Origin of the sequence: Bacillus sp. jun7, assembly GCF_051034795.1 — a bacterium.
GTDB classification, from domain to species: domain Bacteria; phylum Bacillota; class Bacilli; order Bacillales; family Bacillaceae; genus Bacillus; species Bacillus velezensis.
This window is the reverse complement of record NZ_CP093219.1, coordinates 1,815,001-1,870,387: the sequence shown is the minus strand read 5'-3', so window position 1 is coordinate 1,870,387 and position 55,387 is coordinate 1,815,001. Positions and strand designations below refer to the sequence as shown.

The 55,387-nt window shown below is 45.7% G+C and carries 57 protein-coding genes, 2 tRNA genes, 2 rRNA genes, 2 pseudogenes and 1 riboswitch (2 of these 64 running past the window's edge); of the genes and pseudogenes, 35 read left to right on the top strand and 28 right to left on the bottom strand.

The features are described 5' to 3' along the window. From MJQ52_RS08835 to MJQ52_RS08810, 6 genes are all read left to right on the top strand, one after another. Window positions 1-380, top strand: partial view of a nucleoside 2-deoxyribosyltransferase gene (locus tag MJQ52_RS08835; protein WP_032866832.1) — the 3' portion only. The gene continues 85 nt to the left of window position 1, outside the view; 380 of the gene's 465 nt are visible here — the last part of the coding sequence; the start codon falls outside the window, past its left edge; it ends in the stop codon at window positions 378-380. Next, window positions 377-1,387, top strand: a complete 1,011-nt coding sequence (locus MJQ52_RS08830; RefSeq protein ID WP_020955392.1) for a thymidylate synthase — start codon at window positions 377-379, stop codon at window positions 1,385-1,387. Before MJQ52_RS08835 ends, MJQ52_RS08830 begins: the two co-directional genes overlap by 4 nt. Next, the gene (locus MJQ52_RS08825; protein WP_039062681.1) at window positions 1,384-2,142 is read left to right on the top strand and encodes a class I SAM-dependent methyltransferase; all 759 of its coding nucleotides are present in this window, start codon (window positions 1,384-1,386) and stop codon (window positions 2,140-2,142) included. Before MJQ52_RS08830 ends, MJQ52_RS08825 begins: the two co-directional genes overlap by 4 nt. A gap of 14 nt (window positions 2,143-2,156) precedes the next feature. Next, entirely contained in the window at window positions 2,157-2,975 is an 819-nt protein-coding gene (thiD, locus tag MJQ52_RS08820) for a bifunctional hydroxymethylpyrimidine kinase/phosphomethylpyrimidine kinase (RefSeq protein WP_039062682.1), read from the top strand. Window positions 2,976-2,983: 8 nt separating this feature from the next. After that, complete coding sequence (locus tag MJQ52_RS08815; RefSeq protein ID WP_039062683.1) at window positions 2,984-4,222, top strand: HAD-IIA family hydrolase; 1,239 nt, start codon at window positions 2,984-2,986, stop codon at window positions 4,220-4,222. A 187-nt stretch (window positions 4,223-4,409) separates the two neighbouring features. Next, entirely contained in the window at window positions 4,410-5,372 is a 963-nt protein-coding gene (locus tag MJQ52_RS08810; RefSeq protein WP_039062684.1) for an arsenic resistance protein, read from the top strand. Between the two features lie 58 nt (window positions 5,373-5,430). Here the strand turns inward: MJQ52_RS08810 and MJQ52_RS08805 are convergent, their stop codons facing one another. Next, the gene (locus MJQ52_RS08805) at window positions 5,431-6,480 is read right to left on the bottom strand and encodes an NAD(P)-dependent alcohol dehydrogenase (protein ID WP_007609682.1); all 1,050 of its coding nucleotides are present in this window, start codon (window positions 6,478-6,480) and stop codon (window positions 5,431-5,433) included. Window positions 6,481-6,639: 159 nt separating this feature from the next. Here MJQ52_RS08805 and MJQ52_RS08800 point away from each other — a divergent pair, with 159 nt between their 5' ends. Further along, a complete protein-coding gene (locus MJQ52_RS08800) occupies window positions 6,640-7,044 on the top strand; it encodes a MerR family transcriptional regulator (RefSeq protein WP_007409338.1) in 405 nt (134 codons plus the stop codon). Window positions 7,045-7,267: 223 nt separating this feature from the next. Further along, on the top strand, window positions 7,268-8,557 hold the full coding sequence (locus MJQ52_RS08795; RefSeq protein ID WP_007409336.1) for a Na+/H+ antiporter NhaC family protein: 1,290 nt from the start codon (window positions 7,268-7,270) through the stop codon (window positions 8,555-8,557). Window positions 8,558-8,587: 30 nt separating this feature from the next. Here the strand turns inward: MJQ52_RS08795 and MJQ52_RS08790 are convergent, their stop codons facing one another. Further along, entirely contained in the window at window positions 8,588-9,970 is a 1,383-nt protein-coding gene (locus MJQ52_RS08790) for a PLP-dependent aminotransferase family protein (protein ID WP_094247204.1), read from the bottom strand. A gap of 117 nt (window positions 9,971-10,087) precedes the next feature. Between MJQ52_RS08790 and MJQ52_RS08785 the strand changes: the two genes are divergently transcribed. Continuing rightward, complete coding sequence (locus MJQ52_RS08785; protein ID WP_038457067.1) at window positions 10,088-10,708, top strand: FMN-binding negative transcriptional regulator; 621 nt, start codon at window positions 10,088-10,090, stop codon at window positions 10,706-10,708. A gap of 47 nt (window positions 10,709-10,755) precedes the next feature. On the opposite strand, the gene MJQ52_RS08780 is transcribed toward MJQ52_RS08785, so the two are convergent. After that, on the bottom strand, window positions 10,756-11,118 hold the full coding sequence (locus tag MJQ52_RS08780; protein ID WP_039062688.1) for a hypothetical protein: 363 nt from the start codon (window positions 11,116-11,118) through the stop codon (window positions 10,756-10,758). A gap of 205 nt (window positions 11,119-11,323) precedes the next feature. Between MJQ52_RS08780 and MJQ52_RS08775 the strand changes: the two genes are divergently transcribed. From MJQ52_RS08775 to MJQ52_RS08760, 4 genes are all read left to right on the top strand, one after another. After that, complete coding sequence (locus MJQ52_RS08775) at window positions 11,324-11,932, top strand: class I SAM-dependent methyltransferase (protein WP_039062689.1); 609 nt, start codon at window positions 11,324-11,326, stop codon at window positions 11,930-11,932. Continuing rightward, window positions 11,904-12,590, top strand: coding sequence for a response regulator transcription factor (locus MJQ52_RS08770; RefSeq protein ID WP_039062690.1), 687 nt, complete (start codon window positions 11,904-11,906; stop codon window positions 12,588-12,590). Before MJQ52_RS08775 ends, MJQ52_RS08770 begins: the two co-directional genes overlap by 29 nt. Continuing rightward, entirely contained in the window at window positions 12,587-13,660 is a 1,074-nt protein-coding gene (locus MJQ52_RS08765) for a sensor histidine kinase (protein ID WP_039062691.1), read from the top strand. Before MJQ52_RS08770 ends, MJQ52_RS08765 begins: the two co-directional genes overlap by 4 nt. Window positions 13,661-13,775: 115 nt before the next feature. Then, the gene (locus MJQ52_RS08760; RefSeq protein ID WP_223883525.1) at window positions 13,776-14,414 is read left to right on the top strand and encodes a TVP38/TMEM64 family protein; all 639 of its coding nucleotides are present in this window, start codon (window positions 13,776-13,778) and stop codon (window positions 14,412-14,414) included. 91 nt (window positions 14,415-14,505) lie between these two features. Here MJQ52_RS08760 and MJQ52_RS08755 read toward each other — a convergent pair whose 3' ends face one another. Next, complete coding sequence (locus tag MJQ52_RS08755) at window positions 14,506-15,696, bottom strand: MFS transporter (RefSeq protein WP_094247203.1); 1,191 nt, start codon at window positions 15,694-15,696, stop codon at window positions 14,506-14,508. A gap of 245 nt (window positions 15,697-15,941) precedes the next feature. Between MJQ52_RS08755 and MJQ52_RS08750 the strand changes: the two genes are divergently transcribed. Beyond that, the gene (locus MJQ52_RS08750; protein ID WP_094247202.1) at window positions 15,942-16,520 is read left to right on the top strand and encodes a TetR/AcrR family transcriptional regulator; all 579 of its coding nucleotides are present in this window, start codon (window positions 15,942-15,944) and stop codon (window positions 16,518-16,520) included. 93 nt (window positions 16,521-16,613) lie between these two features. On the opposite strand, the pseudogene MJQ52_RS08745 reads toward MJQ52_RS08750, so the two are convergent. From MJQ52_RS08745 to MJQ52_RS08720, 6 genes and pseudogenes are all read right to left on the bottom strand, one after another. After that, window positions 16,614-16,700: pseudogene (locus tag MJQ52_RS08745) on the bottom strand (EamA/RhaT family transporter); the annotation flags it as partial. Between the two features lie 90 nt (window positions 16,701-16,790). Further along, entirely contained in the window at window positions 16,791-17,090 is a 300-nt protein-coding gene (locus MJQ52_RS08740; RefSeq protein WP_094247201.1) for a spore coat protein, read from the bottom strand. Between the two features lie 14 nt (window positions 17,091-17,104). Continuing rightward, on the bottom strand, window positions 17,105-17,302 hold the full coding sequence (locus tag MJQ52_RS08735) for a hypothetical protein (RefSeq protein ID WP_003156073.1): 198 nt from the start codon (window positions 17,300-17,302) through the stop codon (window positions 17,105-17,107). A gap of 18 nt (window positions 17,303-17,320) precedes the next feature. Next, entirely contained in the window at window positions 17,321-18,457 is a 1,137-nt protein-coding gene (locus tag MJQ52_RS08730; RefSeq protein WP_039062696.1) for a zinc-dependent alcohol dehydrogenase, read from the bottom strand. Between the two features lie 18 nt (window positions 18,458-18,475). Further along, the gene (locus tag MJQ52_RS08725; RefSeq protein WP_039062697.1) at window positions 18,476-18,844 is read right to left on the bottom strand and encodes a spore coat protein; all 369 of its coding nucleotides are present in this window, start codon (window positions 18,842-18,844) and stop codon (window positions 18,476-18,478) included. Window positions 18,845-18,861: 17 nt separating this feature from the next. Then, window positions 18,862-19,107 carry a hypothetical protein gene (locus MJQ52_RS08720; RefSeq protein WP_032866792.1) on the bottom strand — a complete coding sequence of 82 codons (246 nt, stop codon included), beginning with the start codon at window positions 19,105-19,107 and terminating at the stop codon, window positions 18,862-18,864. 172 nt (window positions 19,108-19,279) lie between these two features. On the opposite strand from MJQ52_RS08720, the gene MJQ52_RS08715 reads away from it, so the two are divergent. Beyond that, on the top strand, window positions 19,280-19,474 hold the full coding sequence (locus tag MJQ52_RS08715) for a hypothetical protein (RefSeq protein WP_155641731.1): 195 nt from the start codon (window positions 19,280-19,282) through the stop codon (window positions 19,472-19,474). A gap of 33 nt (window positions 19,475-19,507) precedes the next feature. On the opposite strand, the gene MJQ52_RS08710 is transcribed toward MJQ52_RS08715, so the two are convergent. The 4 genes from MJQ52_RS08710 to MJQ52_RS08695 form a co-directional block, all read right to left on the bottom strand. Further along, complete coding sequence (locus tag MJQ52_RS08710) at window positions 19,508-20,230, bottom strand: gamma-glutamyl-gamma-aminobutyrate hydrolase family protein (protein ID WP_022552672.1); 723 nt, start codon at window positions 20,228-20,230, stop codon at window positions 19,508-19,510. Between the two features lie 137 nt (window positions 20,231-20,367). Beyond that, the gene (abc-f, locus tag MJQ52_RS08705) at window positions 20,368-21,996 is read right to left on the bottom strand and encodes a ribosomal protection-like ABC-F family protein (RefSeq protein ID WP_094247200.1); all 1,629 of its coding nucleotides are present in this window, start codon (window positions 21,994-21,996) and stop codon (window positions 20,368-20,370) included. A 276-nt stretch (window positions 21,997-22,272) separates the two neighbouring features. Continuing rightward, on the bottom strand, window positions 22,273-22,800 hold the full coding sequence (locus MJQ52_RS08700) for a GNAT family N-acetyltransferase (RefSeq protein WP_094247199.1): 528 nt from the start codon (window positions 22,798-22,800) through the stop codon (window positions 22,273-22,275). Between the two features lie 117 nt (window positions 22,801-22,917). Then, complete coding sequence (locus tag MJQ52_RS08695; protein WP_003156057.1) at window positions 22,918-23,775, bottom strand: YitT family protein; 858 nt, start codon at window positions 23,773-23,775, stop codon at window positions 22,918-22,920. 282 nt (window positions 23,776-24,057) lie between these two features. On the opposite strand from MJQ52_RS08695, the gene MJQ52_RS08690 reads away from it, so the two are divergent. Both MJQ52_RS08690 and MJQ52_RS08685 read left to right on the top strand, forming a co-directional pair. Next, window positions 24,058-25,191, top strand: a complete 1,134-nt coding sequence (locus tag MJQ52_RS08690) for a glycerol dehydrogenase (RefSeq protein ID WP_014304447.1) — start codon at window positions 24,058-24,060, stop codon at window positions 25,189-25,191. A gap of 146 nt (window positions 25,192-25,337) precedes the next feature. Further along, window positions 25,338-26,549: a Bcr/CflA family efflux MFS transporter gene (locus MJQ52_RS08685; RefSeq protein WP_017419177.1), complete on the top strand. Its 1,212-nt coding sequence runs from the start codon at window positions 25,338-25,340 to the stop codon at window positions 26,547-26,549. A gap of 28 nt (window positions 26,550-26,577) precedes the next feature. Here MJQ52_RS08685 and fabF read toward each other — a convergent pair whose 3' ends face one another. Beyond that, complete coding sequence (gene fabF, locus MJQ52_RS08680) at window positions 26,578-27,813, bottom strand: beta-ketoacyl-ACP synthase II (RefSeq protein ID WP_003156054.1); 1,236 nt, start codon at window positions 27,811-27,813, stop codon at window positions 26,578-26,580. A gap of 108 nt (window positions 27,814-27,921) precedes the next feature. Between fabF and MJQ52_RS08675 the strand changes: the two genes are divergently transcribed. Beyond that, window positions 27,922-28,761 (top strand): helix-turn-helix transcriptional regulator, encoded by an 840-nt coding sequence (locus tag MJQ52_RS08675; protein WP_014417044.1) that lies wholly within the window; start codon window positions 27,922-27,924, stop codon window positions 28,759-28,761. Between the two features lie 41 nt (window positions 28,762-28,802). On the opposite strand, the gene MJQ52_RS08670 is transcribed toward MJQ52_RS08675, so the two are convergent. Together MJQ52_RS08670 and MJQ52_RS08665 are read right to left on the bottom strand one after the other, a co-directional pair. Further along, window positions 28,803-29,546: a sulfite exporter TauE/SafE family protein gene (locus tag MJQ52_RS08670; RefSeq protein ID WP_044803008.1), complete on the bottom strand. Its 744-nt coding sequence runs from the start codon at window positions 29,544-29,546 to the stop codon at window positions 28,803-28,805. A 158-nt stretch (window positions 29,547-29,704) separates the two neighbouring features. After that, the gene (locus MJQ52_RS08665; RefSeq protein WP_003156050.1) at window positions 29,705-30,163 is read right to left on the bottom strand and encodes a GNAT family N-acetyltransferase; all 459 of its coding nucleotides are present in this window, start codon (window positions 30,161-30,163) and stop codon (window positions 29,705-29,707) included. A gap of 131 nt (window positions 30,164-30,294) precedes the next feature. Between MJQ52_RS08665 and MJQ52_RS08660 the strand changes: the two genes are divergently transcribed. The 3 genes from MJQ52_RS08660 to MJQ52_RS08650 all read left to right on the top strand — a co-directional run bounded on the left by MJQ52_RS08660 (window position 30,295) and on the right by MJQ52_RS08650 (window position 32,975). Then, on the top strand, window positions 30,295-31,116 hold the full coding sequence (locus MJQ52_RS08660; RefSeq protein WP_003156048.1) for a MerR family transcriptional regulator: 822 nt from the start codon (window positions 30,295-30,297) through the stop codon (window positions 31,114-31,116). Between the two features lie 215 nt (window positions 31,117-31,331). Next, the gene (locus MJQ52_RS08655) at window positions 31,332-32,204 is read left to right on the top strand and encodes a DMT family transporter (RefSeq protein WP_003156047.1); all 873 of its coding nucleotides are present in this window, start codon (window positions 31,332-31,334) and stop codon (window positions 32,202-32,204) included. A 153-nt stretch (window positions 32,205-32,357) separates the two neighbouring features. Next, a complete protein-coding gene (locus tag MJQ52_RS08650; protein ID WP_044053033.1) occupies window positions 32,358-32,975 on the top strand; it encodes an NUDIX hydrolase in 618 nt (205 codons plus the stop codon). Window positions 32,976-33,106: 131 nt separating this feature from the next. Here MJQ52_RS08650 and MJQ52_RS08645 read toward each other — a convergent pair whose 3' ends face one another. Then, on the bottom strand, window positions 33,107-34,012 hold the full coding sequence (locus MJQ52_RS08645) for an alpha/beta fold hydrolase (RefSeq protein ID WP_070081441.1): 906 nt from the start codon (window positions 34,010-34,012) through the stop codon (window positions 33,107-33,109). A 21-nt stretch (window positions 34,013-34,033) separates the two neighbouring features. Beyond that, the gene (locus MJQ52_RS08640; RefSeq protein WP_077721874.1) at window positions 34,034-35,089 is read right to left on the bottom strand and encodes a tartrate dehydrogenase; all 1,056 of its coding nucleotides are present in this window, start codon (window positions 35,087-35,089) and stop codon (window positions 34,034-34,036) included. A 181-nt stretch (window positions 35,090-35,270) separates the two neighbouring features. Between MJQ52_RS08640 and MJQ52_RS08635 the strand changes: the two genes are divergently transcribed. Next, complete coding sequence (locus tag MJQ52_RS08635) at window positions 35,271-35,957, top strand: GntR family transcriptional regulator (RefSeq protein ID WP_060386780.1); 687 nt, start codon at window positions 35,271-35,273, stop codon at window positions 35,955-35,957. A gap of 144 nt (window positions 35,958-36,101) precedes the next feature. Further along, entirely contained in the window at window positions 36,102-37,295 is a 1,194-nt protein-coding gene (locus tag MJQ52_RS08630; protein ID WP_191073275.1) for a macrolide family glycosyltransferase, read from the top strand. Between the two features lie 57 nt (window positions 37,296-37,352). On the opposite strand, the gene MJQ52_RS08625 is transcribed toward MJQ52_RS08630, so the two are convergent. Continuing rightward, window positions 37,353-37,607 (bottom strand): hypothetical protein, encoded by a 255-nt coding sequence (locus MJQ52_RS08625; RefSeq protein WP_015416933.1) that lies wholly within the window; start codon window positions 37,605-37,607, stop codon window positions 37,353-37,355. 233 nt (window positions 37,608-37,840) lie between these two features. Between MJQ52_RS08625 and MJQ52_RS08620 the strand changes: the two genes are divergently transcribed. Next, a complete protein-coding gene (locus MJQ52_RS08620; protein WP_015416934.1) occupies window positions 37,841-38,110 on the top strand; it encodes a hypothetical protein in 270 nt (89 codons plus the stop codon). A 136-nt stretch (window positions 38,111-38,246) separates the two neighbouring features. Further along, the gene (locus MJQ52_RS08615; protein ID WP_434181920.1) at window positions 38,247-39,605 is read left to right on the top strand and encodes a serine hydrolase; all 1,359 of its coding nucleotides are present in this window, start codon (window positions 38,247-38,249) and stop codon (window positions 39,603-39,605) included. A gap of 52 nt (window positions 39,606-39,657) precedes the next feature. Here MJQ52_RS08615 and MJQ52_RS08610 read toward each other — a convergent pair whose 3' ends face one another. Then, complete coding sequence (locus MJQ52_RS08610) at window positions 39,658-39,831, bottom strand: hypothetical protein (RefSeq protein ID WP_003156030.1); 174 nt, start codon at window positions 39,829-39,831, stop codon at window positions 39,658-39,660. A gap of 196 nt (window positions 39,832-40,027) precedes the next feature. Between MJQ52_RS08610 and MJQ52_RS08605 the strand changes: the two genes are divergently transcribed. Next, the gene (locus tag MJQ52_RS08605) at window positions 40,028-40,594 is read left to right on the top strand and encodes a YdhK family protein (RefSeq protein ID WP_191073277.1); all 567 of its coding nucleotides are present in this window, start codon (window positions 40,028-40,030) and stop codon (window positions 40,592-40,594) included. A gap of 51 nt (window positions 40,595-40,645) precedes the next feature. On the opposite strand, the gene MJQ52_RS08600 is transcribed toward MJQ52_RS08605, so the two are convergent. Next, complete coding sequence (locus MJQ52_RS08600; protein ID WP_015388619.1) at window positions 40,646-41,806, bottom strand: MFS transporter; 1,161 nt, start codon at window positions 41,804-41,806, stop codon at window positions 40,646-40,648. Between the two features lie 54 nt (window positions 41,807-41,860). Beyond that, window positions 41,861-41,960: riboswitch (purine riboswitch) on the bottom strand. A gap of 177 nt (window positions 41,961-42,137) precedes the next feature. On the opposite strand from MJQ52_RS08600, the gene MJQ52_RS08595 reads away from it, so the two are divergent. From MJQ52_RS08595 to MJQ52_RS08585, 3 genes are all read left to right on the top strand, one after another. Then, window positions 42,138-42,854: a GntR family transcriptional regulator gene (locus tag MJQ52_RS08595; protein ID WP_007409298.1), complete on the top strand. Its 717-nt coding sequence runs from the start codon at window positions 42,138-42,140 to the stop codon at window positions 42,852-42,854. Between the two features lie 121 nt (window positions 42,855-42,975). After that, a complete protein-coding gene (locus MJQ52_RS08590) occupies window positions 42,976-43,662 on the top strand; it encodes a FadR/GntR family transcriptional regulator (RefSeq protein WP_191073278.1) in 687 nt (228 codons plus the stop codon). Next, window positions 43,652-44,866: a CynX/NimT family MFS transporter gene (locus tag MJQ52_RS08585; RefSeq protein WP_015416938.1), complete on the top strand. Its 1,215-nt coding sequence runs from the start codon at window positions 43,652-43,654 to the stop codon at window positions 44,864-44,866. The genes MJQ52_RS08590 and MJQ52_RS08585 overlap by 11 nt, the downstream gene beginning before the upstream one ends. Before the next feature lie 59 nt (window positions 44,867-44,925). On the opposite strand, the gene MJQ52_RS08580 is transcribed toward MJQ52_RS08585, so the two are convergent. The 6 genes and pseudogenes from MJQ52_RS08580 to MJQ52_RS08555 all read right to left on the bottom strand — a co-directional run bounded on the left by MJQ52_RS08580 (window position 44,926) and on the right by MJQ52_RS08555 (window position 49,494). Continuing rightward, window positions 44,926-45,240, bottom strand: a complete 315-nt coding sequence (locus tag MJQ52_RS08580; protein ID WP_007409295.1) for a DMT family transporter — start codon at window positions 45,238-45,240, stop codon at window positions 44,926-44,928. Next, window positions 45,240-45,569, bottom strand: a complete 330-nt coding sequence (locus MJQ52_RS08575; protein WP_003156023.1) for a DMT family transporter — start codon at window positions 45,567-45,569, stop codon at window positions 45,240-45,242. The genes MJQ52_RS08580 and MJQ52_RS08575 overlap by 1 nt, the downstream gene beginning before the upstream one ends. A gap of 72 nt (window positions 45,570-45,641) precedes the next feature. Further along, window positions 45,642-46,223: a TetR family transcriptional regulator gene (locus MJQ52_RS08570; protein ID WP_014304461.1), complete on the bottom strand. Its 582-nt coding sequence runs from the start codon at window positions 46,221-46,223 to the stop codon at window positions 45,642-45,644. A gap of 116 nt (window positions 46,224-46,339) precedes the next feature. Next, the gene (locus MJQ52_RS08565) at window positions 46,340-47,902 is read right to left on the bottom strand and encodes an APC family permease (protein WP_007409293.1); all 1,563 of its coding nucleotides are present in this window, start codon (window positions 47,900-47,902) and stop codon (window positions 46,340-46,342) included. A 237-nt stretch (window positions 47,903-48,139) separates the two neighbouring features. Further along, a pseudogene (locus MJQ52_RS08560) lies at window positions 48,140-48,921 on the bottom strand (manganese catalase family protein). A gap of 111 nt (window positions 48,922-49,032) precedes the next feature. After that, window positions 49,033-49,494 carry an SRPBCC family protein gene (locus tag MJQ52_RS08555; RefSeq protein WP_071392078.1) on the bottom strand — a complete coding sequence of 154 codons (462 nt, stop codon included), beginning with the start codon at window positions 49,492-49,494 and terminating at the stop codon, window positions 49,033-49,035. 127 nt (window positions 49,495-49,621) lie between these two features. Between MJQ52_RS08555 and MJQ52_RS08550 the strand changes: the two genes are divergently transcribed. The 6 genes from MJQ52_RS08550 to MJQ52_RS08525 all read left to right on the top strand — a co-directional run. Next, window positions 49,622-50,623, top strand: coding sequence for an NADPH:quinone oxidoreductase family protein (locus MJQ52_RS08550; protein WP_039062714.1), 1,002 nt, complete (start codon window positions 49,622-49,624; stop codon window positions 50,621-50,623). A gap of 431 nt (window positions 50,624-51,054) precedes the next feature. Continuing rightward, entirely contained in the window at window positions 51,055-52,473 is a 1,419-nt protein-coding gene (locus MJQ52_RS08545) for a sugar porter family MFS transporter (protein WP_071392077.1), read from the top strand. 302 nt (window positions 52,474-52,775) lie between these two features. Continuing rightward, a tRNA-Arg gene (locus MJQ52_RS08540) sits at window positions 52,776-52,852 on the top strand. 8 nt (window positions 52,853-52,860) lie between these two features. Next, window positions 52,861-52,934, top strand: a tRNA-Gly gene (locus MJQ52_RS08535). 162 nt (window positions 52,935-53,096) lie between these two features. Then, window positions 53,097-54,648 (top strand): 16S ribosomal RNA (locus MJQ52_RS08530). Between the two features lie 175 nt (window positions 54,649-54,823). Further along, window positions 54,824-55,387 (top strand): 23S ribosomal RNA (locus MJQ52_RS08525); it runs 2,367 nt beyond the window's last position. Together the 16S and 23S rRNA genes with 2 tRNA genes alongside form the textbook arrangement of a ribosomal RNA operon.

The window sequence follows — 55,387 nt, the reverse complement described above, 5'->3', positions numbered from 1 at the left end:
GAAAGCTGGAATCATTAATTTCCTTTTTTGAGAATGAAGGATGGCTGGTTCATAATGCTCACAAGCGGGAAGGGTGGGGGAAAGATTTCATGACACCCCTTCAATGCACTAAAATTGATTTTGATGAAATAAGTACTTGCGACCTTTTTGCAGCATTTCCCGGATCACCCGCTTCTCCTGGAACACATATAGAAATTGGATGGGCTTCCGCCTTGAAAAAAAAGATCGTGCTATTTCTAGAAAAGGACAAGGATTATGCTTTCTTAATTCAAGGGTTACATGCAGTGGCGGATGTTGAGTACATCAGCTATAAAGATACAGATGATTTATTAGAGAACATTAAAAATACCTTTGCAGCATATAAGGCGGAATCTCAATGAGAAAGAGAACTTTTCATGAAGCATATACGGAAACGCTGTATGACATCTATCACAACCCTGAATTTTTCAATTCACCGCGCGGACAAAAAAGCAGAGAACAATTGAACTACCATCTGACTCTGGAAAATCCAATAGAACGTGTCACTTATTTATCCTCAAGAAAAACCAATATCGTGTTTAATTTTGCTGAAGTGCTATGGTATTTATCGGGGAGTAACGACTTAGATTTTATCAGTTATTACAATAAAAAAATGCCTTCATACTCAATGAATAAAAAAACATTAACAGGCACTGCGTACGGGCCTAAAATATTTGAATTCGGAAATGCAAAACTAAATCAATGGAATAGAATAAAAAATCTTTTGACACAAGAAGATATTGATTCAAAAAGGGCATTTATTCAAATATTCGATGCTTCGGAACTCTTCGTTTTAGAAAATATAGATGTTTCCTGCACAATCGGTTTGCAGTTTTTTGTGAGGGAAGGCGAATTATACATGTCTTCTGTCATGCGTGCAAATGATGCTTTTCGCGGGATGATCAGTGATCTTTTCTCATTTACCTTCATGCAGGAATTAATGGCCAGAGAACTGCGTGTAGAAGTCGGAGAATATTTTCATAATGCGGGATCAATCCATATTTATGATTCAGATCATGAATGGGCGAAAACGGTGCTTGAAGAAGCTGAAAATCACCATGATATTCCGGAATTTGAATTTCCGAAAATGCCTGAGGGAAATAACTGGCCGTCCATTGAAACAGTCTTAAAGTACGAAGAATTACTTAGGAAAGATCAAATTTCTATGACTAAAAACGATATTGAAATGCTTGATTTACCTGATTACTGGAAACAGATTCTTTTCCTTTTCAGTATATACCAGCATATTGCATATAAACGGGATATGGATCATTTTCTATTTCAAAGTTTACTTCCTATATATCAATTTTTCGTCAGGAATAAGTGGTTTCATTATTTCTCAACTGAGCAAAAGGAGGAAATTCAATGAAAACTTCATGGAAAGAAGACAGTGTTGCTGGTAAATTCGATGCTTATAATGACGTTTTAGAACAAACGTTAGGTTTTGAGTTTGTTTTTCGTACTTTTGATAAAGCGGAGATTAAAAAGGTGCTCGATTTCGGATGCGGTCCAGGAAAGGTAGCTTATAGGCTGGCTGACAGAATAGGCTGCAATGTGATCGCAGTCGATGAATCAAGGAAGATGTTAGATATAGCAAAGGCAAAAAGACAACATCCTCATGTGGACTATCATTTAATTGAACACGATAATCTTTCCTTCTTACCAGATCACTCAGTTGATGCTGCAATGGCCTGTTATGTTTTTATTAATACGGATAGTGACCAGCGTATCAAAGGTATCATAAATGAAATTTTTCGTGTGTTAAAACCAGGAGCTTCATTTGTCATACTCGATACGAATCCTGATTCAACCGGAATTGAATTTTCAACCTTCCGCAATGGAATACCGGGGAAAGAATATTCTTACGGAGAAGAAAGAAATGAATGGCTCCATGTTCCCGGGCAAGCAGATTTAATTTTAAATGATTTTCATTGGCCGAAGTCAATGTATTATACACTATTAACTCATGCAGGTTTTGAAAATGTAACTTTATCAGAACCAACGTTAAACGATATTGACCAAGAGCATGTAAAAGCCATAGAGAAAGAGTTTCAATTTAATAATTGGAAATGTGAAAAGGAATACCCGCCTTTTGTCATTTTTAAAGCAGTGAAACCTGCCTGAAGGAGGAGTGTAAGTTGACGGATATTTATAAAGCGCTTTCGATTGCTGGGACTGATCCTTCCGGAGGGGCGGGAATTCACGCGGATTTAAAAACATTTCAGGAACAAAAGGTATATGGAATGGCAGTTATTACATCAGTTGTTGCACAAAACACACTTGGTGTGAAAAGTTTTGAGGAGATGTCTCTTCAGAATATATCTCAGCAAATAGACTGTGTCATGGATGATATAAAACCGGATGCTGTCAAAACCGGTATGCTTGCAAGTATAGGAATTATTGAATTGCTGGCAGAAAAGTTAAAAGACGCAAATATTCAATCGTATGTGATGGATCCGGTTATGATTGCTAAAAGCGGACATCATCTGCTCCATAAGGACGCCATTGATCATTTGAAGAAATTATTAATACCCCAAACAACTGTTATTACACCGAACATTCCGGAAGCGGAAGCAATCATCGGCAAATCAATCGAGACTGTACAGCAGATGCGTGATGCGGCGAAAGAAATAGTGGAGGTATACGGGGCAAAAAGTGCTGTCGTAAAAGGGGGGCACCTGAACGGAGAAGCCCGTGATATTTTGTACTTTGACGAGGACTTCGAGGAATTTGTTTCTCCCCGCTTTGATACAAAGCATACTCATGGAACAGGCTGTACGTTTTCAGCTGTGATAACTGCAGAGCTGGCAAAGCAGCACAGCATACCGGAATCAGTGGCAACTGGAAAGGAATTCATTTCAGCAGCCATTAAACATCCCTTAGGAATCGGGAAAGGACAAGGCCCTACAAATCATTTTGCGTATCGCTCAACTATTAACCAAGAGACAACCGCTTAAGGAGTGTTATGATGATCTCCGAGAATTATGATGTATTTTTATTTGATTTAGACGGAGTGATATATATAGGAGATAAAGCTTTACCAGGAGCTGTGGCCTCTTTAAAACGACTCCGTGAAGAAAAGAAAGCCATTCGCTTTTTAACGAATGATCCTTGTGTTACAAGAGAAACGATTGTGAAACGCCTTCATAAACTGGGGATTTCAGCAAGTATTGATGAAGTGTTTACTGCGGGGTGGGCAACAGCTGATTACCTTGTCAGCGAAGGAATAAAGAAGGCATATATATTGGGAAATGACCAACTTAAAAGTGAAATTCAAAAGGCCGATATTGATCTTACGGAAGATCAGGCGGAGGCTGTTGTCATTGGATGGGATCAAAATATTACATTTCAGGATGTGCATAAGGCAGTAAACCTCATCCGCTGCGGGGCTTCATTTATCGCTGCAAACGGGGATAAAACATTTCCTGCCGCTAACGGACCGGCTCCCGCGACAGGCGCTATAGTCGCGGCTGTTAAAACAGCAGCTGCTAAAGAGCCGATTATAATTGGAAAACCGGCGTCTTCAATATTTGAAAAAGTACTCGAGTCTTTTGAAGATAAAGAGAGATGCGTTATGATTGGGGATACGCCTGAAACAGATATTGTCGGAGCAAACCAAATAGGCATAACTTCCGTATTAGTTTCTGAACAAAATACTTTATTTCCTGCAAAACATGATTTTAGAAATCCGGATGTTGTGATCCGCGATCTGAAAGACTTGTTCGATAATGAAATAAAGGCAGAAGTACGGAAAAAACCGGATTTCCAATGGACAGAACAAGTGAAAGCCGGAGTCGCTGGAATTATAATTAAAGAATCAAGTTCCGTTTTATTAATGAAGCGTGCTGATAATGGTTTATGGGGCATTCCTTCAGGACATGTGGAACCTGGTGAAACAGTTGAACAAGCAATTATAAGAGAAATAGAAGAGGAAACTGGATTAGTGGTGAAAGTCTCTAAAATGATAGGCGTTTATTCTGATCCGAGTTCACAAACCTTTATATACCCTGACGGCAGAGTCAGCCATTTTATTACCAATTGTTTTCAATGTGACGTCATCGGCGGCACTTTGAAAAAGTCCACAGAGGAAGCCATGGAAATCAGATATTTTGATATCCATGAATTACCTGAACATCTCTTGCCGATGCACCCGAGATGGCTGGATGATGCTTTGGAAATGAAAGAGAATGCTTTTATTCGATAAGGAACAGTATGTCAAAAATACTTTTTGGGGGTTATTTACAAGGATTAACGGTTTTCAACCCGTTTTTCTCGCCGCGTTCCAAAAACACCAAGTGTCACAGACCCTTGGTGTTTTTTAATTCCGGCAGAACCATAATGCAAGAGCGGCAGAAAAGAAGGTATAATGGGCGGAGAAGAGGTGTCAGCCAATGAAAATAACCAGAGAGACATTAGAAAAACAGCAAATTTGGATATATGGTGTGACTCTTGTAATCGGCGGAATAGCGGGGATCGCCGGGAAAGATTCAGGACTTCGCTGGGGATGGACGATATCACCGCTTATCGCTGTTCTCATGTATGCCATGTTTGCCCAAATCCCATTCTTGAAGCTGAGGGAAGCCATGTCAAACCTCAAGTTTATGGCGGCTTTATTGATCGGTAATTTCTTAGCTGTACCTGTCGTTGTATGGGTGTTAACCGCCATTTTTCCTCAATCTCCTCCTATATTATCAGGGGTTTGTTTGGTATTGCTTACACCTTGTATTGATTACGTCATCGTCTTTACTCAGCTCGGCAAAGGAAATGAGAGATTAATACTGGCTTCCACGCCGGTTTTGTTCGCCGTTCAGATGGTATTGCTTCCGTTATACCTGTGGCTGTTTATCGGGAAAGAAGTGATAGGGGCTGTTCATGCGGGGCCGTTTCTGGAAGCATTCTTATGTTTAATAGCGGGACCGCTGCTGGCGGCAGTGATGACACAATTATGGGCTGATAAGAAGCCGGCTGGAGAAAAGATGTTAGAGTGGACGGCCTGGCTGCCTGTTCCTTTTATGGCTCTGGTCTTACTGGCGGTCGTCGCCACACAAATCGGAAAGGTCATCAGTGATGCTGGCATCATTATACGTGTGATTCCGATCTATCTGTTATTCCTGCTCATTATGCCGTTTGTCTCCCGGTTTATCGCATATGCGTTCCGTCTGGATACAGGTGAAGGAAGAGCATTGATCTTCAGCACGGGCACAAGAAATTCTCTCGCAGTTCTTCCGTTAGCGCTGGCTTTGCCGGATGCTTGGGCCTCATTAGCCGCCGCTGTTATCGTCACACAGACGATCGTTGAATTGATAGGCGAATTGGTTTATATAAAAGCGGTGCCCGGATGGCTGCTGAAATAAAAAATAATCTGAACAGAAAAAAACATACCAATAGATATTGGTATGTTTTTTATGTCGATTATAAAGTTGAAATATCAATGACGAAACGGTAGCGGACATCGCTTTGGAGAACCCGTTCGTACGCTTCGTCAACTTGATTGGCCGGTATCACCTCAATTTTAGGAGCAATGCCGTGCTCGGCGGCGAAATCAAGCATCTCCTGAGTCTGCGGAATACCGCCGACGAGTGAACCCGCAATGCTGCGGCGGCCCGTGATTAAGGAGAACACACTGTATGAGTCCGGCTTAGCGGGCGCTCCCACATTTACCAATGTACCGTCAATGCGAAGCAGGGATAAGTAGGCATCTACGTCAAGGTTCGCGGATACTGTATTTAAAATAAGATCAAATCGTCCGGCCAGCTCAGTAAATGTATCCGGATCGCTTGTTGCAAAGTAGTGATCGGCTCCAAATTCAAGCGCTTCGTCTTTTTTGTTCATTGAGCGGCTGAGGACGGTGACCTCTGCGCCTAAAGCGTGCGCGAATTGAACGGCTAAATGTCCGAGCCCGCCCATTCCGACAATCGCCACTTTTTTGCCGGGGCCGGCATTCCAGTGTTTCAGCGGAGAATAGGTGGTAATGCCCGCGCACAATAGCGGGCTGGCAGCATCCAAATCCAGCTGATCCGGAATCCGGACAACGAATCTGTCAGTGACAACTATTTTCTGGCTGTAGCCGCCGTACGTAGGGTTTCCGTCGTAGTCCAGGTTATTATAAGTCTGAACAACGCCTTTTGTGCAATATTGTTCGTCTCCGTTAAGGCAGTATTCACATTCTCCGCAGGAGTCTACAAAACAGCCGACACCCACACGGTCTCCGACGGCAAATGTGGTGACTTCTTCACCCACGGCTTCCACAACTCCGGCAATTTCGTGTCCGGGAACCATCGGAAAGATTCCGCCGCCCCATTCATCGAATGCACTGTGGATGTCTGAGTGACAAATCCCGCTGTACTTAATATCAATCAGGATATCGTGCGGCCGTAATGCTCTTCTCTCAATCGTTGTCCGCTCAAATTTAGCTTTTGCATGCGGAGCGCTTAATACACGAGTCGGATGATTATTGCACATGGTTATCTTCCTTTCCAAGATAAAGTGATGAATCCTCTGTTCGATTTTACTTTAAATGTTAAAGCGGACTTTAAGTCAAGGAGTTTGGTTTATTTTTTTATGAAATGATATTCTATAATGGCACGCTTATGAAAGGTATGAAGGACGGGTGGTAAAAATATGAAGATTGCGCAGGCTGCAAAGCAGGTTGAGTTATCAGCCGCAACGCTTAGGTATTATGAAAGTATAGGACTGATTCCTCCGGTAAAACGCGATGAAAGCGGCATCCGCGATTATGACGAAGATGATGTGAATTGGATTCAATTTATAAAATGCATGAGAAGTGCCGGGCTGTCGATTGAGGCGCTGATTGAATATACCGCTTTATTTATTGAAGGAGCCGATCATACGATCGAACCCCGAAAAAACATCCTGATAAATGAAAGGAAAAGGCTGACGGAGAAACAGAGGGAAATTGATGAAACCATAAAACGATTAAACAGGAAGATTGAGGATTACGAAGATATCCTTGAAAATGAAGCGAAACTTAAAAACAGATTGAAAGCTGAATGTATTTCTGAATGAAGAGAAGTTGTCCCGGACGCGGGGCCGCATGAAATGTACCAAGGGAAACGAGCCTTGGTTTTTTTATTTTCTAAAGAGTGGAAACAAAACAGCTTTTTCTATCTTATCAATCATTATTTATCCTTTTTTCAGCTTGACTTTTTTACTGCAGACTTTTAAAGTGTGAAATGTTGCTTAGACTGTGATTAGCGACTTTAATGCTGAAAAGAGGTGGTTTACCCAGATGAACAATAAAAAGAACCCTTGGGCGTTATTGCCTTTAGTCTTATTCGTAGGGCTTTTTGTCGGCTCTGGTCTGGTGACCGGAGATTTTTATAAATTGCCGATCTTGATTGCCGCGATCATTGCGTCAGCTTTTGCGCTGTTATTTAACCGGAAGAAATCGCTCAATCAAAAAATAGAATGGTTCGCTTCCGGTGCGGGACATCCTGATATTATCATTATGGTTATGATTTTTATATTGGCAGGTGCCTTTGCTTCAGCGGCTGAAGCGATGGGGGCGGTGCATTCAACTGTCAATCTTGCTTTGAGCGTTATTCCGCAGCAGTTTTTGCTGCCGGGGCTGTTTATCATTGCTTGTTTTATTTCTATATCGATGGGAACATCAATGGGCACGATTGCGGCGGTTGCGCCGATCAGCGCGGGTTTGAGCGGAGAGCTTGGCATCTCCGGCGCGATTACGATGGCGGCTGTGGTCGGCGGAGCTATGTTCGGAGATAATCTTTCTTTTATTTCTGATACGACCATCGCGTCAGTCCGGACGCAAAAAACACAAATGATGGATAAATTCAAAACGAACTTTCTGATTGTTTTGCCTGCTGCCATTGTGACTGTTATTATCTTATTTTTTATTCCGGCAGGCCACGCCGGCCATACGGGTGCTGAATCTTACAGCTGGATTAAGGTGCTTCCTTATGTCGCCGTGTTGGTTTTTGCGTTAATCGGTATTAATGTAATGGCTGTCATCTTCGGCGGATTGGTTTTGACGGGGATCATCGGATTAGCGGGCGGCAGCCTGACGCTTGACTCTTATTTTAAGGCGATTACGGATGGAATTGCCGGAATGAGCGATCTGATCATCCTGTCCATGCTGATCGGCGGGATGGTCGGCGTGATGAAACAAAACGGCGGGATCGACTTTTTACTGGAGTTCATCACGAAACGAATCCGTTCGAAAAAAGGCGCCGAAGCCGGCATTGCCGGACTGGTCAGCGTGACGAATCTGGCTGCGGCCAATAATACGATCTCGATTATCGCAGCCGGGCCGATTGCAAAGAATATCGCTGATAAATTCAACATCGACAACAGAAAATCGGCAAGTATTCTGGATATCTTTTCGTGCATGATTCAAGGATTGATTCCTTACGGCGCGCAGCTGTTATCAGCCGGGAAATTCGGGAATATTTCACCAGTCAGCATCCTGCCATACTCTTTCTATCCCGTTTTAATCGGAATCTGCGGCATCGCCGCCATCATATTTGGACTGCCGAAATTCACAAGAAATACGAAATAAAAAAAGGCGCCGTTCGGCGCCTTTTTTCTTTCATGACAGCCAAGCATTTCTCAAAAGCTGTACGCCCTGTGTGATCTGATCCGTATCGAGATGGGCGAAACCCAGTTTTATGATCGGCGGTTCGGGTTTTTCGGCAACGAAATAAACGGCGGTAGGATATACCTTCACTCCGTACTGAAAAGCGCGTTCGATTAATGTTTCTTCTGTATAGTTCAGGTGAACTCTCACCAATATATACAATCCCGACTGCTCGCCGATGATCGTCACATGATCGCCGAACTGCTGCTTTACATGTGAAATCAAGTGCTGCATTTTTCGCCTGTAAACAATGCGCATGCGCTTAATATGGCGGGTCCATTCACCGGCCTTCATCAATTCAGCCATGGTCAGCTGGTTAAGCGAAGAAGTTGTGCTTTCGAAATGAATAAACCGCTTTTTATACCGGTGCAAAAGGCGCTGCGGCAAAACCATATAGCTTATGCGGATGCCCGGAAGAAAGGATTTTGAGAAATTCCCTAAATAAATCACCCGGTCTGATTGAATGGAAGCAAGAGCGGGAAACGGCTGCTGTGTATAACGGAATTCACTGTCATAATCATCCTCAAGAATATAACCCTCTCTATGATTCACCCAATTGATCAGAGTTTGGCGCTGCTGAATGGACATGCTTACGCCGTAAGGGCTGTGATGGGATGGGGTCACATAGATTAATTTTTCTTTCATTGCATGTAATTGAGAAAAATCAGCTCCGTTTTCATAGACAGGCATCGTTTCCAGAGATAGCCCGTGAAATTGAAATGCCGCTCTGGCACCGTCAAATCCCGGGTCTTCAACAATAATTCCCGAAAAATCCTCTTTCAGAATCCGACTGAGATATATCAGCATCTGCTGCGTGCTGCTGCCGATGATAATGGAATCCGCATCTGTTTTCACTCCGCGGGATTCCAAGAGATAAGCGGCAATTTGTTCACGCAGGTCTCTCTCGCCGAACGGTTCACCGTACAGGAAGCTTTTCTCTGATGTCAAAACTTGATTGTATAATTTTCTCCATGTTTTCAGAGGAAAATGCTTTTGATCGACGGCTCCGGCGCGAAAATCAATCAGGACCGGCTGAGTTGATTCGGTTTTTTCAGCGTAAACAACATCGTTTTCTTTTTGAAATATAGAAGGTTCTACTTCATTTACAAAATAACCTTTGCGTGTTTCTCCGCGAATGTATCCCTCCGCTAAAAGAAGATCATAAGCCATCAGCGTTGTATTACGGCTTACCCGCAGGGAATCTGCCAGCTCCCGAATCGAAGGCAGCCGCTCATCTGCCTGAATATTTCCCTGCTCAATCAATGTTTTAAATTGCTCGTAAATTTGTTTGTATTTCGGGGTGTCGCTTTCGAAAGCGAAAATCATATTTTTCATCAGATGTCCTCCTCTGACATGTGTATTTATTCCTAACTGTACCTTTTTAAATGTCAGGTGATATCTTATTATAGCGGAAAGCGCTTTATCAATCCATGTTTGAGAGGAGAGTTTTGTATGTATATTCCGGCTCCATTTCAGCTGAGTGAAGCTCAAGCGTGCGATGTCATCAAAGAGTATGGTTTCGCAGCATTGTTTTCAACGGCGGAAGGCATGCCGTATGCAACCCACCTGCCATTGATGATGAGTAAGGATAACGAATGCTTATACGGTCATTTTGCATTGCCGAACCCCCAATGGAAAGAGATTGATGGCCAAAACGTGTTAGCCGTTTTTCAAGGGCCTCATTGTTATATCTCGCCTAAATGGTATGAGACGAATCAGGCTGTTCCCACATGGAATTATGTGGCGGTTCATGTTTACGGAGAGGCGGAGCTTTTGGATGAGGAAGAAACCGTGCAGTCGATGAGTGATCTCGTATTGAAATACGAAAGCCCCGACAGCCCGTACAAATTAGAGGATGTCGATGCGAAATTGCTGGCAGGCATGAACAAAGGGGTAAAAGGCTTTAAAATCAAAATCAGCAAAATAGAGGGGAAAGCAAAGCTGAGTCAAAATCATTCAGCTGCAAGACAAGGGCTGGTCGTACAACAGCTCAAACAGATTCCTCATACAAACGAACAGCTCATTTCCGGCTTGATGGAAGAAAACATCAAACGGATCACTGCGAACAACTGACAAGCATGTTAAAAACATACCGGCAGCATGCGGTATGTTTTTTCAGGTTATGAAGCTTTTCTCAGGATGAATAACGACTCAAACAGCACATAAATCAACGGCGCCATTAAAATGAAGAAAGAATGAAAAATAGCATACGGTATGAGTAAGTAAACGATAAGTTTCAATAGAATGGTAGACGGTTTATTGAATGTCCAGCGGTTCTTCAAGATATCAGTCATACAAGCTAAAACAAGGCCGACCGTCAAATATCCGGCTGCTATGTAAAGATAAATAAAAAGGTAAAACGGGTAAGAAGACAACGGCGGTGTGTCTTCCTGTGTCATTTTTAAACCCACATAAAAGACCAATAAAAAGCAAACGGACGAAACGAGAGCTGACAAAAGGTGTTTATATAAATACTTCTTCATGTGTTCACCTGCCTATGGCGCAATTATTTCTTAACATATTATGACATGGTTTTACCGCTGCTGAAAGAATCGGCAGCTGAAAAAGACGGCAAATCCCGCCGTCTTTTTTATATCTTAAGATTTCTTAAGAACTTTCACCGCTTTTTCTTCAGGTTTTGAATGTAGAGTGTGTTTTATAAATTCAAAACAAATGGAGAGATTAAAGTTGAAACGTCTGTTATTTTTATTTCAATATATTATGAATCCCAGATCTGTCGGCGCCGTTCTGCCCAGCTCGCGTTTTCTTGCTGAGAAGATGATGGGAAAAATTGATTTTCATAAAGCTGAATACATTGTTGAATACGGGCCGGGTACGGGAGTATTTACAAAAAAGCTGCTTGAAAAACGGCAGCCCGGGACGATGATCTTATTGATAGAACAAAATGAGGAATTTTATGCTTTGCTGCAAGAAAAATATAAAGAGGAACAGAACCTATTTATTGTACATGGATCGGCTGAACATATTGAGAGTCATATGAAGGAGCATGGAATTCCTTATGCCGACTATGTCGTCTCCGGACTTCCTTTTGCAAGCCTGCCGAAAAAAGTGTCTGCTGATATTTTGACGGATACGGCTAAAATCTTAAAAGATAACGGAGAATTCATTACGTTCCAATATACTCAATATAAGAAGGCATTGATTGAGCAATTCTTTCCGAAAACAGAAGTAAGGAGAGAATTCAGGAATATTCCGCCGGCTTATGTTTTCAGCTGTTCATTGCCGCAAAAAAAGAGGGAGGATTCATATGGGGACAACCATTCTAATCGTAGATGATGACAAAGATATCCGAAACCTGATCTCTGTCTATTTAGAAAATGAAGGAATAGACACACAGAAGGCGGAAGATGCTGCTGAAGCATTAAAATTATTGGAGCAAAAGGAGTTTGACCTGATCATTTTGGATATTATGATGCCCAATATGGATGGGATTGAAGCATGCATGAAGATCAGACAGGAACGAAATCTGCCCATCATCATGCTTTCCGCCAAATCGGAGGATATGGATAAAATTCAAGGACTGGCCTCCGGCGCAGATGATTATTTAACGAAACCGTTTAACCCATTGGAATTGATCGCCAGAGTGAAATCGCAGCTGAGAAGGTATAAAAAATACAATACAGATACGATCAGCACGGCGAACGTCATTGAAATCGGTGATTTGACCGTTAATACGGATACAAGGCAGGTGTGGGTGCGGGGGAAAGAAGTCAGGCTCACTCCGAAAGAGTTTGATATTCTGGAGCTGCTTTCGAGAAACAAAGGAATTGTCATGAGTGTTGAAAAAATATATGAGGCGGTATGGAAGGAAGACTTTTTTAAGTCGGACAATACGGTGATGGTCCACATCACAAAGATCAGAGACAAGATAGAAGAGGATTCTAAACATCCGATTTATATCAAAACGGTATGGGGAACGGGATATAAAATATGAGGAAGTTTGGAAATAAGCTGATTGTCAGGCTTCTGATCGCGATCGCAATTAGTTATCTTGTTGCATTTGGTGTGTTGATTCTTGTTATTTTATCTATCTCATATCTGTACAAAATAAATTATTTAACAGATGTGAGCCAAGGAAACGCTAATTTTAGGATACTGATTCAATTTACTGCAGCTATTTTGACCTTTATTGCGGTTTTTTTGTTATTGGTGCGGAAAAAAATATTATATTTGAAACACATTACGGAGAGTGTTCACCATATTGCCAATGGAAATTTAGGCTTGACCATCAGGACTGAAAGCAGGGATGAATTGACACAGCTTGCACAACATATCAATTATATGTCCGAAGAATTAGAGAGTAAATTTGAACATGAAAGAGAATTAGAACGAGCGAAAAGTGAGTTGATCTCAAATGTATCGCACGATTTAAGAACCCCGTTAACATCAATTATCGGATATTTGGATCTGCTTAAAAAAGAACAATACAACAGTAAAGCCCAATTTCAGGAGTACCTTGAAACGATTTATTCAAAATCGCAAAGGCTGAAATATTTAATAGATGAACTGTTTGAATATACACATTTATCGAGTCCGGATGTTACTTTGAACCGCAGCAAAACAGACTTGTCTGCCCTATTGGAACAAATCACCGGAGAGTACATTCCCATGTTTGAAAAGGAACAATTAACTGTCCGAAAATCAATTACGGAAGAGCATGTTCCCGTCTGTATTGATATAGAAAAGATGGTTCGCGTTTATGATAATCTTTTTATGAATGCGCTGAAGTACAGCATCAAACCATCTGAATTGTTCATAAACCTTGAGCTGAAAGATGAAAAAGCAATTTTGCAAGTGTCAAACAAGGCCGAACATCTCCCTGCTGACGATATCAATCAATTGTTTGAACGGTTTTTCAGAGGGGATAAGGCCAGAACGGGTCATCAGGGCACCGGGCTCGGACTTGCCATTTCAAAGAGAATTGTTGAGCTTCACAGCGGCCGTATCCATGCGGATTACAGCGGCGGCTGGCTTCGTTTTACTGTTGAACACCCGATTGACTAGAGCTTGCGGGACAAACGTTCCGTAAGCTTTTTTTAGAATAACTTAAGAATCCTTAAGGATTTTACCGGCTGTTTCTTCATTTTCTTTGCTTATGATGTGATGGGAAGCGAGGAGAGTGGAGAAATTGAAAAATAAAATGATTTTATTATGTATATGGTTTTTAGGCGTTTATTGTTTGAAGGAACTGGACTTGCTGTCATTTGATATGAATGATGTAACGGACTTTATATCAGGGCATGCGGAATACGCGATGCTGCTGTTTTTGGCTTTGTGGGTCGTCAGGCTTCTCTTTTTTATTCCCGGCATGACGCTGATGTTTTTGGGCGGAATCTGCTTTGATCCGATGGTCAGCATTTTATTATCAATGGCCGGCCTGTTTATAAGCGAAACATTGGTTTATCTGTTTTCAAGAAAATTCGCCAACGAAAAAACGACTCAATTACTGGAAGATAAATACCCTGACTTGAAGGAGTTATTGGAGGCGTACAATTATAAGTTTTTGGCAGTGGGGATGCTTTGTCCGGCAGCTCCTACTGATGTGATTTGTTTTTTATCCGCTGCAGTCGGGTTAAAGTATTCTGCATACATGTTAACTGTATTGATTTCAAATATTCCTATCATCGTATTGACCAGCTTTGTCGTTATCAATTTCAGTGAGTCAATGACAGGTATTGTGTTAGTAATCGTTTCGTTTCTATTGATTACGATCTTAACGGTGAGAATATGGAATCGTATGAAGCAAAATTACTCATGAAACAGGGGTTTTTTGTTCTGAAGGATGTAAAGAAGAATACATCAAAAAAAGCTGTCAGCTTGGTCCTGACGGCTTATTTTTGGTGAATGGCTTATTTCTCCGTGGTGAAATAAAGCAATGCGATGACCGGAAAAGCGATTCCAATCCATAATGTGATACTCCACCCGCCTGAGGCGTATGCCCATCCTCCGATTGATGATCCTATAGCACCGCCCAGAAAGAAGATGGCCATAAATAATCCGTTTAATCGGCTGCGAAATTCAGGTGCCAACGAAAAAATGGCACGCTGACTGAGTACGAGATTGGCAGATACACCCATATCCAACAGGATAGCTGCGGCCACCAGAACTGCTATGCCGACGTGGGAGCTGCTTTGAATCATGAGCGGGAGTAATAAAGAAACGATGACAGCACCGAGAGCGATTCCGGTGGCAAGCCGGGTCAAGCCGCGATCAGCCAGACGGCCGCCTATCGGTGCAGCCGCTGCACCCGCAATGCCCGCTAATGCATACAGCGCGATTGCCTTTTGAGAAAAATGAAAAGCAGGACCGGACAATAATAAAGGTACAGTCGTCCAGAATAAGCTGAAAGCTCCAAATACAAACGCATGATAAATGGCACGGCGGCGTAAGACCGGAGTCGTGCGCAGCAGCTTCCACATTGAACCGAGTAAGACGGTGTAGCTTGTGTTTGCTGTTGGTTTTCTGGCAGGAAGCACTTTTGATAAGACGATTGCCAGGACAACACTTAACGCGGCGGATAAAGCAAATATGGCATTCCACCCCCATATATCAGCAACCAGACTGGATATCGGACGGGAAAGCATAATACCGAGAAGCAGGCCGCTCATCACATTGCCGACAACCCGGCCTCGTGCGGCATCTGGTGCAAGGTATGATGCGAACGGAACTAGCACTTGGGCTGCGATGGATCCCAGTCCGATGAAAAACGCAGCGGCTAAAAACAGTGTTCCATGCTTCACACATGCTGTCAGAGTTAGAGCGGCTGCGCTTAGTAGGAGCGATACCACGACAAGTTTTCTGTTTTCGATAATATCTCCCAAAGGGACGAGAAACAGTAGGCCGGCAACGTATCCGATTTGAGTCAGCGTGACAATCAATCCGGCACTGCTTGGAGAAAGCCCGATTGCCGCACTAATGAATCCTGCCAAGGGCTGTGCATAATAAAGATTAGCGACAATGATACCGCATGCCGTTGCGAGAAGAAGGGTTAAACTGGTTGAGATTCTCTGATCTGCTGTTTGTTTATTTTCTTTAGCCATATGAATGAACTCCTTTTTAATGATTTTATGAGGTTTGATAAATATTTTGCTGATTCATCTCCTCTCCATAGATTTTTAGTGCTAAGGTTTTGCGGAGTGTTGAGTATTTACTAAACTGTACGTTTAGTTTTTATAAGTAAATAATATACTGAACGTTCAGTTTTGTGAATAGACTTCTGTTTTATTTTTTTATCATGTTAAGTATACTGAACGTATCGTTTATAATTCGGGAAGGAATGATTCATGTGCAGAGTAAACGAGGACGGCCGCGTGATGAAGGAACACATAAGGCGATTCTTTCTGCTGCCTATGACCTATTGTTGGAAAATGGCTTTGACGCGGTGACAGTCGATAAAATTGCAGAGCGTGCCAAAGTGAGTAAGGCAACGATTTATAAATGGTGGTCAAACAAGGCTGCCGTTATCATGGACAGCTTTCTTTCGACCGCTACGGACAGACTGCCTGTGCCCGATACAGGATCAACAGTGCAAGATATATTGACCCACGCCGCGAATTTAGCAAAATTTTTGACAAGCCGGGAAGGAACCGTTATTAAGGAATTAATCGGTGCGGGACAGCTGGATGCAAAATTGGCGGAAGAATATCGCACGCGATTTTTCCAGCCCCGCCGCCTCCAAGCGAAAGGCCTTCTGGAAAAGGGAATTCAGAAAGGTGAATTAAGAGAGAAACTTGATATTGACGTAAGCATCGATCTCATTTACGGACCGATTTTCTATCGCCTGTTGATCACAGGTGATGAGGTGAATGATTCCTATGTGCATGATCTTGTGATGAGTGCGTTTAAGGGAGTTCAAGCTACGTGAATAACCGCTCGAATCGGGTGCAAAGTATTTGTGCCTATGGGGCAGAAAATAATGAAAAGGCAGAACAAATTGTTCTGCCTTCTTCGCTCTATTAGCGAACCGCCCGGCGGCCGCCACGCACGTAATCACCGCCGCCGCAAGCCCCAATAACAGCCCGAAGAAAGGCTGGAGAAGCTGCAGAGCTGTTTCGTTGCCTGGGCGCTGTAAAGGCAGTTCTCAGTTTGACATACTGAAGATTGAGCCAGAGGTGCTGTCTCAGCAGGAAAACATTTATAGGACGGGCAGGCGGAGCGCCGTATCAATATTTTGCAAATTAAACCGGACTTGTTCATCTGTGTTCCACGGATGATACCAGCCTTTTTCCATCATATAGCGTGAGATTTGCTCATGCATGTCGATGGCTTCTTCTAAGTGACGGGTGAGGATCGCTTTCACTTCAGGCGTTCCGGCTTCCGTCGCCGCCATCGCATAGTTTCTGACACCGCTTTTTGCCGAATTCAATAAATCCATAGCGACAATTTGGTCTGTCAGTGCATCCACCCCCGTCAGGTATTCCATAATCGGATTCATTCGTTATTCATCTCCTATTCATGCTTTGCATCAGATAAAATCGAGGCAAACTCCTGCAATTGCCTTGTTGATGTATCCGCATCCTGCTGCATGATTTCTTTCAGCTGCGGATCGGATACGAGCGCTTTCATGGTTTTGGACTTCGTCAGACAAAGTGACTTAAAAGAAGCCATCTCCTGAATTTCGAGTAATTCATGTAAGGCGCTGGCCATTTCTGTAGCCTCCGTTCTCTAAGGTTTGAGTACAACTTTTATGCAATCATCTGTTTTCGTGTCAAACATCTCATAGCCGTGCTTCGCTTCACTAAGCGGAATGACATGGCTTACAACATCGCCCGGATCAATTTTGCCGGTTGACACCAGTTCAAACATATACGGCATATAATGGATAACCGGAGCTTGGCCTGATCGGATATTGACGTTTCGCTGCATGATATCGCCAAGAGGAAAACCGTTATATCTCCCGCCATACACACCCGTAATCTGGATCGTTCCGCCTTTGCGCACCGCTTGGGAGGCAATGACTAAAGCGCTCATCGCTCCGCCTTGAAGTTTTAATCCGCTGGCGAGGAATTCCAGGTCCGTCATTTTTCCGTCCATGCCGACGGCGTCAATAACCACGTCGGCGCCGCCTTTAGTGATTTCCTTCAGGTAGCTGCCCGTATTTTCGTGGTCTTCGAAGTTCACGATTTCCACTTTATTCGTCCGTTTCGCATGCTGGAGACGGTAGTTGACATAGTCTACGGCTATTACGCGTTTCGCTCCCTTTAACCAGCAGAATTTTTGAGCGAACAGACCCACAGGCCCGCAGCCGAGAACGATGACCGTATCGCCTGCTTTTACGCCGGCATTGTCAACGCTCCAAAAGCCGGTTGTCATCGCATCGGCAATAACACTCAATTTCTCATCCGGTTCTTCACATGTTTCGGGGACTTTAAAATGAGTAAAGTTCGCAAAAGGGACGCGTAAATATTCGGCCTGGCCGCCCGGATAGCCGCCGGTACTCCCTGAATAGCCGAAATAAGCGCCCATATCGCCGTTTTCATTTGATTGATCACATTGGCTTTCCAGGTGATTTTTACAATAAGTGCATTCTCCGCAGGCGATATTAAAAGGAATAATGACACGGTCCCCTTTTTTGACTTTCGTCACGCCGGGGCCGACTTCTTCCACGATGCCCATCGGTTCATGCCCGATGATGTAGTCTTCCTGCAAGTTCGGGATGAGTCCGTGGATTAAATGTAAATCAGACCCGCAAATTGCCGTACTTGTGACTTTTATAATCATGTCATCGTGTTTTTCAATCTTCGGGTCAGGCACGTCTTTGACGACGACGTTTTTAACTCCTTGATACGTTACGGCCTTCATGCTGTAATACCTCCAGTGTTAGTGTTCATCAGGTGTGCGGTCAAACATCCCTTTTCTGTTCGTTTCAACGGGAAACAGGTTCATGTTTCCGACCATGAGGGTATTTTTCGCAGAGAGCTGATCCAGTTTATACTGTTCGCTCAGATCATGCGGGTGAAACCACTTTTTGCTGACCATCAAGTCTGTAATTTCCTGATGCATCGCGATTCCTTGCATGAGCTGTTTGCGCAGCAAAGCTCTTACATCAGGTGAAGCGGTTTCTGTTAAAGCGACGGCGGTATTTCTGACGCCTTCTTTTGCCCGTAAAAGAAAATCCATTGCGAATGTCATATCTGCGAGTTCAGGGACGTGTAATGAATTGATTGGATCTAAATGGTCATGATTCAACGATGCTTACCTTCCTTTCAATTGATGATCGAAGTCGGCCGGTTTTGAGGAACAGGAGCCTGAAAAGATGCCCGTTCATAAACCGTCTGCAGATCAGCCAGGTCTTGTGAGGCTTGCTGAACATCTTTCTCCATTAACGTTTTCAGGTCCTGATCAAACACAAGCCCTTGCATGAGCTTGGATTTCGCTACACAAAGCGTCTTGAAGTTAATGATTTCATGTAAGTCAAGCGACTCGTGAGCCGCTAATTCACGCTTTTCCATAATTATCTTTAAACCTCCTCTTCTCAATTACGTAATTAATTTCCCCTGAGAAAAGAGCTCTAGTCTTACAAATTTTGTTTATCAGAAAAGCGGAGAAAAAGTCTGACGGTGCATCAAAAAAAGAGGAAGCACAATCGCTTCCTCTTGTTCACATGGAATGGCTGTTGGTGTCATGAACATTTTTCTGATGCGCGGGCGGTTTTGCCGCGCGGGAGACGAGCCCGCTGAGCACGATGCCGATCAGTACGATGATCGTAAAATAGTTGGGGGATGCAGGGAGAAAAAAACGGCATTGAGCATCACTCATTGTGATATCGAAGGCCATAAGCTGACACAAGGCAAAACACCGGAGAAACCGGAAGAATAAAATGAAAAAGCAGATCGTTATGATCTGCTTTTTTTATGTGCTGACCGCATTCATGAACAGAGAAAAAAGCTTTTTCATGTCTTCGTGCTTTTTTGTCAGCATTTCGGGATGCCATTGCACGCCGACGACAAATAATTCACCCGTCCGTTCAATCGCTTCAATGGCCCCGTCTTTCGCATAAGCCGCGGCTTTAAACGAAGGCGCCGTCTCTTTTATGATCTGGTGATGGAATGAATTCACCCGCGCTGAATCGCCAAACAAGGAATGGAGACGTGTCCCTTTTTCAAAAGAAACATGATGGGTTTTTAACGGCGGATCTTTTTCTTGATCATGCTTAATGTCAGCAAACGAAGCGTGTGTCAGGTCTTGATATAAAGTTCCCCCGTAAGTGACGTTTAACATATGCATCCCCCGGCAGATGGCCAGAATCGGCTTTTCTAAAGCAACCGCCGTGAGAATCAGCTCCTTTTCGTAGGCGTCCCGATCAGGAAAGGTCTTTCTTAAAGCCTGTAAAGGTTCTTCGCCGTAAAACAGCGGGTCTATATCCTGGCCGCCGGACAGAATGATGCCGTCAACATGAGAGACCTGTTCCTTTACAAGCGCTGTCTCTTGAATCACCGGCAATATAAACGGCACACCGCCGGCCTCAGAAACAGACTGAATATAATCATTATTGACATAAGCCCGATTATAACCCGGGAAAGGGCCGGATTGATCAGCCATAATGTTTCCCGTAATTCCGATGCGTTTGGCCATCCTGCGTTCACCTGAACCTTTCTTTCTGAACCTTCTCGTATAAATCTGAACGTAGGTTGTACAAATCAGTTTGAAATTATTCCTCAGGGTACGTGAACTTTCCAAAAAAACCCGTGACAATCACGGGTTTTTTACATTCATTTCAATTTCTTGATTTCTTCCGTCAGCTCTTTGAATTTTTGATCAAGCTCACGATATTGTTTATCAGCCGGAGTCATGAAGCTGAGTTTTCCGAGGACTTCCTGCCGTTCGGTTTCAAGCTTTAATCGCAGTTCTTCAGCATCATCCCTGACGGAGGGAGATTCTTTCCATTGTTTTCGGACGCTGCCGTTTGAGATATCAAGCCGGATGTCCGTCGTCTTTTCGACAAAGTAGCGATCATGCGATACGATGATGAGCGTTCCGTCGTATCGGGCCAAAGTGTCTTCAAGCTGCTCGCGTGACGGCAGATCAAGGTGGTTTGTCGGCTCATCCAGAATCAGCACATCTTTCTCCTCCAGAATAAACGCCATCAGCTTGCATTTGACCCGCTCTCCCATGCTCATCTTGCCGATGGGTTCCGTCCATTGCGCTGCGGTAAATCCTAAATGCTTCATGAGGGATTGAACATTTCCCCTTGCTTCGAACGTTTCTTTGTAAAAAAGCTGTTCGGGGGTTTTATCAAGCGGAAGGTCGAATACTTCCTGGGTTAAATATCCGACGTTTGCAGACGGAGAAATCCATATGCCGCCCTGCGCTTTTTCCTGCCCGAGGATGACCTTCAATAATGTTGTTTTCCCGCTGCCGTTCGGGCCTGTAATCGCGATCTTTTCACCGTGCATCACAGTGAAATTTACGTTTTTAAAAAGCGTTCGGCCGTCATATGACTTTGTGACATCACTTACTTCTAAAAAACGCTTTCCCGCTTTTTTACGGTGCTCAATGGAAAAACGGACTTCATACTCTGCTTCAACCGGTTCTGCTTTCGCTTTTTCAAGCTCTTTTTCAAGACGCTTCTGCTTTGATTTAATCTGGGCGTCCGTGCGTTTTGCTTTTACGCGGTGATATTCTTTAAAGCCTTCTATTTTCGTTGATTGGGCGTGGGCTTTTTTTGACCAGGCGCTCAGCTCGTTCATTTGAGCTTCAATCCGTCTGATCATATGCTGCTGATTCTCATATTCCCGCTGCTGTGTCAGCCTTCTCTGTTTGCGGACCTCCATATAGCTTGAATAATTCCCTTTATGTTCAATGAGTTTCTTTCCTTCGATGGCCCAGATTTTTGTCGCCGCTGCATCTATAAAAGCACGATCATGCGAAACGAAAATAATGGTGCCTTTGTAATTCTTGATCTGATTCAGCAGTATTTCTAAACTGTGCTGATCGAGGTGGTTCGTCGGCTCATCTAATAACAAAAGGCCGCTTGAGGAGGAGAAACCTTTGGCAAGACGGGCTTTCAATTTTTCTCCGCCGCTTAATTGCGAAAAGGCGCGTGCGGGCACGTTCCACTTTTCTAACAAGGCTGCCTCCGCAGGCTCCGGGTGGCCGGAATCATAAGCTTCCGTTTCTTGTTCCACCATATATATGTTCACATCTTGCAGCATCTGGATCTGTCCTTGTGACGGCGCTTTTTGATTGCAGATCAATTGCAGCAATAAAGATTTGCCGGCGCCGTTTTTACCGATAACGCCGATGATGTCGCCTTGCTGGACACTCGCGCTGATCTGTTCAAAAAGGGGAACGCTGTTGATTTCATAACTGATGCCGCTTAACTTTAACATTTCTTTCATATGTCAATCCCTCGCTTTAAAGGGAGGACAAAAAAATCCTCCCAATTGATTTGGAAGGATTAGCCGTACCTGTGCATGATCAAATAAGCTATTTTTACATAGCTTTCGTATCGTATAGAAAATGGGCAGACTAATCCTATTTTTTCTGATTTGAAATATTTGATTTCAAACGGTCAAAATAAGATTAGTTAATCATTGTCCACCCATCATCCCTTCGTATTTGTTACGAACAGTGTAGCACACACTTATCTGTAAAAGCAAAGGGTATAAGCCTTTTTATTCCAGATTGGAGGCTTCCCACTCTTCTTCTAAAACGGCATAATAATATTCATCCCACCATTCATTATCATGGGGGATGCATTTTTTGAAAAAGCCTTCCCGTCTCATCCCGATCTTTTCCATCACCCGGTGCGAAGCCATGTTTTCCGGCTGACATGTCGCAATGATCCGGTGTAATTTCATCTTGTTAAACCCGAATGCCAGCACGGCGCGCGCCGCCTCTGAAGCATATCCTTTGCCCTGGTATTCCGGATGAAACACCCAGCCGATTTCATACGTATGATCGCCAAAATACTGAAAAAAAGCAATGTGGCCAATGACCGTTTTTTCATCCTTCAATAAAACGGGAAACTTCCCGGCATGTTCACGGCTGTTTTCAGTAACGAATTTCCTGGCATCTTCTTCGGTAAAGACACCCTCTGGTATATATTTCATGACATTCGGATTTGAGGTGTACGCATAGACATCCTGCCAATCTTCCGGTTCAAATGTCCGAATGACAAGCCTGTCAGTTTTGATATTCATTTTTTATGTTCCTCCATCAAAAAAGGTTTCATTTACTACTTCGATTGAAAGATATAAAAAACCTTTGAGCGGGGAAGAGCCGAATAAAAAAAGCCTGCAGCTATACACTGCAGGCGGTTATTTTTCATTTGCGGCGGCGGGCAGGTTTGTAAAACCGAATTGCCCTCCGACAGCTTCTTTTACTTCATGAATAACGATAAATGATTTCGGATCAATTTTTTGAACATGTTTTTTGATTTTCAGCAATTCGTTCTTTTTAATGACAACATAGATAATGCGCTTGTCTTTGCTGCCGTAATACCCGTATCCGTAAAAAATCGTCGCCGCGTTGCCGTACTCGGAGGTGATGGCTTTGGCGATTTCTTCGTATTGGTCAGACATAATGGTGAGGGCTTTTTTATTATGGAAACCCTCAATGACAATATCGACGATTTTGGCGCACAGATAAACGAATATAAACGTATACAGCATATGATTGATTCCGATCGCTAAAACGGATGCGAAAATGATGACACAATCCATATAAAACATGCTTTTGGAGATGTTAAAGCCCTTTGTGTAATTCAATAAATACGCCAAAAGCGTGGTCCCGCCGGTAGATCCGTCAGCGATAAAGATCAATGCCAGCCCCGCTCCCATCAGCAGAGCGCCGAATACGATCCCGAGCACCATGTCGTGCACGCCGAATGGAATAAAGCTGACGATGCTGAGAAAAACAGAAGTCATTCCCGTACCGAGTATCGTGTATAAAATCGTTTTTTTCGTTAAAAATTTATAAGCCAACCCGATAAAAATCAGATTTACAACCAGAGTCGTAATACTTGCAGGTATATGGAAAAGATAATATAAAACGAGAGCGATTCCCACGGTGCTGCCGTCCCCTAAATGATTCGGGATGACGAAAAATTCCACGGACGCCGCGATAAGAAAGGCTCCGGCCATAATCATCAGTATATCCTTGCAAATGTTCTTCATATGCAAACCTCCTCCGCAGTCAAAAATATATAAAAAACAAAAACGCCTCAAAAATTATCCAGCAGAACTAAATAATTTTTAAGACGAATCATTCACAATCTCGTTTGTTCATTCAGTAAAGAATGATCAGCTTCAATATCGAAGATTATATAGACACCTTCACATCTTGTCAATGCCGTGAAAATTGATTTTTCTGCAGTGTATATGAGGTTTGAATCAAACCAAAACGAGGAATGATATCAGAAGAGTTTTCATTTCTGCTCTATCAATAAGAGAAATGTAATGAGAGACAACGAAGAAGGGATGATGACATTGGAACGAATTTTTATCAGTCCGGCCAAATACGTGCAGGGAAAAAACGCCATTGAAACAATCGGCGGACATCTGGAGGGTGTTGGTGAAAAAGCCGTCGTCATCGCGGACAAAACCGTATGGGATATCGCGGGCCATAAAGTGACGGCTGAATTAAAGAAAAGCAATATTTCTTCTGAAGAGGCGGTTTTCAACGGCGAAGCCTCCCAGGAAGAAATGAAAAGAATTGCCGGCATCGCAGAAAAAGCAGGGGCGACTATTGTCATCGGAGTCGGCGGCGGTAAAACGCTTGATACGGCCAAAGCCGTATCAGATGAAATAAACGGCTACACCGTTATCGTGCCGACGGCCGCTTCAACGGATGCTCCGACAAGCGGGCTGTCTGTCGTGTATTCTGAACAAGGCGCGTTCGAAAACTATCGTTTTTATCATAAGAATCCTGACTTGGTTCTGGTCGATACGAAAATCGTCGCGGAAGCTCCGCCGCGCTTTTTAGCATCAGGGATTGCCGATGCGATGGCGACGTGGATAGAGGCGCGCAGTGTCATCGCCAATGGCGGTAAAACGATGGCAGGCGGAATTCCGACAATCGCCGGAGAGGCTATCGCGGAAAAATGTGAAGCGGTATTATTCAAATACGGCCGTCTCGCTTATGAGTCTGTGAAAGCGAAAGCCGTTACGCCCGCATTGGAAGCGGTGGTTGAAGCCAATACACTTCTGAGCGGACTGGGATTTGAAAGCGGCGGCTTAGCTGCGGCACATGCCATTCATAATGGATTTACCGCGCTTGAAGGTGAAATCCATCACTTGACCCACGGTGAAAAAGTGGCATTCGGCACGCTCGTTCAATTGGCGCTGGAAAAACGTTCGCTTGAGGAAATTGAGCGGTATATCGCGTTTTATATCAGCTTGGGGCTGCCTGTCACACTTGAAGACATCAAATTGAAAGACGCATCTAAAGAGGACATTATGAAAGTGGCAGAAGCCGCGACGATTGAAGAAGAAACGATTCATGCCGCTTTTGACGTGACGGCTGACGACGTGGCGGATGCCATTATAGCGGCTGATCAATACGCAAAAGCATTTAAAGAAAAACACGCGTAAAACCTTTTACCGCGTGACCCGGAACCAAGGGCTGTTACAGCCCTTGGTTTTTTTTATGCCCTTTGAAAACTTTTAAAAATAAAGAAAAAATTATGATACAATATACAAATGTTTTGAGAGATTGACAAAGGAAAGGTGGGAACGATATGCTGCATAATCCGACCGGTAAGGAGCGGCTTGCGCTGGCTTTTCTACTCGGAATGCTTGCGATACTGGGGCCGCTCAATATAGATATGTATCTGCCGAGCTTCCCTGAAATCGCCGAAGATTTAAGCGCCCGCGCTTCGCTTGTCCAGCTCAGTTTAACCGCTTGTCTGATCGGACTGACAATCGGACAGGTTGTTGTCGGCCCGTTAAGTGACGCGAAGGGAAGAAGAAAACCGTTATTGCTATGTATTTTTTTATTTGCTTTGTTTTCTCTGTTTTGCGCGCTTGCACCGAACATTGCAACACTGGTGATTGCCCGTTTTCTTCAAGGATTCACCGCTTCGGCGGGACTCGTTTTATCCCGTGCAATCGTCAGAGATGTGTTTACGGGAAGAGAGCTTTCTAAATTTTTCTCGCTGCTGATGGTCATTACCGCCGTCGCGCCGATGGTGGCGCCGATGACGGGAGGTGCGATTTTATTGCTTCCGTTTGCATCATGGCATACGATTTTTCTGTTTTTAACCTTTATCGGGTTTTTGCTTGTTCTCATCATTGCGCTCAAGCTGACAGAAACCCTGCCGCCGGAAAAGCGGATTCCGAGCTCCATCGGAAATTCCGTGCGGACAATGGGAAGCCTGCTGAAGGATCGGTCATTTATCGGCTATGCGCTGACGGTCGGTTTTATTCACGGCGGGAGCTTTGCGTATGTCTCCGGAACGCCTTTCGTGTATCAGGATATTTACGGAGTATCGCCTCAGGTATTCAGTGTTTTATTCGGCATAAACGGTCTGGCGATCATTACCGGAAGCTTTATCATCGGCCGTTTCGGCGGGATCATTCACGAAAAAAGCCTGCTGAGAATCGGCGTGATTACAGCGATGACGGCGACTGCCGTTCTGCTCGTCATGACGATCATTCACGGGCCGCTTGCGGCACTGGTGATTTCCATTTTTATTTATATGATTACGATCGGCATGACGCTGACAAGCACCTTTACATTGGCGATGGAAAAGCAGGGACACCGCGCGGGAAGCGCAAGCGCACTGCTCGGCATGCTTCCGCTTCTTCTCGGTTCCATCGTGTCGCCGCTTGTGGGGATGAATGAAGCGACGGCCGTGCCGATGGGGGCAATTATGTTCACGACATCCGTTATCGGTTCCATCGCTTTTTTCGCCTTAACAACAAAACCGGAGAAAGCAAAAAAGGAGTGAAATGATTCACTCCTTTTTTTGATGCCCGCTATTCATATTTCTTCAGCACGATCGCCGAATTATGTCCGCCAAAGCCGAATGAGTTGGAAAGGCCGATCGTTAACGATTGATGGCGGGGCCCGTCTGACACATAGTCCAAATCACATGCCGAATCAGGGTGCTGCAGATTGATCGTCGGCGGGATGATGCCGTGTCTCAGGCTTTCTGTCAGAGCGATGGCTTCAACGCCGCCTGCCGCGCCAAGCATGTGGCCGAGCATTGATTTGTTGGCCGTAACCGGAATGTCATACGCAAGCTCCCCGAATAATGTTTTGATTGCCAATGTTTCAGAAAGATCTCCGGCTTTTGTGCTTGTCGCATGGGCGCTTACGACATCAATGTCTTTCGCTGAAACGTTCGCCTTTTTCAAAGCGTTTTTCATCGCCAGGTATGCGCCCGTTCCTTCCGGATGGGAGGCCACCATATGATACGCGTCAGAGCTTGCGCCGTAGCCGAGCACCTCACAGAGGATCGGGGCGTTTCTGCCGATTGCGCTATCCAATGATTCCAATACTAAGATGCCCGCGCCTTCACTCATGACAAACCCATCGCGATCCGCGTCAAACGGCCGGCTTGCCGCGGCGGGGTCTTCGTTTCTCGCTGACAGCGCGTGGGCATTGCCGAAGCTGGCTAATGACAAATTCGTAATCGCCGCTTCCGCTCCCCCGGCAAACATGATATCTGCGTCATCATTCCGAATGGCGTTGAATGCTTCCCCGATCGACGTATTGCCGATGGAACACGCGGTGACGGGAGAAAGTGAGGGGCCGAGCGCGCCTAATCTGATGCTGATTTGAGCGGCGGCCGCGTTTGAGATCATCATGGGGACAAGGCTCGGGCTCACTTTTCGCGCTCCCCGTTCATTTAAAGTATGAACGTTGTCAATCAAAGTCGTGATGCCGCCGATTCCCGAGCCGACGTACACGCCGAGGCGTTCACGGTCAATCTGATCGAGCTGAATCCCGGAGCTTTCAAGCGCCTGTTCCGCTGCCGCTAAAGCAAACTGGCTGAAACGGTCAAGCCGTCTCGCTTCTTTTCTGCCCCATCTTTCTTCTGCGTCAAAATCACGGACGGTGCCGGCTATTTTTGTCTTGGAGCCGGAGACATCAAACGAATCGATGAGAGAGATTCCCGATGTTCCTTCCGTCAGGTGTTTCCAAAATGTATGCACATCATTGCCGAGAGGTGAAATCACTCCCATTCCGGTGATCACAACTCTTTTCATGGTCATTCCTCCTTCGGTATGTATTTATTGTAACTCGCAATTATCCTATTACAAGTTGTTGATTATCCTAGTATAATAAATACCAGGGTAAGAGAGGAGAGATTCGGTATGATACCAGAAGGAAGATTGCAGGCGCTCTCAGAGTTTTTAAAAACGCAGCGGGCCAAAATTTCTCCGCAGATGGCCGGGCTGCCGATGGGCACACGGAGAAGAACGCCCGGACTCCGAAGAGAAGAGGTCGCGCAATTAGCCGGCGTAAGCACCACGTGGTATACGTGGCTGGAGCAGGGCAGAGACATTAAAGTGTCCGCAGCCGTGTTGGACGCGGTTTCAGATGCGCTGCAGCTTAATAAAGATGAGAGAAATTATTTATACGCGCTTGCCATTGAGGAGGGCGTGAAGCAGCCGTTTACCGCGGAGGAAGAAGCGGTTATCAGCCCGTCGCTTTCAAAAATCCTGCAGGAGCTCCGTTATTGTCCCACCATTATCTCGGACAGGCGGTGTCATATCGTAGGATGGAATCAGGCCGCGGCTCACGTGTTTTTAGATTTTGAACAAATTCCTCCTGAAAAACGGAATCTCATAGAGCTATTGTTTTCCAGAAAAGAATTAAGAAGTTTAGCCGTGAACTGGGAGCACTTTGTGAAAGGATTCATCGCCATTTTCAGAACGTATTACGGCCAGTATGTAGCTGATACGTGGTATTCTCAGTTTATAGAAGAAATGGAGAAAACGTATTCGGAATTTCATACGCTGTGGAATGAGAGCGAAGTCAGCTCGGCACCCGAAGTATTAATTGAGTTCCGCCATGCGAAGGCGGGAAAAATGGTCTTTAACCTGACTTCATTTCAGGTTCAGGGTAACAGTGATCTGCGCTGCAGTGTGTATACGCCGGTAGATCATACCGAAACGGAAGCAAAGCTGAAAAAGCTCTTCGAAAACAGGTGAAGAACAGAAAAAAACGGGAGGCCGCCGCCTCCCGTTTCAGTTTAAAATAAAAGCATCAAACCGGCGATGGCCGGTGTTAAAAAGATGGCTGATTTCAGAATGACTTTCGGCACGAGGTTGGTGAATTTCGCTCCGACATATGCGCCGCACATCGTTCCGATCAGCACTTTGACCAACAGCATATAATCGACAAATCCTTCCGTCACATAACCGAGTCCTCCGCCGACCGCAAGCGGGATAATGACAAGCATGGTGGTGCCGACCGACTGGCGGATGGATAAGCGCAAAAGAATCATTAAGCCGATTTGGATAAAAGGGGCAGAGCCGATACCGAACGTTCCGGACAAGATTCCTGCGATGATACCGAGTACAACGGCTTTCACCCATATGTTCAGGTTGCTTTGCCGTCCGGAATCTTCTTGTGTTTCTTTTACAATAAATAACCGGACTAAAATAAGCAGAGCAGATAAAAACAGCATGCCGGCCGTTAAGTAATGCAGCAAATCTGCGGGGATAAGGGAAGTAAGCCTTGCCCCGAAAAACGAACCGAATGCCGCAAAAACGCCGACAATGAGGCCGATCTTCATCTGAATATTGCCTTCACGGTAGTGGCTGAAAGCCCCCGATAAACTTGTGAAAGCCATTCCGGCGAGGGAGGTGCCCAAAGCCGTATGAATCGGTACGTGAAACAGTATAGTTAAAAGTGCAATGACAAAACCGGCTCCCCCCGCGCCGATAAACCCGAGAATAATCCCGAGAAGAAACATAACGAGTATAATAAGCACAATCTTCTCCTCCATTTAGATGCCTGATCACCATGTTCAGATCCGCTTTATCAGGTTTTTAACAATCGACCGTAGTCCGTCGACCGTCGTCCATTATCTTTATGTTACCTCAAATTTGAGGGATTGGCAAGAAGCCGAATCGCTTTTATACAGAGGGTTTACAGCTCTTTCACCATCACTTTTTCCCCGTTTGAGTCCAGCTCTCCATTGAATAAGAAGCCGAATTTTTGATAAAGCCGCAATGCGTGCACGTTATCTTCAAACAGACTTAAATAAATCCGTCTGCACTCATATATTCGAACGAGATGGCGGATAAGGGCATCAAGCAACAGCCTGCCCAATCCACGTCCCTGATAACGTTCATCAATAAAAAAACGGTCAAGCCACACTCTGCCGTTTTCATTTTCCTCATCATATTCCGGAAACCATCCGTACATGGCAAAGCCGACTAATTCCCCGTTAACATAAAGACCGGCCGGCTGATAATGCCGGCAATCCTCAGCATCTTGTAAGCACTCTTCCGCGGTTTCAATAAATGAAGTCTGGCTTTCCCTTACATGAAGCGCCAGTATATCGGCACGGTTTTCTTCCGTGACTGCTCTGATTTCAATCGTCATACTTGATACTCCTCTTCTGCTTTTTCTGAGACGGTAAAGCTTTCATTGCGTAAGCCATTTGTGAATCAGCCTTCTCTCGGATACAATGATCATCATAAAGGATATGGTTACCGTATAGTCAAGGAGGCATTATGAGCGAAGACGTCAGAAAATACTTCACAACGGGTGAATTTGCAAAACTGTGCCACGTAAAAAAACAAACCCTGTTCCATTATGACGAGATCGGCCTGCTTTCTCCGGAAATCAAAAAAGCGAACGGATACAGATACTATTCCTATCATCAATTCGAACTGTTCCAGGTTATCGGTCTGTTTAAGGAGGTCGGCGTGCCCTTGAAGCAGATCAAACCGCTCTTAACAGACAAAACCCCTGAGGGTATCATCACGCTTTTAAAAGAGAAATCATCAGAAATCGAAAGCAAAATCAAAAAGCTGGAGCACCTGCAAAGAATGATTCAGACAAAGGTGAAGCTGACCGAACAAGCTTTGGAGACAGACTTCTCCTCCGTCTCATTGCAGCGATTAGATGAAGAGACACTTATGATAGGACGACCCGTACTCCATTTGCCAGAACGGCAATACACTGCCGCCATTTCCGAATTGATCCGCTATATGCGGGTACATGAACTCGATCAGGGGCATCCGGTCGGCGGACTGTTTGCGCGGGAGCAGATTCTGAAAAAAGAATTCTACAATTACACCCATTTTTATATGAAGACAGAAGAAGGCATAGAGAATAGAGACCTCCATATCAAGCCGAAAGGGCTTTATGCCGTCGGGTACCAAATAGGGGATGAAGCGGAAGCGGCTTACCGTAGCATCATGCAGTTTATTGAAGAGTATGGGCTGGAAATGGGCGATTATGCATATGAAGAATATATGCTTGATGAGGTTGTGGCGGACGGGTTTGACAATCAGATCACAAGAATCCAGCTGCAAGTCCGCAATCGATAAAGCCGATGCCGCCGTTCGTTTACGTCTTCTGACAAACCTTGTATAATGAGAAAAATCAGATTGCAATTGAGGTGAAAAACGATATGTTTCTAGCACCCTTATTTGAACATGATGTACCGGCAGCACTTCTCCGCCCTTAATGGAGGAAAGTGACTGCGCTTCTCTCCGTTAGGGCATATGACGTGACCTAATATGATAACGGAGGGTGCATCAAATTGAAAAATACATTGTTCGGTTCGATTTATTTGGCATTGGCCGCCAGTATCTGGGGCGGTATGTATGTCGTCGTTAAAGTAGTGGTAGCGGTCATTCCGCCGCTTGAACTGGTATGGCTGAGATATGCGGTGGCGCTTCTTTCGCTTTTGATTCTCAGTTTATTTACACGCCAATCCTGGAAAGTTCATAAACGTGATTTATTACTGATCGCTGCGATCGGATTGATCGGCAACACGATTTCGATCGTCACGCAGGAAATCGGCACGAAATTATCAACCGCGCAGATGGGTGCGATTATTACAGCATCCACTCCCGCATTTATGGTTGTATTTGCCCGGCTGATTTTGAAAGAACGGTTAACGCTGAAAAAAGGAATATCGATAGGGCTGGCGACGATCGGAGTATTGCTCATTGTGGGGAACGGAGATCTCAATATGTCGAGCCAGTTCGGCGGTCTCTCGCTTCTGGCTGCGGCGCTGACATGGGCTTTGATGTCCGTGCTGATGAAACGGGTTCCCGGCCATTACTCACCGCTTGTCGTCACAACGTATTCCATTTGCGTCGCATTTGTCATCCTAACCCCGTTTACAGCGGGCCCGCTTCGGGAGATTCCTTTGTCTCAGCTTGCCCGGCCTGAGATATGGGGCGGACTTTTATATCTGGGTGTGATCTCAACCGCCTGCGCGTTCATGCTTTGGAATCGCGGATTACAATTGCTGAATGCGGCAAGCGGCGGTCTGTTTTTCTTCTTTCAGCCGCTTTCCGGGACATTGCTCGGCTGGCTGCTGCTGGGAGAGACGATCGGAGGAACCTTCTGGATCGGGGCGGCCCTTATTGTTTCAGGCGTCGTTCTCGTCATGAAAGAAAAATAGAAAATGAAAAAAAGCCATTCAGCAAATGAATGGCTTTTTCTGATTTCCCGGCAGGATTCGCTCCGCCATAAACAGAAAACAAGGAGCAGAAACGGGGTACTCTCAAGGTGCAATTCGGGTTTCGTTTAATTAACATAACGGGCGGTGGAAAAAATGGAGCCAAAATGGCTTGAATGGGCAAAACAGCTTCAATCCGCGGCGCAAGCGGGGCTGGCTTATTCCAAAGACATATATGATATTGAGAGATTTGAAGAAATAAGAAAAATAAGCGTGGATATCATGGCGCAACATACCGGCATCGACAAAAGGATCATCAAAGACGTATTCGCCGGTGACACGGGCTATCCCACTCCGAAAGTTGATATCAGAGCGGCAGTTTTTAAAGATCAGAGCATATTAATGGTAAGAGAGAAAAGCGATGGCAGATGGGCGCTGCCGGGCGGATGGGCTGATATCGGGATTTCACCGGGCGAGACCGCTGTCAAAGAAGTAAAAGAGGAGTCGGGAATCGACGTAAAGCCCGTTAAACTGTTAGCTGTAATGGATAAGAAATGCCATTCCCACCCGCCGTCCGCCGCCCACGTTTACAAAGTGTTTATCCGATGCGAGATCATCGGCGGCCGGCTCAGGGAGGGAACGGAAACAAGCGCGGCCGGCTTTTTTGCGGAAACGGAACTGCCGCTGCTATCTGAAGCCCGCAATACGGAAAGTCAGATTAAAAAGATGTTCGCATATCTCAAACATCCGGACGAACCCGTTTATTTTGATTAAGGCAGCAAGCAGGAAAAAGAGAGGAACTGGTTCAGCACCATTTCACTTATGAATGATCCGGCCTGTGATAGAGAAGGGTAAATCATCAGGCCGGGTTTTAAGAGTCTGTCTGTTTCGGTGTGGTGCACCCCTTAAAAAACCGTTTTTGAAAAATCGATAATCCTGCGGGCAGCTTCTGTCGGTTTTTCCTCGGGAACATAATGGCCGCAGCCTTTTACCTCATATCCGCTGACTTCACGAATTGATTCTCTCCATGTGTCAAGCACGGGAAGGCCGGCTAAGTTCCCTTTTTCTCCCCACAGCAAAAGCGTGGGAACATCCAGTTTTTTCTGTGATTCCTTTTCTGAACGATATCTCGGCAAATCAATTTGATAAGCGGCTCTGTAGTCATTAAGCGCAGCTTGAACAGCGCCGGGCTGCTTCCAGGCGGCTAAGTACCGGTCCCAGGCGCCGTCTGATGCCAGAAGGTCAAAAAGCCCGTCACCTCTGCTTAATAAAAATCTAAGATATTCCTCTTCTTTTCCTTTTATTAATTCTTCCGGCAGATGGGGAACGACCTGAAATGTCCAGTGCCAGTATTTTTTTGCCGCTTCAGCTGCCGTCAGAGAATCATAGACGTATTCAGTCGGCATAATGTCAATGAGCACAAGGCCTGCCGCCAGCTCCGGCGCATCTAAAGCGAGCCGCCTTGCTACTCTTGCGCCTCTGTCATGCCCGGCAATTAACGCTTTTTGTATATGCAGGCGGCGCATCAGACCTTGTATATCGCCTGCCATCGTTTTGTTATCATAGCCGTTTATGCCGCTCGGCTTTTCAGAATCGCCGTAGCCCCTCAGATCAACTGCGATGACTCTATGAGAAGCGGCAAGCGTCGGAATCACATAACGCCACGTCACCCAGCTTTGCGGAAAGCCGTGCAGGAGAATGACGGGGGGAGCATCCTCCTTTCCCGTAAAGACGTAATGAAGGCGGATGCCATTTACCTCAATTGAATCATGGGTCACATGCTTTTCAAATTGTTCACGAAAAGAATCCATTTTCTCTCTCCTCATAAAATGTTATTTGTTTATTTGAGAAATAATAGCGGAAGTGACATCTTCCGTTGAATGTTTTCCGCCGGCATCAGGAGTCAGAATGCCGCTGTTTGTGACCGTTTCAATAGATTGTAAGAGGAGATGGCCCAGTTCCTCTTCTCCGAATGAATCGAGCATTAATTTCGCCGTCCATATTTGTCCTATAGGATTGGCAATTCCTTTTCCGACAATATCCGGGGCGGAACCGTGAACAGGCTCAAACATGGAAGGATATTTGCCGTTTACATTGATGTTGGCTGCGGGAGCGATTCCGACGCTTCCCATAATCGCCGCGCCGATATCTGTCAGCACATCTCCGAACAGATTCGAAGCGACAATGACATCAAAGCGTTCCGGCTGCGTGACAAAGAAGGCCGCCAGTGCATCGATGTGCTGGGAATCCGTCTCAATCCCGGCGTACTCCCGGCTGACCTCTTTAAAGATGTCATCCCAGAACGGCATCGAGTGAACAATACCGTTTGATTTCGTCGCGCTTGTGACGTGTTTCCGCCGACTTGCCGCCAGTTCGAAAGCATACCGCATCACTCTTTCTGTACCCCGTCGGGAAAAGACCGCGTTTTGTATGGCGATTTCGTCCTCACCCTGATAGATTCTGCCGCCGACAGAGCTGTACTCGCCCTCACTGTTTTCGCGGACGACTATCAGATCAAAATCCTTCGGGTTAACGAGGGGGGAAGTGATTCCCGGCAGGAGCTTCGCCGGCCGCACATTAATCACCTGTTCAAATTCCCGGCGTATCTTGATGAGCAGCCCCCACAGCGAAACATGATCGGGGACGAGTTTTTGATTCCCCACCGCTCCCAAAAACAAAGCATCAAAGTGCTGTAACGTTTCTAGTCCATCATCCGGCATCATAGTCCCGTGCTCCAAATAATACTCGCAGCTCCACGGAAAAGAAGTGAAATCAAAGGCAATGCCTCCATGTAATTCGGCGATCGCGTTCAACACCCGCTCCGCTTGCGGAACGACTTCTTTCCCCACACCGTCCCCCGGTATGCTGGCAATCTTGTATGTTTTCATGTTCCGTCACCTCTGAATGAATTGTTTTCGGTTTACGGCAGACCGTCGACCGTCGTTCGCTATAATTCCATATTACGCCACATCCGATATGCTGACAAGCTCGGGAATGTTGCTTCCATAGATAAACTGTTATATGATCTTGGTAACAATAAGGCCTAAATTGTATGAAGAGGTAGGAAAGATGGATAATTTTAAATTAGATAAGCCAATCCCGTATTATCTGCAATTTTATTCCCAATTGAAAAAAATGATATTTGACGGGATTTTTAAACCGGGTGAACGGCTGAATGAGACTCAGCTGGCTAAGGATTTCGGAGTCAGCCGGTCGCCGGTCAGAGAAGCCATGCGGCTCCTTGAAAAGGACGGGCTTCTGACGGCAGACGATCGAAACGGCTTTGTCATTTATTCTTTGTCCGTTAAGGATGTTGAAGAGATTTATCAAATCAGAATGTCACTTGAATCACTGGCGGTCGAACTGGTTATTGATGAAGCGGCTGAGAGTGAAATTGACCTCATTGAAAAACAGCTGCGGGAGACGGAAGAAGCCATCAATAAAGGCGTCAAAGAGACTGAGATTATTTCCTTAAACGAGTCGTTTCATCGGCTTCTTGTGGATTTCAGCCGCAACAGCCGGCTGGCCATGCTGCTTGAGCATGTCAATGTGCTGATTCATTTTTGCAGAGTTCTTAATTTTAAAGGAGATGACCGTGCGGAGGTTATCCTGCATGAGCACCGGAAAGTCTTTGAAGAAATAAAAAAGGGCGATAAAACAAAAGCCGTGCAATATATGACGGAGCATCTCAAGCATGATGAAGAACATCTGAAAGGCGTGCTCAAAGCGGGAGAAACAGACGAATCATCACGATAGACAAGGTGAAAAGCCTTGTCTTTTTTTTTTTGCCGATGTCATCGAACCGTCATAAAGACCTGACGGATGTTCCTTGCATGATTTTTTCCGCGTCATTTATGATGGATATGGAAGAGACGCAAAAAAGGCAAAGGAGTTTGAAAAATGGCGAAACATATTCTGATGATCAATTTTCCCGCAGAAGGACACGTAAACCCGACTTTGGGTATGACAAAGGCCTTCAGCGAACGGGGCGATCACGTTCATTATATCTCAACGGAAAAATACAAAAGCAGACTGGAAGGAGTAGGAGCGAAAGTTCACCTTCACAGCGATCTGCTCAGATTGACACCCATTGATCCCGGCAGTCCGTCCGGCATACTTGCATTTTTAAAGGTTCATATCAAAACGTCACTGGAGATTTTACATATTGTGCAGCGGCTGGCAGAGGACATTCAATTCGACGCCGTCTATTATGATAAATTCGGTGCGGGAGAGCTGGTGCGGGATTATCTCAACATTCCCGGCATCTCTTCTTCAGCATCCTTCCTGTTCAATGAAGACCGTCTGAAAATACTGCCGCTCCATCCGGAATCGGGCGTGCCGTTTCAGCCGGACAGGGAATGTGAAGAGCTGTTGGCCGAGATGAAAGACAAATACGGTGTCGCCCCTGACAGCATGGTTCAATTTATGAACAACACAGGTGAATTGAACGTCGTCTATACAAGCAGATATTTTCAGCCCGAAAGTGAGACATTCGGAGATGAGTATTTATTTATCGGTCCGAGTTTTCCGAAGAGAAAAGGGCGCGTCGACTTCCCGATTGACTCATTAAAGAATGAAAAAGTCATTTATATCTCAATGGGAACGGTGCTCGGGGACACGGAAGCGTTTTTCAATCTGTGCATAGACGCGTTCTCAGATTTTGAAGGAAAAGTAGTCATTGCCGCCGGGGAAAAAGCCGATCTGTCGAAAATCAAACAGGCGCCGGAAAACTTTATCATCGCCCCGTACGTGCCGCAGCTTGAAGTGCTGGAGCAGGCCGACGTGTTTGTCACGCATGGCGGAATGAACAGTGTAAATGAAGGCATTCATTATCAAGTGCCGCTGGTCGTTATTCCGCATGATAAAGACCAGCCGATGGTTGCGCGCCGCCTGACTGAATTGGATGCAGGCTATACAGTGCAAAAAGATGAAGTGAGCGCTGAAAAGGTAAAGCTTGCCGCGGAAGAAGTGCTGCATAACGGAAAATACAAACAAGGCATTCAAGCCATTAATGAAAGCTTTAAAGAATGTATGGACATGAAGGATGTTCTGGCCCGGATCGACCGGTTTATTGAACAAAAACATGCTCAATAATACATGGAAAAAGCCTGTTTCCTCTGCCAAAGGGAAACAGGCTTTTTATAATGGCTTTTAGATGATGTGATGTTCTTCATTTGCAAGTTTCACAAGAGTCAGAAGAGATTCTGCCTCACGTGCGTCGAGTGTTTTTGCCAGACGGTCTTTTTCAAAGATCTGCTGGCCGAAGACATTCACTGACGCCTGGTCAACCGCCGTGTGCCAGTTCTTTTGTGAATGATTCTCAGAAAAAGAGAAAACAAACACGGCAAAGACCGCTATAAGCATCGCCATGACCCAAAATTTTTGCCGATTTCCTGCTGCTGACATAGGCCGCCTCCTAACGTTCATTTTACTGGTATTAGATCATATATGAGCTGTTTTTCATAGAGTAAAGAAGTCATTATTTCAGGTAGTCCAAATGAAACGGAGCACAGCCGAAAGCCCGCCGGTCAGGCCGATGAGCCAATTCATATTTTGTTCATATTTTATTAAAAGTTTATCCAAGCCTGTCCTTTACAGTGGATATAACCACAAAACGCTGCTGAAAGGGGCCTTGAAAAATGCATATTCATATGATCAACAAAAACCAGTTTGAGAGTGACTTGGAGGCGGCCGGCTTCATCCGTCAGGCAGATGATATTATCGGCAAAATGAAAGAATACGTAACGGAATACGCGGCTTCATCCGAACGGTTTCTGATTGAAATTCAAACCGTCATGAACGAATACAAAGCCGTCGTCTGTGCGATGTTTTCGACTATGGAAATTGCCGGTGCAAAAAAAGACGAGAAGCATGTTGAGTTCGAAGCCTGCACAGTATGGTGCGAATAAAAGACCTTCATCAAACCCCCGCGGCTGCCTGAACGGCAGTTTACTGACTGGTGTTCCAGTAAGGAAAAATATTGAAACTTCTAAAGCGGCTGTTCGTATAAAAGAGTAAATCAGCTTGTATATGGAGGTTCGTGAAATGAACGATAAGAAAAAACAAGCTTTTGAACAGCTTTTCAGCACTTTAGACGGAAGACATGAAATAAACGGAGCTGTATTGGCAGCGGAAAACGGCCGCATCTTATATCAGGGTTCATTCGGCGCTGCAGAACTGAAAACAAAGAGGATGCTGAATGACCAATCGGTCTTTGAATTGGCCTCAGTATCGAAGCCGTTTACAGCTTTAGGCGTTATCATTTTAGAGCAGCAAGGGAAGCTGAGTTATGACGATATGATAGAGCGGTGGCTTCCTGATTTTCCTTATCCGGGCATTACCATTCGGCAACTACTCCATCATACGTCAGGATTGCCGGACTATATGGAGTTATTTTTAACACATTGGGACCGGGACAGAATTGCCGTTAATCAAGATGTGATCGATATGCTTAAGCAGCATAAACCGGATGCTTATTTCCCGCCGGGCAAGGATTGGCTTTACAGTAATACGGGGTATGCGGTGTTAGCGGTTATTATAGAAATTGTATCAGGCATGAGTTTTGCTGAATTTATGAAACAAGCCGTATTTCATCCGCTTCGTATGCATGATACGCGGATTTATAACAGAAGGCTGAGTAAAGAAAACATTCCGAACTATGCATATGGCTATGTGTATGATGTTCATTCCGGAGAATATGTGCTGCCGGATGAACTTGAGGAAACCGATTATGTCGTCTTTCTTGACGGGATTCAAGGTGACGGAACCGTTAACTCCACTATTAGAGATTTATATCTGTTTGATCAGGCTCTTTATACGGAAGAAATCATCGGCAAAGAGTCTAAAGATCAAGCGTTTACGCCGGGCTATTGGAATGAAGAAGAGCAATTCGGATACGGATTTGGCTGGATGATTCAAAACAGCCGCCAAAAAGGGAAGGTTATCAGTCACGACGGAGGCTGGCCGGGCTATTCAACTCTGATGATCCGGTATATTGACCAGAACAAAACACTGATTTATCTCAGCAATATGGAACAATCGTATCAATTTGAACAAGCTGTGATTGCCGCGGCCGTAAACATCTTATTTGATCAGCCATACGTGATTCCGAAACGTCCGGCGGATCAGAAAAAAGCAGATATCGATCCTGCGATTTACAGCAGATTTACCGGCAATTACTCATTTCAGGATGACACACATGCATCGGTGACGGTAAAAGAAAACCAATTGTATCTTACAATAGACGGGCAGACACCATTCGAATTATTCCCAATGACGGAAACCCGTTATTTTGTCAGGGCGCTGCCGCTTGAAATTGAATTTGCAGGTGATAAAGCACAAACAGCCCCGCATTTCGTTTTATATCAGGACGGCACAGAAGAAACGGCTTTGCGGATAGACTGAGTGACATGCAAAACAAAACCGCCGTCCTGAGAAGACGGCGGTAATAGAAAAGTCAAACCCCTTTGATGACGCGAAATTTTCTTTTCGGCTCTGACATAAATATAGAAGAAAAAATCATAGCTCCGACCATTGTGATGTATTCCATATAAAGCGAAACTTCTGCCAAAACCAACCCCGCAATCATTAAAACAGCGCCCAATACCACCGCAAAAACCTTCGTTTTCATGATGAGTTCCCCCTAATATCTGATAATTGAATTATACTGCATCTCTATTAATGTGTACATTTTGTGAACAATTTCACCTGATAAAAGGCAATAAAGAGAGAGTTGAAGAATTAGGAGAAATGACAGGCCATCTTTTTGTTTTACCGAAGAAACGAAAGGGAAAATGAAAAATCAAAAAGGCAAAGGAGTTCTTGAAATGAAAGCGAGACTATTTTTATTCAGCATGTTTCTCCTGATCCCCGTTCTGGCGCTTGCCGGATGCAACAGCCAATCTTCAGGAGGAAGCGAAAAAGCGAAAGACAATGAAACGCACTCTCACGAAGACATGAATCACTCAGGTTCATCCGAGGTGCCGAAAGGTTTGAAGAAGGCCGAAAATCCGACTTATAAAGTCGGCAGTGACGTCATGATTTTAGCTTCTCATATGAAAGGCATGAAAAATGCGCAAGGAACCGTAAAAGGTGCTTATGATACAACGGTTTACAGTGTATCTTACACTCCGGAAACGGGAGGAAAGCGCGTCGAAGATCACAAATGGGTCATTCAGGAAGAGCTGAAGGGCGCCGGTGATCAAACGTTAAAACCGGGTGACAAGGCCGTGATCGAGGCATCCCATATGAAAGGCATGAAGGGTGCCGAAGCCGTTATTGATTCAGCCAAAAAGACAACCGTTTATATGGTCGACTATACACCGACTGACGGCGGCCAAAAAGTAACCAATCATAAATGGGTGACAGAAGACGAGCTTGCTGCCGCAAAATAAAAAGACCGCCAAAGCCGAAGGAACTCCTTTGGCTTTTTTGCGGTCTCACATTTATGCGGATTTTCTTTTCAAGGCAGGTCTCGTTAAAGAGAATACAGCTAACGCGACAGCGATAATGACAATCAAACCGCCGCACCAGGCTGTTGCTGTGACAGAACCGGTTTGTCCGATCACGCCGCCGCCGATGGCTGACCCGAGCGCGATGCCGATCTGCAAAGCGGACGTGTTGAAGCTTTGCTGAATATCGGAAGACTCAGGCGCAATTTTGATTAAATAGCTTTGCTGCGCCGGCGCAAGGCTCCAGCTGAGCAATCCCCAGATCACCATCGCAGGCAGGAAAATGATTAAAGAAACCGTTGTCAGCGGAAGAATAAACAGGATCAGAGCGAAAGAAACGGTCACAAGCATGATGCTTTTAAATGCTCCTAAACGGTCATACAGCCAGCCTCCGAACGGGCCGCCGCATACCGCTGACAGACCGAACAAAAAGTAGCATACACTGACCCAAACGGAACTCAAATGAAGCGTTCTTTCCAAAAAAGGCGCAAAGTAGGCATAGAGTGTGTAATGCCCCGCCAATGTAAACAAGGTGACAAGATGTGCGCTGGCAATTTTGGCGGTCCCGATCGTCTTGATCTGCTCACGAAACGGAATCATTTTTTCAGCAGGTATTTTTTCGAAAAAGACGCTGATAATCAGCATGGAAATGAGAGATAATACGCCGATTCCCAAGAACAGAACACGCCATCCGAAGGCATTGCTGATGATAATGCCGACAGGCACGCCTAAAGCGATTGCGGAGCTGAACCCCATGAAAATGATGCCGATCGCCCGCGCTCTGTATTCAGGCGCCACGATTTTAGGAGCAATCGTTAAAGAAAGGACGACAATCAGCCCTGTGCTCATGGAAGCGAGCACCCGTGACACCATAAGTACGGCGAAATTGGGACTGAAATAAGCGACCAGATTACTTAGGAAGAAAATAAACAGTGCGATTAAATAAAGCCGCTTTCGTTCAGCCTTTGCCGTCACTGCCAAAAGCAGCGGGCCGGATACCGCGTAACCGAGCGCAAACACGCTGATCAGCTGCCCCGCGCTGACGATGGATATATCTAAGTCGGAAGCGATTTGCGGAAGAATACCGCCCACAATTAATTCAACCAAACCGACTGCGATGGTAGATGCTGCAAGCAGAAATACTTTGAAATTCATGTACAGATACTCCTTTTTTTATTTTTTAGAAAATAAAAAATCCTGATTACAAAAAGTGTACGGGACAATTTTTGTAATCAGGATTTTACGGTTCCTGGTAGACACCCTCAAACCATATCATTGAGGTTATACAATGTATGCAATATTCGGCTGTGTCCGTTTCTGCAAAAAATTCTACCATAATAGTGAGGGAGATTCCATAGAAAATTCGAGGAAATCCTTTCAATTTCAATATCGGCGGCTGTAACGTCATTGATGAAGCAGGGAAAAAAATTTATGATAACCGTAAGGAGTCTATACAGATCAAACATTATACAGCCGGAGGAAACCGATGAATAAGTACGAAAAAATCGCCAACGAAATGAGAAAGAGGATTAAAAGCAGTGTATATGACATAGATCAGCCGATCCCGGATGAAAAGACGCTCGCTGCGGAGTTCGGGTGCAGCCGGATGACGATGAAGCGGGCGCTTGATACACTTGCGGCTGAAGGGATGCTTTTCAGAAAAAGAGGGCACGGCACATTTATCATCCAATCAGCCATGCAGGATGAGCACGTTCACGTAGTCAGCAACGAAATTCTCGGCTTGAGCAATTTATTAAAAGGCAAAAATATCAAGAGCAAGGTCATCCGGTTTGAAGTGCAGTTTCCGTCTCAAGATGTCGCCGCACATTTGGCCATCGATGAAAAGACTCCCGTCTATTATGTAGTGAGGCTCAGAATTGTTGAAGGCGAACCGTACGTTCTTGAAAAAACATACATGCCGGCGAGCCTTATACCCGGCATTAATGACGAGGTGCTCAACCATTCCATCTACGATCATATTACACGGGAACTGCAGCTCAAAATCGCAGGCTCACACAGAAAAATCAGAGCGTGCAAGTCGGATGACATGGATCAGCAATATCTCGGCTGCCGGCCGGATGACCCGATACTTGAAGTCGAGCATGTAGGCTTTTTGGACAACGGCACTCCCTTTGAATATTCATTTTCCCGCCACCGTCATGACAAGTTTGTCGTGACCTCAGTCAATATAAAACGTTCATAAAAGCGCCGAAGAGTGAGAGAAAAACTCACTCTTTTTTTGTTGCCGCTGATTTACATCGTCGCTTCTTTTATGTTATATTACCCAATGATAGAATCATCCTACAAATTTCAGAGGTGTTTTGATGGAGATATCCAAAACAAGCAGACTGTCGCTCGTAGAACAAGTGGTGGCGCAAATTGAATCGTTAATTCAATCGGATAAATGGCCGGTCGGGACGCGCATTCCCCCTGAGCTGGATTTAATGAAGCAATTTGATGTGAGCCGAAACACGTTGCGTGAGGCCATTCGGGCGCTCGTATATGCCGGCCTGCTGCAGACAAGGCAGGGGAGCGGTACGTATGTCAGCTCATCCAGTGTTCTCGGCGCGGCATTTTACCGCCATATTAAAAAATCAAATTTGCTTGAAACATTAGAAGTCAGATACGCACTCGAAAGAGAAGCTGCACGATTGGCGGCGGAAAGGCGTAATGACGAAGACCTGAAAGCACTGAAGGCATGCTTGGATGAATGTGAAGCGGCCTTGCAAAATGAAGATCGAAAACGGTATGCCGAAGCCGACATTAAGCTGCACAAAACAATTGTACAGGCGGCCCATAACAATATGCTTTCTGATCTATACGAGCATATGACGGAGGCGCTTTGTGCGTCAGTCCATAACCTGTTGGAAATCACCCCTGCTATCCGGATCCACACCCAGCTTGCCGCCGCGATTATCGGACAGAAACCGGATCAGGCCATGGAGGCCGTCAACCAATACATCACAGTATTTAAAGATACAATACACATGGAGGATGAACATGAAAATTGAAGACGAACATCAAATTCTGCAAGCAAGTCATCGTAAAAAACTGATATTGCTGGTCATCGGAGTCATATTGATAGGGGCCAACCTCAGAGCGCCTCTGACATCGGTCGGGCCGCTCGTTTCCTCAATTCGGGACAGCCTCGGCATGACCAATGCGGCTGCCGGCACCATTACGACAGTGCCGCTTTTGGCCTTTGCATGTCTGTCGCCGTTTGTTCCTTTATTGTCCCGGCGCTTCGGGACCGAGATTGTCTTACTGTCATCATTAATTGTCCTGACAGCCGGAACTCTGCTGCGCTCCATCGCCGGAATCGGCACTCTCTTTTTCGGAACGATCCTGTTGGGATTGTCGATCGCCGTATGCAACGTCCTGCTGCCGAGTCTCATTAAACATAAGTTTCCCGGAAATTTAGGCATCATGACCGGCGTCTACTCGGTTTCTATGAATCTGTGCGGTGCGATTGCATCCGGCATCAGCGTGCCGATCGCCTCTTCAGCGGGGTTAGGCTGGAAAGGCGCGCTCGGCTGCTGGGCTATCCTTTCTTTTATTGCGTTCGTCATGTGGATTCCGCAAATGCGAGGACGTGAACTGCCCGTCCGCACGACTGGGACAAACGGAGAGAAGAAAAACAGTCTGATGCGGTCTCCGCTGGCTTGGAAGGTGACGATGTTCATGGGGCTGCAATCCCTTATTTTTTACACCGTCATCGCCTGGCTGCCGGAAATTCTTCAGCAGAATGGACTCAGCTCAAGTAAGGCGGGATGGATGCTTTCATTAATGCAATTCTCAGTCCTGCCGATTACTTTTATCGTGCCGATCGCTGCCGCTAAAATGAAAAATCAGCGCGCACTCGCCGGACTGACGGCTTTATTTTTCCTTATCGGCATTGCCGGCGTTCTTTTCGGAAGCCCGGCTCTCACTCCGCTATGGGTCATTTTGATCGGAATTGCGGGAGGCTGTGCGTTCAGTCTGGCGATGATGTTCTTCAGCCTGCGGACCCGGCATGTTCATGAAGCCGCGGCGCTTTCCGGCATGGCCCAGTCATTCGGATACCTGCTTGCCGCGTTCGGGCCGCTTGTATTCGGTTTGCTGCATGACATCACGCACGGCTGGACGGTTCCGTTATTCATGCTGATTGCAGTTTCCGTTCTGATCTTCATTTTCGGAGTCGGAGCGGGAAAAGCGGAACAGATCAAAACAGCATAAAAAAACAAAGGGCCCGTTTAGGGTCCTTTGTTTTTTGTTTAAAAAGCTGTCTCAGGCCGTCACGTTGTCAGTTTTAAGCCGATGACACCGATGAGGATAAGCCCCAGAGACACCAATTGTGACAGATTGAATTTTTCTTTAAACCAAAGTATGCCCACGGCAGAAACGCCGATGCTTCCCATGCCGGTCCAAGCCGCATACGCGACACCTGTGGGAAGAACCTGCATCGCGCCGGAAAGGCAAAAGAATGAAAGCATAAAGCCTGTTACCATGACAATCAGCGGCCACTTTTTTTTAAAACCGTCAATATGTTTCATGGCAACGGCCGCTACAACTTCCTCCGCTCCGGCAATAAATAACAGCAGCCATGCCATTAATGTTCACCCCTTGTTTCAGTTTCTTTCGTAAATACCTTCATTCCTAAAATGCCGGACAACAGCAAAGCCAAAAAGAATATTTGCCCGATTGAAAACGATTCGCCTAAAATGACGCCCGTTACATATGTGCCGACGGTGCCTATTCCGACAAAAACGGTATATGCGGCAGCCATCGGAATTTTTTTATAAGAGCGGATCAGCATCAGAAAGCTGACGGCAATCAAAAGGAAAATACCAATCCAATCAAAGAGCGAATCCGCATGCTTCAGGGCGGACGCCCAAACTACTTCTAACAATCCGGCTATCAATACAAGCAGCCAATACATGATACAGTCACCTCAGTTATGAATGAATGTCAGTCATTTTTACGGGGGTCAAAAATGATCGGTCTCCGCCAATCATTTCTGCAAGCTTCTTTTGAGAAAGCTGAATATTTCTTTTTTATATACTTCGAGATCGACATCCTGTTCACAGCCGATATAAAACCGTTCAGCTGCGTTCTCGACAACGTTGATAATCGTTCTGGCCGTCCATCTGACATGAATGCCGCTGATGACCTCACCCTGTTCAATGGCCGTATTGATCACACCTTCCAGCCAGGAATAATAAGGCTGATAAATGGCTTCCCATTTCTCCATTGAATGATCGATGGCAAGACCGGAATAACAGAGAACGATAATATCTTTATGAAGCCGGGTGATGTGAAATGTCTCATCTACCAAAATGTCCAGCAACGTCCAAAAATCTTCAGAACCGTCCGTTTTCCCTTTTATTCTGTCCAGCGTAGTGTCGAGCAGGTTTTCTGCAATCGCGGATATCAGTGCGTTTTTAGAAGAAAAATATAAGTAAAACGTACCTTGGGCCGTTCCGGCTTTTTTGACGATTTCTGAAATGGATGCTTTATCCAATCCTTTTTCAGAAATGACTTCAATCGCGGCTTGCAGGATCTTTTCGTATTTTCCCGAGCTTTGTTTTGCCAATAGAGGGGTTCCTCCTTTTATGAATGACTGTCATTCATTTTATCGTATGTTCGCTTTTTTGTCATCCCTTAACATAAAAATACCGGAAAGAAGACCATACTTCTTTCCGGCATTCGTCATTTATCACTGTCGATCATAGCCTTCGGCAGACCCGTATATTTTGCCCAGTAATAAATACCGAGCGAACCGATGGCGATCAGAATCAGGTCAAGCGGATTGCTGATAATGCCCAATCCGTGGCCGAACGAGCCGAGATAGGAGAAAATCAGCATCATGACATAAAAGCCGACGATCCACCATGCGGATTTCAGCTGCTGGCGTATGCTGACATCATCTTTGGGAGCATATTTACTGAAACAGAGATAGATCAGAAACATGACAATTTGAGAACCGAGAAGCCAGGATACGGTGCGCCATCCGGACCAATATACAATATAAGAGGTAAAAATAAACGACAGCGGCCCGATGATGCTCATCCCTTTTAAATAAAACGGTCTGTTAATATTCTTCGCGTTGACTCTCAGCGCCGCAGAAGAAATCGGCGCAATCGCATAAGACAGAATCAATGCGACGGAGCATACGTTAACAAGAGCGTTCCAAGAAGGGAACGGAAGCGTCCAAAAAACAGCCAGACCGAACGAAAGCCAAAGGGAGGCGCGCGGTGTCCCGGTTTCTTTATTGACTTTAGAAAAAATGCTGAATAATGTTCCGTTTCTGGCCCAGGCATAGACGAGACGTGAAGTCGTATTCATAAAGATATTTCCGTTACCGCCCGGTGATAAAATCGCATCTAAAATGACCAATGTCGCCAGCCACCCCAAACCGAGCAAAACGGCGATATCTTTGAACGGAAGGGAGAATTCAGTCCCGATAGCCGGCCATCCGTGCTTCAGGGTATCCGCCGGGATCGCCCCGATAAAAGTGAGCTGCAGTACGGTGTAAATAATAGTAGAAACGATAATACAGACAATCAATGCGATCGGAATGTTCCGCTTCGGATTCTGCACTTCACTCGCGACAGCCACAATCGGATGCAGCCCAAGGTATGCAAACATGACGCCGCCTGTGGAAATCGCGGCCTGAATTCCGGTGAAACCAAAAGGCGCGAATCCGTGAACGGTCATATTGCCCGGGTGAAAATGAAAAATCAGTACAACAATTACCGTAATCGGTACGACATATTTAAAAATCGAAATAATGAAGTTTGCTTTCGCAAAGGTTTTGACACTCCAGTAATTGAGGAGGAAGAACAGGCAGAGCAGCGCAAATTGCAATATCCATCCGGCAATTGTCGGCGAATCAGAGCCTTTTACGGTCAAACCGGGAAACCAATACGCCACGTATTGGCGGACTGCCGTGACTTCTATAGAAATAAGACTCGTGTATGCCACAATGGTGACAAAGGAAATTAAATATCCGACCAGGTGTCCATGTGAATATACGGGATACCGGATAATTCCCCCGGTCCGCGGCAGCGCGGCGCCCAGTTCCGCATAAACCAAGCCGATCAATAAGATGATTCCCCCGCCGATCAGCCAGGAAAAAACGCCTGACGGGCCCGCTTTAGAGGCGACGTTACTGACGGCAAACAGCCATGCCGAACCGAATATGGCTCCCATGCCGATTAAAATAAGATCAAAAAGTGACATAGTTTTCTGGAAGTTTCCTTGCTTAGACATTCGCTGCCTCCTTAAAAAAGACATTGTTCTCTTTACATAATTCCCATTATCATTCAAACATACCCAGCCGGCCGGCTGGAAAATTAGGACAACTTTCGAAACGAAGTATGTACAGAAATGTGCTCACATCAAAATAACGGCCGTATGGCAAGATCTCCCGGCTTATATTCCCCGTTTTGAACACATTCAAACCTCATATTCAGAAAAACAAAAAACGCCCGAAACAGGCGTTTTTTGTTACAAGTTCATATCTTTCAGTCCGGGGCTTTGCTCATTCGGAAGCTCGGGAAGTTCCGGGACGGGGAAACCTTTAGGAGGCTCGGACACACTTAATTCGCCGCCGTTTCGGCTCGGCGTCGTTCCCTTTTCCGGCATTCCGGGTATTTTTCAATATCATAATTCGGCACGGGAAATAATTTGCCCCATTCGACACCCAGTGTTTCCAGCGCTTTTGTAAATGCATTTTGATGGGCGTTGTCACGGACGATCAGGAAACCGAGTGTTTCTCTGAACGTCTGGTTAGAACTCATTTCATAAATGCGCGTTTTTTGCAGCACGCCGGTTGATTCCAGCACGACATTGTCCAATAAGTCGGCAATCAGATTCCCGTGGTTGTATACCCAAGACCCGTTCCATGGATTGCCGCCGGCGTCTACAGGAAGAGAACTTTGCGCCCCGATGATAAAATGGTGCGGATTGGCGTGTTTAACCGCTTCGTCAAGCGGCGCCTGATCTGCTGCCCGATTTCCGGCGCCCTCAGCGCCGCTTTCATCGAGCAGCGCATTAATCGTATGCTGGACGAGCTCAACGTGTGCGATCTCTTCTAAAAATACACCGCGAAGCAGGTCGCGGAACTGTTTTTCTTTTCCTCTGAAATTAGAGCTTTGGAAAAAGTATTGCATCATCGTCCGCATTTCCCCGTAATGCCCGCCTAAAATTTCCTGAAGCACCTTGGCCGCGGCCGGGTCCGGCTTGTCCGGTTTAATGATATTGATCAGCTCTTCTTTGTAATAATACATAAACAGCGCCCCCTGAAAGAAGTTTTCGGTTCTTCTGTTAGTGTCTTTGCAAAGTCAGTTTTTATGTATCGGCATCAAAAAAAGGACGGAAAGCGTGTCCGTCCTTTTGTGTTAAGCCTCAACCGCCCCGCGAAGTTTCGTGTTGACAAGCCCGTTCCATCCTTGATCCATCGTACTGTGAATCTCGGAGCTTTTCCGATTGACTTTATTGATAACGGCTTCCGGCTCTTTCCATCCGCCGTGAATGAGAGTGAATTCAGTATTTCCGCTTTCCGTTTCCTTTAAGACAAAAGAAACGATCCAGCCTTCCGTATCCCATGAAAAAGAAAGGCGGTACGGCGCTTCAATATCCAGCAGCTTGCACGGAGACGGACCGAACGGAGATTCCAGCTGAAACTCACTGTCTTCTTGAGGTGTGAAATCATTCGGCATAAACCAGAGAGACAGGCCGTCCGCCGTAGAGACCGTATCCCAGACAACTTGTATCGGCGCCTTGAAAACGGCGGTATGAATAATGTCCGGTAATGGCTGATTGCTGTTGTTTTTGTTATCTTTGTTTTGTTTATCAGACATGATGCGTAACCACTCTTTCGCTGTTTTTACTTTTGATCATACTACACAGGGCAGGACATTTGAAAACAAATCAAACTTATTTTATGCTTTTCCAGAGCCATTCAATTCATTTTAAGGAGACGTAGTGATGACAGATCAATTTAAAGCGTTAGTAGTCGATCAACATGAAGACCGGTTTTCAGTCAGCGTACGGGAGCTGGCGGTTCAGGACCTTCCCGAGGGTGAAGTGCTGATTAAGGTTTGCTACTCAGGGGTGAATTATAAAGACAGCTTGGCTGCCATTCCTGACGGCAAGATCGTAACGTCGTATCCTTTCGTGCCGGGAATTGATTTAGCGGGAATCGTCGTTTCTTCAGATGACGCCCGTTTTAAAGAAGGGGACAAAGTCATTGCGACAAGCTACGGCATAGGCGTTTCCCATTTTGGCGGCTATAGCGGGATGGCCCGCATTCCGGCAGATTGGATCGTGCCGCTGCCTGAAGGTCTGACACTTAAAGAAGCCATGACGATCGGAACCGCCGGCTTCACTGCCGCATTGTCCGTCCAGCGTCTTGAAGAAAACCATGCCGCTCCTGAAAAAGGGAAGGTGCTGGTGACGGGAGCGACAGGCGGCGTCGGAAGCTTTGCCGTCTCCATTCTTTCAACCTTAGGTTATGAGGTCGAGGCCAGTACGGGAAAAGAAGAAGAAAGCGGCTATTTGAAGAGCCTCGGAGCAAAGACGGTCATTCACCGTGACGAAGTGTATAACGGCACGTTAAAACCGATGCAAAAACAAAAATGGGCAGCGGCCGTCGATCCGGTCGGAGGTGAGCCGCTTGCTTCAGTTCTCAGTCAGATTCAGTACGGCGGATCAGTTGCTGTGAGCGGACTGACAGCGGGAACGAAACTCCCGGCTACAGTCTTTCCGTTTATATTGCGCGGCGTCAGTCTCTTGGGAATTGATTCCGTATTCTGTCCGATGGAGACAAGAAAGAAAATATGGCAGCGTTTAGCTGATGACTTCAAGCCTGCAGATCTGGAGGCCTTTATTCAAAAGGAAATTACACTTGAAGAGCTGCCGGATACGCTTCCTGCCCTTTTAAAAGGAGAAGCGAGAGGGAGAACGATTGTTACAATAAACGAAGAATAAAACAAAAACCCCCCAACTAGCAGTTGGGGGGTTTTTGTTATATAATCAATTGTTGGTTATGATAGGGGTAATTCATTGATCACGTTATGAAAATAAGTTGATGTAAAACATAAATTGATTATATATAGGTAATATAAAGGTAAGTTATAAAATTTTCTGAAATATTCATTGACTGAAAGCGCTTTTAAAATTATGATAATAACATAAGTGCCAATAATATCATTATAACTTCACTACAAAGTAACTATAAAATAACAATATAACGAGAGGGGAGAGCGAATAATCACTATAAATGATAACGTTTTCGAAATATTTTCTTCTTATAAAACTGTTTTGGACGGTCAGAACTTGTATGCAGACGTTAGAGGTGTAAATATTGATAACTGAATATTCGGATATTATCTCTGTGTAAAAACTAGGAGGATTTGAAGATGAATAAAAATAGCAGCCAGCATTCATTTTTGAGAACCATCATTTTAGTATCGACATTCGGGGGACTTCTTTTCGGCTACGATACCGGTGTGATTAATGGGGCGCTGCCGTTTATGGCGGAAGCTGACCAGCTTAATCTTACCGCTTTGACTGAAGGGATGGTGGCGAGCTCCCTGCTCTTGGGGGCTGCGATCGGCGCGGTTTTCGGAGGGAGATTGTCGGACTATAACGGCAGACGTAAAAATATCCTTATCCTTGCCGTTTTGTTCTTTGCAGCGACGCTCGGATGTACACTGGCGCCTAACGTGTCGGTTATGATCATCTCCCGTTTTCTGCTGGGGCTTGCCGTCGGGGGAGCATCCGTAACCGTTCCGGCATATTTGGCTGAAATGTCGCCGGCGGAAAGCCGAGGGAGAATGGTTACCCAAAATGAATTGATGATTGTAACGGGCCAGCTGCTTGCCTTCACGTGTAATGCTATCATCGGCAATGTGCTTGGTGATACCTCTCACGCTTGGCGTTATATGCTCGTTATCGCGGCCCTTCCGGCGGTATTCTTGTTTTTCGGTATGCTGAAAGTTCCTGAAAGTCCGCGCTGGCTGGTTTCTAAAGGAAGAAAAGAAGATGCTCTGCACGTTCTCCGGCGAATAAGGAATGAAGAGAAAGCGAAGGCTGAGCTCGCTGAGATTGAATCTGCCTTTCGTAAGGAAGCTGAGATGGAGCAGGCGACCTTTAAGGATCTTGCCGTTCCGTGGGTGCGCCGCATTGTGTTTATCGGGATCGGAATTGCGGTAGTGCAGCAGCTCACCGGCGTGAATTCGATTATGTACTATGGAACTCAAATTTTAAAAGATGCCGGTTTCGAGACAAAAGCCGCATTAATCGGCAATATCGCTAACGGTGTGATTTCAGTGCTCGCGACTTTTGTGGGAATATGGCTTCTCGGCAAAGTCGGCCGCCGCCCGATGCTGATGACGGGGCTCATCGGAACGACTGCGATGCTGCTTTTGATCGGAGTTCTGTCTGTCGTGCTGAAAGGATCGACTGCTCTTCCTTATGTGGTTCTTTCATTAACAGTCACTTTCCTTGCGTTTCAGCAGGGGGCTGTCTCTCCGGTGACCTGGCTGATGCTGTCGGAGATATTCCCGCTGCGATTGCGGGGGCTTGGTATGGGGGTCACTGTCTTCTGCCTCTGGATCGTGAACTTCATTGTTGGTTTAACTTTTCCGGTCCTGCTCGCAAACATCGGATTGTCTGCAACCTTCTTCATTTTTGTCCTGTTAGGGATAGCGTCCGTTATATTTGTGAAAAGGTTCCTTCCGGAAACGAAAGGTCTGTCGCTCGAACAGCTTGAACAAAACTTCCGTGCCTATGAAAAAACAGATCGTAATAGCGCAGAAGCCGAGGTGAGCGGGTAATCTGAATAGACGCGGGGTTCCTGGGGATCCCGCTTTTTACTTATTATATAGAAGGGAATAATAAGCGGGAAAAAAGTTTCGTAAAAGTGTTGACCTAATTTAAAGTGCGTGGTATATTATTAAACGTCGCTGATGAACAAAGCGATAACGCTAAATGAGAAAATGATCTTTTGAAAAAAAGACTTTACAAATTCTCAAAAGCGTGTATAATAAATAAGGTCGAGAAAAAAGACTTCGTAAAGAAATAAAAAACACTTGACATCATAACTGATTGGTAGTATGATAGTTAAGTCGCCTGATAAGCGCCCGTAGCTCAATTGGATAGAGCGTTTGACTACGGATCAAAAGGTTAGGGGTTCGACTCCTCTCGGGCGCGCCAATTCAAATGCGGGTGTAGTTTAGTGGTAAAACCTCAGCCTTCCAAGCTGATGTCGTGAGTTCGATTCTCATCACCCGCTCCATTATAATGATCTTTGAAAACTAAACAAGACAAAACGTACCTGTTAATTCAAAGTTTTAAATAAATCGCACAGCAATGTGCGTAGTCAGTCAAACTAAGGTCTGCACGATGCAGATCACACAGACGTTACTGCAGGATGCAGTGAATGTAGTCTGTGATCCATTTATCGGAGAGTTTGATCCTGGCTCAGGACGAACGCTGGCGGCGTGCCTAATACATGCAAGTCGAGCGGACAGATGGGAGCTTGCTCCCTGATGTTAGCGGCGGACGGGTGAGTAACACGTGGGTAACCTGCCTGTAAGACTGGGATAACTCCGGGAAACCGGGGCTAATACCGGATGGTTGTTTGAACCGCATGGTTCAGACATAAAAGGTGGCTTCGGCTACCACTTACAGATGGACCCGCGGCGCATTAGCTAGTTGGTGAGGTAACGGCTCACCAAGGCGACGATGCGTAGCCGACCTGAGAGGGTGATCGGCCACACTGGGACTGAGACACGGCCCAGACTCCTACGGGAGGCAGCAGTAGGGAATCTTCCGCAATGGACGAAAGTCTGACGGAGCAACGCCGCGTGAGTGATGAAGGTTTTCGGATCGTAAAGCTCTGTTGTTAGGGAAGAACAAGTGCCGTTCAAATAGGGCGGCACCTTGACGGTACCTAACCAGAAAGCCACGGCTAACTACGTGCCAGCAGCCGCGGTAATACGTAGGTGGCAAGCGTTGTCCGGAATTATTGGGCGTAAAGGGCTCGCAGGCGGTTTCTTAAGTCTGATGTGAAAGCCCCCGGCTCAACCGGGGAGGGTCATTGGAAACTGGGGAACTTGAGTGCAGAAGAGGAGAGTGGAATTCCACGTGTAGCGGTGAAATGCGTAGAGATGTGGAGGAACACCAGTGGCGAAGGCGACTCTCTGGTCTGTAACTGACGCTGAGGAGCGAAAGCGTGGGGAGCGAACAGGATTAGATACCCTGGTAGTCCACGCCGTAAACGATGAGTGCTAAGTGTTAGGGGGTTTCCGCCCCTTAGTGCTCGCAGCCTAACGCATTAAGCACTCCGCCTGGGGAGTACGGTCGCAAGACTGAAACTCAAAGGAATTGACGGGGGCCCGCACAAGCGGTGGAGCATGTGGTTTAATTCGAAGCAACGCGAAGAACCTTACCAGGTCTTGACATCCTCTGACAATCCTAGAGATAGGACGTCCCCTTCGGGGGCAGAGTGACAGGTGGTGCATGGTTGTCGTCAGCTCGTGTCGTGAGATGTTGGGTTAAGTCCCGCAACGAGCGCAACCCTTGATCTTAGTTGCCAGCATTCAGTTGGGCACTCTAAGGTGACTGCCGGTGACAAACCGGAGGAAGGTGGGGATGACGTCAAATCATCATGCCCCTTATGACCTGGGCTACACACGTGCTACAATGGACAGAACAAAGGGCAGCGAAACCGCGAGGTTAAGCCAATCCCACAAATCTGTTCTCAGTTCGGATCGCAGTCTGCAACTCGACTGCGTGAAGCTGGAATCGCTAGTAATCGCGGATCAGCATGCCGCGGTGAATACGTTCCCGGGCCTTGTACACACCGCCCGTCACACCACGAGAGTTTGTAACACCCGAAGTCGGTGAGGTAACCTTTATGGAGCCAGCCGCCGAAGGTGGGACAGATGATTGGGGTGAAGTCGTAACAAGGTAGCCGTATCGGAAGGTGCGGCTGGATCACCTCCTTTCTAAGGATTTTAACGGAATATAAGACCTTGGGTCTTATAAACAGAACGTTCCCTGTCTTGTTTAGTTTTGAAGGATCATTCGATTCTTCGAGATGTTGTTCTTTGAAAACTAGATAACAGAAGTAATTCACATTCAATTAGTAATGCAAGATATCACGTAGTGATTCTTTTTAACGGTTAAGTTAGAAAGGGCGCACGGTGGATGCCTTGGCACTAGGAGCCGATGAAGGACGGGACGAACACCGATATGCTTCGGGGAGCTGTAAGCAAGCTTTGATCCGGAGATTTCCGAATGGGGAAACCCACCACTCGTAATGGAGTGGTATCCATATCTGAATACATAGGATATGAGAAGGCAGACCCGGGGAACTGAAACATCTAAGTACCCGGAGGAAGAGAAAGCAAATGCGATTCCCTGAGTAGCGGCGAGCGAAACGGGACCAGCCCAAACCAAGAGGCTTGCCTCTTGGGGTTGTAGGACACTCTGTACGGAGTTACAAAGGAACGAGGTAGATGAAGAGGTCTGGAAAGGCCCGCCATAGGAGGTAACAGCCCTGTAGTCAAAACTTCGTTCTCTCCTGAGTGGATCCTGAGTACGGCGGAACACGTGAAATTCCGTCGGAATCCGGGAGGACCATCTCCCAAGGCTAAATACTCCCTAGTGACCGATAGTGAACCAGTACCGTGAGGGAAAGGTGAAAAGCACCCCGGAAGGGGAGTGAAAGAGATCCTGAAACCG

What these genes read in the sequence shown, in the direction of transcription:
- MJQ52_RS08830 (WP_020955392.1), top strand. Translation starts at nt 377, where the DNA reads ATGAGAAAGAGAACTTTTCATGAAGCATATACGGAAACGCTGTATGAC.
- MJQ52_RS08825 (WP_039062681.1), top strand. Translation starts at nt 1,384, where the DNA reads ATGAAAACTTCATGGAAAGAAGACAGTGTTGCTGGTAAATTCGATGCT.
- MJQ52_RS08815 (WP_039062683.1), top strand. Translation starts at nt 2,984, where the DNA reads ATGATGATCTCCGAGAATTATGATGTATTTTTATTTGATTTAGACGGA.
- MJQ52_RS08810 (WP_039062684.1), top strand. Translation starts at nt 4,410, where the DNA reads ATGAAAATAACCAGAGAGACATTAGAAAAACAGCAAATTTGGATATAT.
- MJQ52_RS08805 (WP_007609682.1), bottom strand. Translation starts at nt 6,480, where the DNA reads ATGTGCAATAATCATCCGACTCGTGTATTAAGCGCTCCGCATGCAAAA.
- MJQ52_RS08800 (WP_007409338.1), top strand. Translation starts at nt 6,640, where the DNA reads ATGAAGATTGCGCAGGCTGCAAAGCAGGTTGAGTTATCAGCCGCAACG.
- MJQ52_RS08795 (WP_007409336.1), top strand. Translation starts at nt 7,268, where the DNA reads ATGAACAATAAAAAGAACCCTTGGGCGTTATTGCCTTTAGTCTTATTC.
- MJQ52_RS08790 (WP_094247204.1), bottom strand. Translation starts at nt 9,970, where the DNA reads ATGAAAAATATGATTTTCGCTTTCGAAAGCGACACCCCGAAATACAAA.
- MJQ52_RS08785 (WP_038457067.1), top strand. Translation starts at nt 10,088, where the DNA reads ATGTATATTCCGGCTCCATTTCAGCTGAGTGAAGCTCAAGCGTGCGAT.
- MJQ52_RS08780 (WP_039062688.1), bottom strand. Translation starts at nt 11,118, where the DNA reads ATGAAGAAGTATTTATATAAACACCTTTTGTCAGCTCTCGTTTCGTCC.
- MJQ52_RS08770 (WP_039062690.1), top strand. Translation starts at nt 11,904, where the DNA reads ATGGGGACAACCATTCTAATCGTAGATGATGACAAAGATATCCGAAAC.
- MJQ52_RS08765 (WP_039062691.1), top strand. Translation starts at nt 12,587, where the DNA reads ATGAGGAAGTTTGGAAATAAGCTGATTGTCAGGCTTCTGATCGCGATC.
- MJQ52_RS08755 (WP_094247203.1), bottom strand. Translation starts at nt 15,696, where the DNA reads ATGGCTAAAGAAAATAAACAAACAGCAGATCAGAGAATCTCAACCAGT.
- MJQ52_RS08740 (WP_094247201.1), bottom strand. Translation starts at nt 17,090, where the DNA reads ATGAATCCGATTATGGAATACCTGACGGGGGTGGATGCACTGACAGAC.
- MJQ52_RS08735 (WP_003156073.1), bottom strand. Translation starts at nt 17,302, where the DNA reads ATGGCCAGCGCCTTACATGAATTACTCGAAATTCAGGAGATGGCTTCT.
- MJQ52_RS08730 (WP_039062696.1), bottom strand. Translation starts at nt 18,457, where the DNA reads ATGAAGGCCGTAACGTATCAAGGAGTTAAAAACGTCGTCGTCAAAGAC.
- MJQ52_RS08720 (WP_032866792.1), bottom strand. Translation starts at nt 19,107, where the DNA reads ATGGAAAAGCGTGAATTAGCGGCTCACGAGTCGCTTGACTTACATGAA.
- MJQ52_RS08715 (WP_155641731.1), top strand. Translation starts at nt 19,280, where the DNA reads ATGAACATTTTTCTGATGCGCGGGCGGTTTTGCCGCGCGGGAGACGAG.
- MJQ52_RS08710 (WP_022552672.1), bottom strand. Translation starts at nt 20,230, where the DNA reads ATGGCCAAACGCATCGGAATTACGGGAAACATTATGGCTGATCAATCC.
- abc-f (WP_094247200.1), bottom strand. Translation starts at nt 21,996, where the DNA reads ATGAAAGAAATGTTAAAGTTAAGCGGCATCAGTTATGAAATCAACAGC.
- MJQ52_RS08700 (WP_094247199.1), bottom strand. Translation starts at nt 22,800, where the DNA reads ATGAATATCAAAACTGACAGGCTTGTCATTCGGACATTTGAACCGGAA.
- MJQ52_RS08695 (WP_003156057.1), bottom strand. Translation starts at nt 23,775, where the DNA reads ATGAAGAACATTTGCAAGGATATACTGATGATTATGGCCGGAGCCTTT.
- MJQ52_RS08690 (WP_014304447.1), top strand. Translation starts at nt 24,058, where the DNA reads ATGAGAGACAACGAAGAAGGGATGATGACATTGGAACGAATTTTTATC.
- MJQ52_RS08685 (WP_017419177.1), top strand. Translation starts at nt 25,338, where the DNA reads ATGCTGCATAATCCGACCGGTAAGGAGCGGCTTGCGCTGGCTTTTCTA.
- fabF (WP_003156054.1), bottom strand. Translation starts at nt 27,813, where the DNA reads ATGAAAAGAGTTGTGATCACCGGAATGGGAGTGATTTCACCTCTCGGC.
- MJQ52_RS08675 (WP_014417044.1), top strand. Translation starts at nt 27,922, where the DNA reads ATGATACCAGAAGGAAGATTGCAGGCGCTCTCAGAGTTTTTAAAAACG.
- MJQ52_RS08665 (WP_003156050.1), bottom strand. Translation starts at nt 30,163, where the DNA reads ATGACGATTGAAATCAGAGCAGTCACGGAAGAAAACCGTGCCGATATA.
- MJQ52_RS08660 (WP_003156048.1), top strand. Translation starts at nt 30,295, where the DNA reads ATGAGCGAAGACGTCAGAAAATACTTCACAACGGGTGAATTTGCAAAA.
- MJQ52_RS08650 (WP_044053033.1), top strand. Translation starts at nt 32,358, where the DNA reads ATGGAGCCAAAATGGCTTGAATGGGCAAAACAGCTTCAATCCGCGGCG.
- MJQ52_RS08645 (WP_070081441.1), bottom strand. Translation starts at nt 34,012, where the DNA reads ATGGATTCTTTTCGTGAACAATTTGAAAAGCATGTGACCCATGATTCA.
- MJQ52_RS08640 (WP_077721874.1), bottom strand. Translation starts at nt 35,089, where the DNA reads ATGAAAACATACAAGATTGCCAGCATACCGGGGGACGGTGTGGGGAAA.
- MJQ52_RS08635 (WP_060386780.1), top strand. Translation starts at nt 35,271, where the DNA reads ATGGATAATTTTAAATTAGATAAGCCAATCCCGTATTATCTGCAATTT.
- MJQ52_RS08630 (WP_191073275.1), top strand. Translation starts at nt 36,102, where the DNA reads ATGGCGAAACATATTCTGATGATCAATTTTCCCGCAGAAGGACACGTA.
- MJQ52_RS08625 (WP_015416933.1), bottom strand. Translation starts at nt 37,607, where the DNA reads ATGTCAGCAGCAGGAAATCGGCAAAAATTTTGGGTCATGGCGATGCTT.
- MJQ52_RS08620 (WP_015416934.1), top strand. Translation starts at nt 37,841, where the DNA reads ATGCATATTCATATGATCAACAAAAACCAGTTTGAGAGTGACTTGGAG.
- MJQ52_RS08615 (WP_434181920.1), top strand. Translation starts at nt 38,247, where the DNA reads ATGAACGATAAGAAAAAACAAGCTTTTGAACAGCTTTTCAGCACTTTA.
- MJQ52_RS08610 (WP_003156030.1), bottom strand. Translation starts at nt 39,831, where the DNA reads ATGAAAACGAAGGTTTTTGCGGTGGTATTGGGCGCTGTTTTAATGATT.
- MJQ52_RS08605 (WP_191073277.1), top strand. Translation starts at nt 40,028, where the DNA reads ATGAAAGCGAGACTATTTTTATTCAGCATGTTTCTCCTGATCCCCGTT.
- MJQ52_RS08600 (WP_015388619.1), bottom strand. Translation starts at nt 41,806, where the DNA reads ATGAATTTCAAAGTATTTCTGCTTGCAGCATCTACCATCGCAGTCGGT.
- MJQ52_RS08595 (WP_007409298.1), top strand. Translation starts at nt 42,138, where the DNA reads ATGAATAAGTACGAAAAAATCGCCAACGAAATGAGAAAGAGGATTAAA.
- MJQ52_RS08590 (WP_191073278.1), top strand. Translation starts at nt 42,976, where the DNA reads ATGGAGATATCCAAAACAAGCAGACTGTCGCTCGTAGAACAAGTGGTG.
- MJQ52_RS08585 (WP_015416938.1), top strand. Translation starts at nt 43,652, where the DNA reads ATGAAAATTGAAGACGAACATCAAATTCTGCAAGCAAGTCATCGTAAA.
- MJQ52_RS08580 (WP_007409295.1), bottom strand. Translation starts at nt 45,240, where the DNA reads ATGGCATGGCTGCTGTTATTTATTGCCGGAGCGGAGGAAGTTGTAGCG.
- MJQ52_RS08575 (WP_003156023.1), bottom strand. Translation starts at nt 45,569, where the DNA reads ATGTATTGGCTGCTTGTATTGATAGCCGGATTGTTAGAAGTAGTTTGG.
- MJQ52_RS08565 (WP_007409293.1), bottom strand. Translation starts at nt 47,902, where the DNA reads ATGTCTAAGCAAGGAAACTTCCAGAAAACTATGTCACTTTTTGATCTT.
- MJQ52_RS08555 (WP_071392078.1), bottom strand. Translation starts at nt 49,494, where the DNA reads ATGTCTGATAAACAAAACAAAGATAACAAAAACAACAGCAATCAGCCA.
- MJQ52_RS08550 (WP_039062714.1), top strand. Translation starts at nt 49,622, where the DNA reads ATGACAGATCAATTTAAAGCGTTAGTAGTCGATCAACATGAAGACCGG.
- MJQ52_RS08545 (WP_071392077.1), top strand. Translation starts at nt 51,055, where the DNA reads ATGAATAAAAATAGCAGCCAGCATTCATTTTTGAGAACCATCATTTTA.